Raw genomic sequence first — 45,504 nt, forward strand, 5'->3', positions numbered from 1 at the left:
ACGAGGAGGCGCCAGGTTAAACTGAAGGGACTGACCCCGGAGGAGTTCCGGAGACAGTCCCTTGCGGCGTAGTTCTTATTTAAGCCGTCCAAGTTTTGGGGTGCAGTTCAATTTGGGACGGGGCTTTTTTGACTGCTTTTGGGAGCGATATGGGCGGCGCAAGGCCGCGCGGACAAAAGCAGTCAAAAAAGCCCCGTCCCAAATTAGCTGCTCTGCGGGTGGGCTATACTAGCTGCGAATGAAAGGAAGTTAGCCATGTATGACAAAGGACCCGTACCCGGCCGCAACGACGCTTGCTGGTGCGGCAGCGGCAAAAAATACAAGAAATGTCACAGCGCCTTTGATGAGCGCCTCGAGCGCCTGTGGGAAGAGGGCTGGAACGTCCTGCCCCGCACGCTCTATAAGACGCCTGCCGATATCGAGGGCATCAAGCGCTCGGCCGCCATCAACGTGGGCGTGCTCGATTATGTGGGTGAGCATATCACCGCGGGCATGACCACCAACCAGATCGACCAGATGATCTACGACTACACCGTCGAGCATGGTGGAACGCCGGCCGACCTCAACTACGAGGGCTACCCCAAGAGCGTGTGTACCTCGATCAATGACGTAGTCTGCCACGGTATCCCCTGCGATGCGGATGTGCTGCACGAGGGCGACATCATCAACGTGGACTGCTCAACGATCTTAGACGGCTATTTTAGCGACTCGAGCCGCATGTTCTGCATCGGCAAGGTCTCGGCCGAGCGCCAGCGCTTGGTCGACGTCACCCGCGCCAGCGTGGAGGCGGGTCTGGCAGCCGTCAAGCCATGGCTGCCGCTCTCCGTGATGGCCGAGGCCGTACAAAAGACGGTCGAGGACGCCGGCTTTAGCGTGGTGCGCGAGTACGGTGGCCACGGCATTGGTAAGGAGTTCCACGAGGACCCGTTTGTGGGCTTTACCACCGAGGCGCCCGACGTGGACACTATCATGGTTCCGGGCATGGTCTTTACTATCGAGCCCATGGTCAACGCCGGAGCACCCGACATTAAGATTAGCAAGGGCGATGGGTGGTGCGTGCGCACCAAGGACGGCAGCGACTCGGCCCAGTGCGAGGTACAGCTCGTGGTGACCGAGGACGGCTACGAGCTGCTGAGCTGGTAGCCGTAGATGCGCCGGATGCTGACGGGCACGCTCGTCTTACATCCGGCGTTTTATTTGAACGTTTTGCCAGATAAAACCTGCCAAAATAAACCTGTCCCTTTTTGGCAGGTTGAGCGGAGAGGAATGCTTGTGAACATCCTGGTTTTGCTGCCCGTCAACGACCGCCATCGTGCAATTCTTGAGTCGAGCGCTCCGGGCGAGGATTTTATCTACACGAGCGCCGGCGACATCACGCGCGAACAGGTCGCCGATGCCGACGTGATCCTGGGCAACATCGACCCTGACATGCTCACGGCATGCGACCATCTCCAGCTGTTGCAATTGCAGACCGCCGGCTATGACGACTACCTTGCCGCCGGCACCGTGCCGGCTAAAGCCAAGCTGTCTTGCTCGATCGGCGCCTACGGTCAGGCCGTGAGCGAGCACATGTTTGCCATGGTCCTTTCCATGATGAAGCGCCTGCCCGGCTATCACGACTTGCAGCGCGAGCATCGCTGGGAGGATTTGGGGCCGGTCACCTCGCTCAAAAACGCCAACGTGCTGGTGCTGGGCGCAGGCGATATCGGCGGCCACTTTGCCACGCTCTGCCGCAGCATGGGTGCGCACGTCCGCGGCATCAAGCGCCATCCGCTCGTCTACCCCATTGTGTTTGAGGACATGGACGGCATGGATGCCCTGTCTGAGCGCCTGGCAGAGGCCGACATCGTCGCATCCTTTATGCCCAGCACGCCCGAGACCCGCGGCCTGGCGAACGCCGAGTTCTTCGCCGCGATGAAACCGGGCGCGTTCTTTGCCAACGGCGGCCGCGGCGATCTTGTGGTCGCCGACGACCTGGTTGCCGCTCTGGAATCGGGACATCTCGCCGGCGCCGCGGTCGACGTCACCGATCCCGAGCCGCTGCCCGCCACAAGCCCGCTGTGGGATGCACCCAACATGCTCATCACGCCGCATGTCTCGGGCTGGTTCCACCTGGCCGCCACGCTCAATAACGTGGTCGACATTGCCGCGGAGAATCTGCGTCACCTGCTGGCCGGCGAAACTTTACGTTGTTGGATTGAGCATTAGATTGTTCCGGCGTTTTACCAAACGCCGGAACCCCTCGACGCTGCGAGCCCGCCGTTCGGCCAATCTGCCGTTCAATTTCAAAGGCGCGACCAGAAGGTCAGCGCCTTTTCATTTCACGGCACCTTGGCTCAAACGGCGGGCTCTCGCTGACTTTTGCTCTACCTGCGGCGGTTCCGCTGGCGTCGGCTTCATCTGCAAGCCTTAGCAGCTCCGTCTTACCGTTGACATTGCGGCATTTGCCCAGATAAAACCTGCCAAAATAAACCCGTCCTTATTTGGCAGGTTTAAAGCTCCACACTTTCGGCGCCGTTGATGTTTAGGTCGCGCTCGTAGAAAGCCGTGAGGGCACGAATCGCGTACATCACGTCGCGCACGCCACCGGTCTCGTAGCTCGAGTGCATGGCCAGCTGCGGCAGGCCCACGTCCACGGCGTGCATGCTCGCCTGCATATTGGACAGATTGCCGAGCGTGGAGCCACCCGCCATATCGCTCTTGTTGGCAAAGGCTTGCGTGGGCACGTCTGCGTCATCGCAGATGGCCTGGAACACTGCGCGGCTAAAGGCATCGGTGCAGTAGTGCTGGTTGGCGGCTTCCTTGATGACGATACCGCCGTTGAGCACGACCTGGTTGTGGGCATCGCACTTCTCGGCGTGGTTGGGATGCACGGCGTGCGCGTTGTCGCAGCTCACGAGCATCGAGGCGGCAAGCGCACGGTGGTACGACTCGTCATCAAAGCCCAGCGACCCGTTAATGCGACGCAACGCATCGGCCAAGAACGTCGACATGGCGCCCTGCTTGGTCTCGGAGCCAACCTCCTCGTTGTCGAAGCAGCAAAAGACCGAGATGTCATGCGCATTCTCGGCGCCCAAAAATGCCTGCAGCGAGGTGTAGGCGCAGGCTAGGTCGTCGAGCTTGGGCGTCGAGATAAACTCGTCGGCCCAGCCCCAAATGCGCGCGTCCTGACGATTGACCAGGAACAGATCGCGGCCCAAAATCTGCTCGGGCTCGATGTCCAGTTCGTCGGCGATCAGAGCATCAAAGTCGCCCTGCTTAAGCTCGCCGGCGCTGATGAGCGGGCACAGGTCGACAGCGCGGTTGGGCGCAAAGCCCTCATTGACGCCACGGTTCATATGGATAGCAAGGCTCGGAATGATAGCGACCTCGCGCTCGGTGGCAAGCAGGCGGCTCTCAATACGGTCGCCCTCGCGTACCAACACGCGGCCCGCGAGCGCCAGCGGGCGATCGAACCAGGTGTAGTCGATCATACCGCCGTAGGCCTCGGTGTTCAGGCGCAGCGTCTCGCCCGCGCCGTCAAGCTCGGGCACGGCCTTGACCTTAAACGTCGGAGAATCGCTGTGCGACGCCGTGAGCTGAAAATGATAGTCACCGGCAACGCCGTCCTCGCCCCACGTCGCGGCCAGGTCCTCGCCCACCTTAAAGGCGATAACGCTCGAGGTGTTGCGCTGCGTGTAATAACGCCCGCTCGGCTCGATGTCCCACGCCGCATTCTCGGGCAGGTAGGTAAAGCCCGCTTCGTCGAGCTCGGCCATAATGGTCGCCGCCGTATGGAACATGCTGGGGCACGCCTCGATAAAGTCGATAAGGTCGTTGGCGGCCTCGATATCGTCGGCCGTCACATGCGCGCGTTCGGGCGTTTCCTGATCCGTCATGCTCTCCCCTTTCGCTGGGTTGATGGTCCCCTCCAGCATACCCCGCCACGCCAGCGCCGCACTCTTCATTCCATGTTTAATCCCGTGCCACTCACCAGGTTGAGCCATCATGCCCGCGCTCCTTTTGCGATAATTACGCTAACAGGACGAGAGGAGCCGTCATGAAGCCACGTAACATTGCCATCGTCTGCGGTGTCGCGGGAGTCGCCGTCGGCCTTGCCGCTGCCACCGGTATCGTTTACCGCAAGCAAATCAAGTCCGCCGCGTCGCTCAAACGCTTGACCGGCTACGCGGATGGCTATGACCTGTACGCAATCGATATCGCCTACGACTACGATCTTGATCGCATCATCGCCGCTGGCGTGCGCGACGACCAGGCCTACATCGATGCCGTGGTGGCGCAGGTGCTGCCCGGTGTGCCGGCACATGTCCAGGCTCCCCAGTTTGCCTGCAGCGCTTTTGTCGCCGTAGATGCCGAAGGCCGCGTGCGCACCGGTCGCAATTACGACTTTAAGGACGACACCTCGGCGCTGCTGGTGCGCAATCACCCACGCGGCGGCTATGCCTCCATCGGGTTTGCCGCCCTTAACAACCTGGGCGATAACACTCCGCTTGACTCCGTCGCCGGACGCGCCGCCGCACTCATGGGTCCGTTTGCCCAGCTCGACGGTGTTAACGAATGCGGCGTTTCCGTTGCCGTACTCACCCTTGATTCCAAGCCCTGTGACCAGGACACGCAACGCCCTGTCATCAATACCTCGCTCGCCATCCGTCTGGTGCTCGACCGTGCCGCCACCACGCAAGAAGCTGTCGACCTGCTTTCCGCCTACGACATGCACGCCATGGCAGGACGCGATTATCACTTCTTTATCAACGACGCCACCGGTGACGCGCGCGTAGTAGAGTGGGATCCGCACGATCCGGACCGCGCTTTCAAAGCGACTCCTGTACGCCAGGTTACGAACTTCTACCCCTGCTATGGCGACGAAGTGCTGCCCAACCAAAAGAACGGCGAGCTGGGCCATGGTAAAGAGCGCGCCGTCGCAATTGCCGATGTCCTTGACGCCCATGTCGGTGCCCAGGACGAAACGATTGCCTGGGAAGCCCTGCGCGCCGCAGCGCAAGAGCCCAAACAGGGAGACATCACCAGCAATACGCAATGGTCGGTCGTCTTTGACAATACCGAACCCGCCGCCGCTATTACGCTGCGCCGCCACTGGGGCGACGTCGACGCCTTCGCACTGTAAGGAGCCAGGCCCGTCGACCTTACGCTCGCCTGACGTTGTTTACATTTCTATACGCTTGAGCTAACACGTTTTACCCCCGTATCAACAGTGTGCGGGGGTAAACTTATGCGCATGTTATAACTTGCCCGGAAGGATTCATCATGCTTAGGATCGGTCTTCTTACCAGTGGCGGCGACTGTCAGGCGCTCAACGCCACCATGCGCGGCATCGTCAAAACGCTTATGACCAATAGCGAAGAACCTATCGAGATCTATGGTTTTGAGGACGGCTACCAGGGCCTTATCTACAGCAGGTTCCGCGTCATGACGCCCGCCGATTTTAGCGGCATCCTCACCCGCGGCGGCACCATTTTGGGCACGAGCCGCACGCCGTTCAAGCGCCTGGACATTCCCGAGGCCGACGGTGTCGAGAAGGTGCCCGCGATGGTCCACACCTATCACAAGCTGCAACTCGACTGCCTGTTTATGCTGGGCGGCAACGGCTCCACCAAGACCGCCAACCGCCTGCGCGAAGAGGGCCTCAACGTTATCGCTCTGCCCAAGACCATCGATAACGACACCTGGGGCACCGAAATGACGTTTGGCTTTACGAGCGCCATCGACGTCGCCACCAAGTGCATCGACGACATCCACACCACCGCCTCGAGTCACGGCCGCGTGTTCGTTATCGAGATCATGGGCCACAAGGTTGGCTGGATCCCGCTGTACGCCGGCGTCGCGGGCGGAGCGGACGTCATCCTGATTCCCGAGATTCCCTACGACATGGGTAACGTCATCAAGACCATCGAGCATCGCATGGAGACCGGCAGCCGCTTTACGATCGTGGCCGTCGCCGAGGGCGCTATCTCCAAGGAGGACGCGGCGCTGCCCAAGAAGGAGTACAAGAAGAAGCTCGCCGAGCGCACGAGTCCGTCGATTGTCTACGACATTGCCAAGGAAATCGAGGCCAAGACCGGTCGCGAGACCCGCGTCGCCATCCCCGGCCACACGCAGCGCGGCGGTCAGCCCGACGCCCAGGACCGCATCTTTGCGACCCAGTGCGGCGTTGAGGCGGCACTGGGCTGCCTACGCGGCGAGTTTGGCTACATGATTGCCCTGCGTGACGGCAAGATGTGCCACATGCCGCTCGAGGAGGTCGCCGGCAAGCTCAAGTTTGTCGATCCCCAGAGCGACCTGGTACGCGAGGCCAAGGCGCTGGGCATCAGCTTCGGCGACGAATAGCCTCGGCCGAAATCCATCCCATCGGGCCCTCCGACCCCGCCCGACGTATTTCGATTTGGCTCCTCCCTTGACTCCGTCAAAGGTCGCCAATCGAAATCGTCGGTCGGGGTCGGAGGGCCCTGCGTTTACATGCTCGCCGAGGCTATTCGTCTTCTTGCTGCGGGTGCCTAGGGCAGGAGGCGCCGTGCATTTTTGGGAGTTTTCAGCAGCCGAGGGTGCCTGCATACTGAATTTTGGGCGAAAGGCAGGCGCCATGGGCCGCATCTTGTAAAAACGAGCGGCTCTTGAGGCGTTGGGAGCTCAGAATCAGGGCTTTCAGCGCAGTTTTGTGTGCCCGCTCCCATACTCGTGGACTCCGGAATGCTGAATTCTCCGGAATTTGCACGCCGCCCCTGGGGGTACCTGCGGGTAAAAAGCAACCGCCCCGCAAAAATATGCATTCTGCGGGGCGGTTTATGCAATAAAGCAACTGCGGCACGTCACAGCTCGCTACAACTTGAATCCAAGAACAGGTTACTCGGCGCTCTTGAGGGCACCGACCATGTCAATCTTGTTGAGGGTTCGGTTGGTGGCGAGGTTGACAATAATCGTAAAGCCAAACGAAAGCACCACAGCGAGCACGAAACTCAGCGGCTCGACCTCAACATCAAAGTACAGCGACGGCATCTGAAGAACGTACGTAAAGCTCTCGGCAAGCAGGCCACCCAGCGGCACGCCCAGTGCGGTGCCAATCGCCGTAAGGATCAACGTCTCCTTATTGACGTAGTGGTGCACCTCGCCACGGCGGAAGCCCAGCACCTTGATGGTCGCCAGCTCGCGTTCGCGCTCCGAAATATTCGTATTAGACAGCGTAAACACCACCACAAACGACAGGCACGCCGCCATAAAGGTCACAAGCACTACGACCGAATTGATAATCGTAAAGTTCGACTCATAGTTCTCCCAATGCTCAGCCGTACTCGAAATCGTAAGCCAACCGTCACTCTTAAGCTTCTTGCTAAACGCAATCTGGTCGGCCGACGAGCCCTTAAGCAGCACAAAGATGCCGTTAAGACGCGCGCTTCGGCCGAACGCGCGCTCATAGGTGCCCTGCGTCATATAAAGCGTGTTGCCCAAATAATTGAGCGAGATATCGCTAACCTTGACCTTGGTAACATTGAGCGACGAATCCTGGACCTGCGCCGTATCGCCCGGCTGAATCCCCAGCACCAGCTGTGAACTCTTGCTTAAATACACGTCCCCGTCACGCAGGGCGAGCGGTTCTTTGGACTCATCCTCCAGGCGCACGTAATCGTCCAGGTCATTCGTGCGGTCATCGGGCACCACGATGAGCTGTACGGTCTCGCTCTTACCGCCAAACGTAAAGGTGACGTTGTCGGTCATAATCGGCAGGATCGAGGTCACGCGCACGCCGGAGTCGCTGGCCGCGCTACGCTCTTCCAGCGCCGCACACGTCTGAGCATAGTCATCGGGATTGGCGACCGCCAGCAAGTCATAGCGCGTGATGTGCCCGTACTGTTTGGGCGAAAGCGCCACCGACGTATCGCGGATGCCCATACCGCAGATCACGAGCGCCGTGCAGCCGGCGATACCGAAGATGGTCATAAAGGCACGTTTTTTGTAGCGGAACAGGTTACGCGCTGCCACCTTGTTCAAAAAGCCCATGCGGCGCCAAATAAAGCCGATGCGCTCAAGCAAGATGCGCGAGCCGGCTCGCGGGGCCTTGGGACGCATAAGCGAGGCTGGGGTCTCGGCCATCTCGTGGCGGCAGGCGATAATCGTGGCACCCACCACGCCCACGGTAAACAGCGCCACCGAGACGATCGAGGACACGATGTCGTACGAAAGCAGCATCTGGGGCAGTGAGTACATGTCGTCGAACACCGTAAACAGGAACAGCGGCAACCCCACAAATCCGATGATGTTGCCGAGTACGCCGCCAAACAGACATGCCCACAGCGAGTAGTCCACGTATTTGGACAGGATTCGCCCGCGTGAATAGCCGAGCGCCTTGTACAGGCCAATGAGCGTGCGCTCCTCCTCGACCATACGAGTGGCGGTGGTAAGGCTGATGAGTACGGCTACGACAAAGAAAATAAATGGGAAAACCGTGGCGATGGCCTCAATCGAAGAACTGTCGCTCTCGACGCTTGAGTAGCTTGCGATGTTACCGCGATCCTGGATGTACCAAGTGCATTCGCCCAGATCGGAAAGCTCGGCGCGTGCATCGGCAAACTGCTGGTCGGTGGCGGCGCGGCGCTGGTCCAAATCGGCCTGAGCCCGAGCGCGCTCCTCACTGCCCTGGGGCATGCGGTTGATGTTGTCCTGCTCAATCCCAAAGAGCATATTCGCCTGGCGCTCGGAGGCATCCAAGCTTGCCGGCGCGTCGACCGTCAGCTCTTGGGCGCGCACCTTCTCACGCTCGTCGCGAATCTTCTCGATATTACCCTTGACCTCGTTGATCTTTGTCGTGTAGGCATCTGAATAGGAGTTGAGGCTCTTGGCTCCCTCGACGATCACGTGGACCGCGGAGTAGGAAGAAGATGTCGCGGCATCCTCGCTCACATAGAACTTATAGTCCGCAGCCGAAGCAGCGCGAAAGGCGTTGACTGTCGAGTCGGAGCTCACATCAGTAGGATCGAGGACCTCGGCCGTAATGGTGTAATCACCCGCGGCAAACTGGTCCTTGGCGCTTTGGTTCGACGAGCTCGCGTCATTGGCGGCAAAACTCACCGTGTCGCCGAGCTTTTTGCCCGAAGCCTTCAGGAACTTCGAAGTCACCGCGACCTCGCCGGCGCTCTCGGGCAAATCGCCGCTCACCAGCACCGGTTGATCGATATTCTTCCTGGAAAGGCTCTGCACGACTACACGCTCGCGCGTGGTACCCACGGCGGTGTAGGCGGTCTCGGTGTAGATGCCCTCGGCCGTCTCGACGCCGTCGACCTCTTGAATGGCCGCAAGATCGTCGCGCGTAAGGCCATAGGTCGACTGCACGTTAATGTCATAGACATTCTGCTGGTCAAAATAGACGTCGACCGAATCGCGCAGATCCTCGCAGCCCGCCTTAAGACCGCACATCACGCTCACGCCGAGCGCGGTAATGACCACGATAGATAGGAAGCGCTTAAGACTGCCTCGGATTGTGCGGGAGATGCCACGGCGAAAAACCGTCGGCGCCATATCATTTGAGCTTTGAGCGGTACGGTAGGTCGCGAACTCCCGATCGTGACCCACGTGCTCCGTATCGTGGTTTTGGCTGTTTTGGCGATCTTGGTCCATGGGCGCTACCACTCGATCGTCTCGATAGGCACGGGATTTTGCTGGACCGTCTCGCTCTCCACACGACCGCTCTTAAAGCAGATCAGGCGATCGGCCATGGGCGCGAGTGCGGAGTTGTGCGTGATGATGATGACCGTAATGCCCTGCTTGCGGCAGGTATCCTGCAGCAGCTGCAAGATCTGCTTGCCGGTTTTATAGTCGAGCGCGCCCGTGGGCTCATCGCACAGGAGCAGCTTGGGGTTCTTGGCCAGTGCGCGGGCGATGGACACGCGCTGCTGCTCGCCGCCCGAAAGCTGCGCGGGGAAGTTGGCGAGGCGCTCGCCCAGGCCAACCTGGCGAAGTGTCTGTTCGGCATCGAACGAATCGGGGCAGATTTGCGCCGCAAGCTCGACGTTTTCGAGCGCCGTCAGGTTGGGAACCAGGTTATAGAACTGGAAGACAAAGCCGACGTCGGCGCGGCGGTATTCCACGAGCTGCGCCTCATTGGCGGAACTCACGTCGCGCCCATCCACCGTTACGGTGCCGGAAGTCGCCGTATCCATGCCGCCCAGAATGTTGAGCGCCGTGGTCTTGCCGGCACCCGAAGCACCCAAAATGATGGCGAGCTCGCCACGCTCGACCGTAAAACTCGCGCCGTCCAGCGCGTGAATGCGGGCGTCACCCTCGCCGTATGCTTTGACGACGTCTTTGAATTCGATATAAGCCATCGATTAATTCCCATCTGGTCGGATAACTCTTTAGTATTACCCATTTCGCACCGACCAAAAAGGGACAGGTTTATTTTGGCAGGTTTTATATGGGGAAACGAGGGGTGCGGGCAGGCACCAGGACTGTCCACGGCAACCATTTGACCCAAACCGTATCCACCGCTATGATGCCGCTGCGGAATGAATGTCTCCGTTGGGTGCGCCAGCCAAGCTGCCGCGTTACCCTAAACCGCCTTGTTGCTGATGACTTCTGCTGTTACGTGATGCCCTTAGGCATCACGCCGCGGCAGGAGTCTTTTTTGTTTTGGAGGAGAAGTGTCGGAAAGCAGCGCATCGAGCAGAATCAAACGTCTGCTCAACACCTATAGCGGTCTTGTGCTTATGGGTGCCGTCGGAATCCCCGTCGGTATCATCGTTGGCGCCATCTGCGCACTCTTTGGACGCGTGCTTTTGGCGATCGGCGCCTTCCGCGACGAACACATCACCCTGCTCCTCCCCTTCCTCGCCCTTATGGGCCTTGCCATCGTGTTTGCCTACCGCGCTTGGGGCAAGGACACCGACCGCGGCATGAGCCTGGTATTCGACGTAGGCCACGGGCGTGAGGACGCCATCTCGCCGCGCTTGGTGCCGCTCATTATGCTGAGCACGTGGGGGACGCACCTCTTTGGCGGCAGTGCGGGACGCGAGGGCGTGGCCGTGCAGATCGGTGCAACCGTCTCACATTGGATCGGCCGACGTCTACCTTTCCGAGACCCCGGCAACACGTTTTTGCTTATCGGCATGGCCGCCGGCTTTGCCGGGCTCTTTCGAACGCCCCTTGCTGCCACGGTCTTTGCTATCGAAGTACTGGTCGCAGGACGCATGGAATACCGCGCGCTGTTTCCCGCGCTTACAGCCTCGCTCGCCGCAAGTATGACCTCCGGTGCCCTGGGACTCGAGAAGTTCGAGGTCGCCGTTGTCGCCTCATGCGCGCTTGATCTCCCCGGTCTTGGACGGCTTGCGGTACTAGGCATCGCGTTTGGCATGGTAGGCGGTGCCTTTGCCTGGTGCCTTGCGCATGCCAAGACCCTTGCGGCGCGGCTGCTCCCCAACCCCTATGCGCGCATCGCCGCTATCGGCATCGCGCTATCGGCGATTCTGTTCGCACTGTGGCAGGGTCGATACTGCGGCCTTGGCACCAACCTGATATCGGCGGCGCTCAACGGTAACGGTAAGGTCGCCATCATGCCTTGGGACTGGGCGCTCAAATTCGTACTCACCATCGCCACACTTGCCGCAGGATATCAGGGTGGCGAGGTGACGCCGTTGTTCTCCATCGGAGCCAGCCTGGGCGTCGTACTCGCCGGGATTCTCGGCATGCCCGTCGAGCTCTGCGCCGCGCTGGGCTACGCAGCCGTCTTTGGCAGCGCCACCAATACGCTGCTCGCACCCATCCTTATTGGCTGCGAAGTCTTCGGCTTTGGTAATCTGCCGATGTTCTTTATTGTCTGCGTCGTGGCTTACCTGTTCAACATGGATAAGTCGATCTACGCCCTGCAAGAGCGAGCGTAGAAAGATGTCCAAGCAGGTGGTCTCAACCGGAAACGGCGTCCCACTCTGAGGCTGTATTCCGGGACACGGTTTCCGCTTGGGACGCCATTCGGAAAGCGCATCCCGCTTTAAAACGGAATTCCGGGACGTGGTTTCCGTCTGAGTCTCCATTCGGAAAGCGTGTCCCGTTCTTTCACGGCATCTTGGCTATGCAAAGTGCTCGAACGTTATTCCTCGTACGCGCCCTCAAGCCGAAGCAGCCACTCCTTGCGATCGAGCCCGCCGGCATATCCGTTAAGCGAGCCGTCGGCGGCAACCACGCGATGGCACGGCACGATAATCGAAATAGGGTTGCGAGCGACCGCAGCTCCCACCGCACGAGGAGACACAACGGGGTCCTCGTTCCCCGGCACCCGATGGCGGGCGGCGACACGAGCCGCAATCTCGCCATACGTGGCGACCTCGCCACGCGGAATAGAAAGCAGCTCAAACCAGACTTCACGCTGAAACGCCGTACCGATCATATGCAACGGCGGCGTATACCGAGGCTCCTGCCCTGCAAAATAAGCATTCAGCCAAGCCCACGAACGCTCAAGCACCGAAGAAGACGCACCATGAGCCGGACTCGCCGACGACATGCCACCAGCACCGGAAACCGCATCGGCCCCTTCAACATGTTCGGAGTCTTCCCGGAGAAGCGTGGAGCCAAAGTGCTCCTGCCCCTCAAACCAAAGCCCCGTCAGACCGCGGCCATCAGCGGCAAGCAGGATTTCGCCCAAAGGCGAAGCAAACGTCGTCGTGACCACCAGCGGCTCCTTTCAAAACTCCGCACCATAATACCGCGAATTGTGCAGACGACTCCGCAGATACGTCTGGGCAGGAACGCAATTGCTTAAGCGAGGCCACTTTCCCCAATCGAGCGGAGAAGACGCGGGGCTTCGACGCCAAAGCGGTACCCCTACCAGCTGAGCTCTAATACTTTTCCCGAGAATTGAACGAGTAAAAACGAGGCCCCGGAGCATCCACACTTTTTGATTACAAAACCGCAGGATTCGCGCAGCAAAGCCGCAGGAAATAGCGGTCAAAATATGCCAATGCTTCGGGGGTCCAAAATAGGTCGTTCACTTCTCGGGAAAAGTATTCAACTTCAATTCACCCCAACCCCAAAGTCACCTCAGGCAGCAGGCGCGAAGCGCCGCAGCTGCCGTCACGGACCCGCAGTCCCCAAAGGAGGCAGGCGCAAAGCGCCGAGACCGCCGCCGGGACCAGGGCCCGCAACGGCCACGCGCCCTCACATCAGCCCAGCGGCCCCAACCAACAACGGCCCCATCGCAGGCCGCTCGCAGCCGAGTCACCGCAGGCGGGGCCGGACAGTTCCACCGCTACTCGCAGAGCAGTTTGGCAATCTGGACGGCGTTGGTTGCCGCGCCCTTACGGATTTGGTCGCCACAGCACCAGAAGGTGATGCCACGCGCGGCCTCGGGGTTCGAGATGTCGCGGCGCACGCGACCGACCCAAATCAGGTCCTGGTCGGAGGTGTCCATCGGCATGGGGAATCGGTCGTGCGCATCCTCGGCACCCAGGTCGTCGACCAGCTTGACACCCGGGGCAGAAGCCAGCGCAGCACGGGCTTCCTCGACCGTAATGTCGCGCTCAAACTCGAGCGTAATGCTCTCGGAGTGCGAGCGCAGCACAGGCACGCGCACACAAGTGCAGTTCACGCGCAGCTCGGGCAGGTGCATAATCTTGCGACCCTCGTTTTGCAACTTCATCTCCTCGGAGGTAAAGCCCTCCTCCTTGACGCCGCCAATCTGCGGAATCAGGTTGCTCGCCAACTGGGCGGCAAATGCGCGCGGCTCGGGAATCTCCTCGCCACGACCCAGGGCGGCCAGCTGGGCCTCGAGCTCGGCCATACCGGGAGCACCAGCGCCCGAAGCCGCCTGGTACGTCGAGACGATCATGCGCTTCACGCCGGCAAGCTTGTGCAGCGGCCAGGTGGGAACCAGTCCGATGATGGTTGCGCAGTTAGGGTTAGCGATAAGGCCGTGATGCCACTTGATGTCGTCGGCATTGATCTCGGGCACGACGAGCGGCACCTCGGGATCCATACGGAAGGCGTGGCTGTTGTCGACCACGACGGCGCCACGCTTGACGGCCTCGGGCAGCAGCTCCTTGGCGATATCGTCGCCGGCAGCGCCGAGTACGATGTCGCAGCCCTCAAAGGCCTCGGGGCAAGCCTCCTCAATAACAACCTGCTCGCCGCGGAACTCGACGGTCTTGCCCGCAGAGCGCGCGCTCGCCAGCAGCTTGAGCTTGCCAACCGGAAACTCCTGCTCGTTGAGGCACTCGAGCATCTGGGTGCCCACGGCCCCCGTCGCGCCCAAAATAGCAACCGTGTACTGTTTCATGCTTCCCCCTTTGAAGGTTGTGGCTTTTGCCCGCACGCCAAGCAGGCAGGATATTCTTGCCCAGTGTATACAAGAACGGGGCGGACACGAAACCCACCCCGTCGAAACGAAACCGAAACGAAACGCCCCGCGCTAGTTTTTTTGGAGCATGCCTCAAAAACCCACTCATGCGCCAAAAGGTAGATTTCTAGACATATCCCAAAAATCTACCGGGATGGTCGCTATTTGTGGAGGGCAGCCAGGGCGGGTTCAATCGGTGCAGGAGCCTCCAGATCGGAGACCTTCACAATGCCGTTCTCGTCGGAGAAGGCACGGTAAATGGTCTGAATCGCCAGGTCGAAGTCCTTATCCTCGACACCGATAATGATGTTGATCTCGTCGCAGCTCTGCGAAATCATGCGCACGCTCACGCCAGCCTGGCCGAGCATGCCAAACAGGTGGCCGGAAATACCTGCGCGGCCGCGCAGGTTACGGCCGACGGTCGCGATGAGCGCCAGGCCCTCGACAACCTCAATCTCGAGCGGCTCAACCTCCTGCTGGATGTCGCCCACGAGCGAGTACAGCGAATCGTGCACATCCTGCTCCTGCACCACGGCGCCAAAGCGGTCGACGCCGGTGGGCATGTGCTCGACGGAAACGTCATAGCGCTCGAAGACCGAAAGTGCACGGCGCATAAAGCCGACGCGGGGCTTGGTGCGATCGCGGGCCACGTTGATGGCGACAAAACCGCGCTTGCCGGTCACGCCGGTAATGATGGGCTCCGCCTCGCCCTCATCAGCCGTCTCGCTAATGATGGTGCCGGGGTCCTGCGGCGCATTGGTGTTCTTGATGACCAGCGGAATACCCGCCTCGCGCACGGGGAACACGGCCTCCTCGTGCAGGACGCTTGCGCCCATGTACGAAAGCTCGCGCAGCTCCTCGTAGGTAACGCGCGCAATGGGCTGAGCCTCGGGAACAATACGCGGATCGGCAGAGTAGAAGCCCGAGACGTCGGTCCAGTTCTCGTAAAGGTCGGCGTCCAGACACTTGGCCAGAATCGAGCCCGAGATATCGCCGCCGCCACGATCGAGCAGCTTAATCTGGCCCTCACGCGTCGCGCCGTAGAAACCGGGCATAACAAAGCCGCCCTGCTGACCGTACTCCTGCACCAGCTCGGAGGTGCGGTTCATGCTGAGCGTACCGTCGTGATGGAACGCCACAACCGTCGCGGCGTCCAGGAACGGCAGGCCCAGGTACTCGGCCATCAGGCGAGCGGTGAAGTACTCGCCGCGGCTCACAAGCTCCTCGGTGGAGTAGCCGCCCGAGCGGGCGCGCTCGGCAAAGGCCGCGAACTCCTCACGGATGGGATAGGTGAGCTCCAGCTCGTCAGCGATATCAAAATAGCGCTGGCCAATGTCCTCGAGCAGCTCCTCACACGACACGTGATACTTAACGTGCGCGTTAACCAGGTAGAGCAGGTCGGTCACCTTGGTGTCGCCCTTAAAGCGGCGACCGCAGGCGGAAACCACCACAAAACGGCGGGCCGGGTCGGCATCGACGATGGCCTTGATCTTCTTAAAGTGTTCGGCGTCGGCGACCGACGAGCCGCCAAATTTGGCAATCTTAATCATGGGCTGGAGGTTACCTTTCTAAAAGCCTCTGCGAACCTGTTTTGCGCGCTCTGATACCATAGTTTCACCGATTGGGACCAAGGCATCCGAGGAGCAGTGTTATATGGGAACTTATCATAGTACACGAGGACGCACTTTATCGTGCTCAAGTAAGGTGGCAATCCGCACCGGCATCGCTCCCGACGGGGGTTTGTTTGTCTCGGACGAGCTCGGCACCCAGCAGGTCGATATCAGCTCGCTTGCAGATAAATCGTACTTTGAAATCGCTCAAGATGTGTTGGGAATGTTACTGAATGATTACACGGGCGAAGAAATTTCGGCCTGTGTGAATGAGGCATATCGCGGCACGTTCGCGAGTGAAGAGGTTACGCCGCTCGTCAAACTCGACGCTGCGCCGGGCGCTGGCGCCCCTCAGACCTATGTGATGGAGCTCTTTGGCGGCCCCACGAGTGCCTTTAAGGACGTCGCCCTGCAGATGCTCCCCCGCCTCATGGCCCGCACTTCCGCCAAGGACGGCGGCGCCGAGCGCATCATGATCGTCACCGCCACGTCGGGCGACACCGGCAAGGCCGCACTCGCCGGTTTTGCCGACGCTCCGGGCACGGGCATCACCGTCTTTTATCCCGAAGGCAAGGTCAGCCGCGTGCAGAATCTGCAGATGTCCACACAGGAAGGCGATAACGTCGCCGTCTGCGGCATTCGCGGCAACTTCGACGATGCCCAGAGTGCCGTCAAGCGCATCTTTGCCGATAAGGAGCTTGCCGAGCGCTTGGAGGCCGCCGGAACGGTGCTTTCGAGTGCCAACTCCATCAACGTCGGCCGTCTGGTGCCGCAGGTCGTCTACTACTTTGCCGCCTATGCGCAGCTGTTGCGCGCCGGCGCCATCGAGGCTGGCGACGCCGTGGAGTTCTGCGTACCGACCGGCAACTTTGGCGATATCCTGGCCGGCTACTATGCCAAGCGCATGGGTCTGCCCGTCGCCAAGCTCGTCGTCGCGAGCGACAAGAACAACGTGCTGGCTGATTTCCTGACCACCGGCGTCTACGACCGCAACCGTCCGTTCTTCACGACCATCTCGCCGTCGATGGACATCCTCATCAGCTCCAACCTGGAACGCATGCTCTACTTCCTGTCCGATGGCGACTGCGAGCTTGTTGCCGGCCTTATGGAGCAGCTGGCAAAGACTGGTCACTATGAGGTTCCCGCCGACCTGCTGGCAAAGATTCAGAGCGTCTTTGGCTGCGGCTGGGCCAGCGAGGACGAGGTGCGCGCTGCCATTAAGAGCTGCTGGGATGCGAACGGCTACGTGATCGACCCGCACACCGCTTGCGGCTATCACGTCTTTGAAAAGGTCGCTCCCGCCGAGGGCGCCAAGGCCCGTGTGCTGCTTTCGACCGCCAGCCCCTACAAGTTCCCGCGTGCCTGCTGCGATGCTCTGGGGCTCAACGTTCCCGAGGACGACTTTGAGGCCATGCGCGTGCTCGAGCAGGCCACCAATACGGCCGCACCGGCACAGCTCGCCGAGCTCGAGTCCAAACCCGTCCGCTTCGAAGACGTCTGCGACGTCGATGAGATGGCAAGCTACGTCGAGTCTGCAGCAAAAAAGATGGCTACCAACTAAAACCCTTATTAAGCGCCGGCGAAAGCCGGCGCACCTTCTTTTATCAGATAACCCCCGGGATGATGACGAACGCCCACAGCGTGCCTGGCTGTTTAGTTCGTCGCGAGTTCCGCACGCAAAGGAAAGCACTTAATGTGCTTTCCGTCTTGCGCAGGACTGCCCGAGCAGCGAACTAAACAGCCAGGCACGCCAGGAGGACCCTCATGATCAAGATCACCGTCCCAGCAACCAGCGCCAACCTAGGCATCGGCTACGACACCCTCGGCATGGCCGTCAGCCTCTACTCGCACTTCACCTTCGAGCGCGCTGACAAGCTCACCATCACGGGCTGCCCCGAGGAGTTCCAAAACGAGAACAACCTGGTCTACGTCAGCTTTGTCGATGCGCTGGCCGCATGGGGCGAGCCGGCTTTTCCCGTTGCCATCGACATTCAAACCGATGTACCCGTCGCTCGCGGCCTGGGTTCCAGCTCCACTTGCGTCGTCGCTGGCATTATGGCTGCCGCCGCACTGACAGGCCACACCGTCGACCGCGCTGAGCTCGTCCGCATTGCCACCGAGGTCGAGGGCCATCCCGATAACGTCGCTCCCGCCATCCTGGGCGGCGCCGTCTGCTCCTTTACGCCGACCGATTCGCTCCCCCAGTGCCTGCGCTACGAGGTGAGCGATCGCTTGCGTTTTATTACCGTGATTCCGCCCTACGAGGTTCACACGAGCGAGGCGCGCAAGGTCGTGCCGCAGGAGATTCCGCTCTCCACCGCCGTATGGCAAATGGGCCGTATTGCCGGCATGACGCGAGGCCTGGAGGCCGGCGACCTCGACCTGATTGCCGCCGCCAATGACGACCGCATCCAGGAGCCCTATCGTCGTCGCCTGATTCCCGACTACAACGCTGTGCGCGACACCTGCCTTAACGGCGGCGCCAAGACCATCTGGATCAGCGGTTCGGGCTCTACCCTTATGGCTGTGACCGACGACACCATCGTGGCAAAATTCCTGCAGGTCAAGCTGCGCGAGCAGTTCCCCAAGTGTGAGACGCACATTCTAACGTGCGACACCGAGGGCGCTCAAATCGAGTACCTGTAGCGCCCTGTCTCATTGCTCTCACCGGTCTCCTTGGGGCTTCCCCTGAAAACGTCCTCGATCATGAATTGCCCCGTCGTGCGCTTCGCGCGACGGGGCAATTCGATCTGCGGATTGTTTTCAGGGGAAGCCCCAAGGAGACCTACGCGACCTCGACAGGATAATCGCATTCGCTGATTTAATATTGCGCTCCTTCGGAGCTGCGGATAAGCGGGCCTCGTGCTGCGGAATGTTTTTAAGGGGATGCCCCCGGGTGGCCCTATGGCAACGTGACTAGCGATGTCTATAGGGACCCACGCTTTGAAGGGGCGTCGGGCTGAAATTATGGCCCTTTATTGATAGGGGCTCTTGCTAGGCTGGAGCACTTACCAGCAACAGGCTTCGACTATGTGCTTGGTTTACGCCGCACTGGGTTCCTTGTATTCGAAGACTGGTTCTAGGAGGTCTTCGATGTTGCAGTGGAGGGCTTTTGCTATGGCTCTTACGCTTGTTACCGAAGCTTCATTGATGTTTCTCTGGCGCTGCTCGTACATTTGGATTGAGCGGAGTGACACACCCGATTCGTATGCTAGGTCTTGTTGGGTTTTCTTAAGCTTCTTTCTTGCTAACGCAAGTTTGGTTTGCCTGGACGCTTTTTTCGCCATATCGCAGACGAGGCGAGCCACACGTTCCTCCGAGGCTTCGTGCCAGGGGTAATACAGACTGCGCAGCACATCAAATGGAACGACATGCAGCAAATCTTCGAAAGACTCTCCTAGGCGCCACTGCAGGTATGCCAGCATCCAGCCCGCCCAATATTCCGGCGTCTTCTCAAATCGATAGGTGCAGTCCGGTATAGACCTGTTTTGATAGCCCGACCTTTCAGCGATAAGCGCGAACAGCTCAACACCCGATTTTCCCGACACTACCCATGCGTTGCCGCGTTCAAACTCGCGAGCAACCCCGCTCAGGCAAAAGAGTTCAGCAACTTCAGATCCTTCTGCTCCATAGTCATTGACGGCATAGTCGAAGCAGTCGCCGAGGTTGTTCATTGCGTCCTCGAGGTAGTAGACGGGATATGTCCTACTCGGCCCACGATCTGTTAACTCTTGGATCATTTAAATCAACCCTCCCTGCCATTAAATCCCTAATGTCGATACCTTCGGAATCGAAGCCATTGACCGCATCCAAGTATTTGCGTCGAGCATTCTGCTCTCGCTCAAAACGCTTGGGATAAAACTCAGACCCCGAAGCCCGCTTCCAATCGCAGAATCTAATCATCGAAAATGCGCGCTCGCTCATAAGGGCATATTGGATACCCAAATCACCCAAGCACATGATACGTTGCAGCTGTCTGAGCGATATCATGCCGCTGACAAACTGTCTTGCAAACGAAAAATAGGAGTCGTCAGCACGATAGCCTCGAATAACGTCATGTACCAACAACTATCACTGGGGTGATATAGATAGATGAAAACTATTGTCTGACAAGAGCCCCTACTAGAGGCAGGCCTCGGCAATGCGGCGCTTGAGCTCGTCGATGCCGGTGCCGGTCTGGGAGCTTGTGATGATTACGTTTTCGGCCGGGACGTTGAGTTGCTTTTTGATGGCTGCCGCTTGGCGGGCCTGCTGGGTGCGGCTGAGTTTGTCGGCCTTGGTGAGGCAGACGATAAAGTTGAACTCGTTGCCCTGCAGGTAGTCGATCATGTCATGGTCGAGCTTGCTGGGGTCATGGCGAATGTCCACCAGCGACACAACCAGGTTAAAGCTGCGCTCGGAGTCGAAGAAGTCGCCGATGAGCTCGGCCCAGCGATCGCGCTCGGCCTTGGAACGACGGGCGAAACCGTAGCCCGGCAGGTCCACAAAGTGCACGTCGTCGGCCTCGAAGAAATTGATATTGCTCGTCTTGCCCGGCGTGCTCGAAACCTTGACCAGGTTCTTGCGGCCAAAGAGCTTGTTCATGATGGACGACTTGCCCACATTGGAGCGGCCCACAAAGCTCACCTCGGGACAGGTGGACTCGGGGATCTGCGAAACCTTGCCGTAGCTGGCGACGAACTTGGCAAGCTGGTAGTTAATGGAATCGGCCATGGATACTCCTTGGTCGTAGGTTCTTACAATAGGGATGCACGATTACGCAGCGGCGATGCAGCGGACGATATCGAGTGTAATGCCGCTCGCGGTGCGGGCGTACTCGTCCAAATCGAACTCTCGCTCGCAAAACGCGTCATATGCCTCGTCACAATTATCGCTGATAGCACGCAGCACCAGACAATCGACACCGTTCTTGGCTGCAATATGGGCAATCGCAGCACCTTCCATCTCAACGCAATCGGCATGCGTCGCCTCGATGGCGGCGGTGCGCATGGCGTCGCCCGTTACAAAGCGGTCGCCTGTAGCGATAGTGCCAACCAGGAACTGTTTAGGGTCCTTCTCCGCAGCGGAATCAGAAGCGTAAGCATCGATAAACCCATGTTCGGCAAGCACGGTGGTGGCGATGTCAACTAGAGCCGGTGTCGAGGCAAACTCCTCAAGCTCCGGCGCCGACTCGGCGATGAGCGCCGTGTCGGTATCCAGATAGCGCAGGCACTTGCCAATAACCACGTCATTGATATGGAGTTTGGAGTTTAAGCCACCCGCAATGCCCGAAAACACAACGGCCTGCGGAGCATATTTGCTGATGAGATGCTGTGTTGCACCAGCGGCGTTTACGGTTCCCATGCCAGCGGTCGTGGCGACCACTGACAGACCGTTGAGCTCGCCGCTTACAACGCTCAAGCCTGCCTCTTGCGACACATGGGCACCGTTCAGTTCTTCTTTAATCTGCGCAACCTCTTTTTCGAGTGCACCGATGATTGCGATGGTAGGCATACCATCCCCCAAACCTGTGAAAACTGTTTATCCACGGTATGGTACCAGCATTTTGACTCAACCGCGCAATACGAAGCCGTTAGGCCAGCGCAGCGCGGGTATCGTAGAGCGCCTTGGCGATGGCGGCCACGGCCTCACTCGAACGGTCACTCCACGGCATCGACGTCATGATGCTCATAATGTAGGTGTCGCCATCGACATCGATGAGGCCAGCATCGCACGTCGCATTGCAACCTGCCTCGCTGATCCAGCCGGCTTTGTTACGCACCATGGCATGGTCGTCCGCAATGCCGTCACGGATAAAGGACCGGGTCGTAGAGGCCAGAAGGCCCGACAGCCATTGCGACGTCTCGCTCTCGCGGCTCAAATACTCGCTCATCTCGCGCCACAACTTGGCCGAGGTGCGCGGGCAATAGGTGGGGAAATCGCTCATCGAATCGAGCGCGACCTCGTCTTCGACGCCGAGTGCGGCAATCCAATCCTCGTAGCCATCTTGATCAAACGTTGCACGTAACGCGATAAACGAGTCGTTATCCGAGTTGACGACCGAGGTCTCGATCAGGTCGCGAACCGTCAGCCAACCCATACTGTAGCCGCCATAGGTGCCCAGAGTATCATCGAGCGATACTTGCCCTGTCTCGACCAGTAACTCGCAGACGTAGAGTACATAGAGCGCCTTGTAGCTGCTCGCACCGTACACCTCGGCGTCCGCGTTATACGTCACGCCCTTGCCGCTCGACAGATTGTAAAACACCACGCCCACGTCGCCCAATTCCTGGGCCTGATCAAGGGTATCTTGGAGCGCGGCGAGGCTCTCATCCTCAAGGACGGGGATCTGGTCATCAACCAGTGAGAAGGTCTGCACGGTATCGCCTGAGGGAATATCGTTAAAGTCCGCCTTCGAAAGCCTCGTCTTGAGGCTCGCTGTCGACAGGGTTTGACTTGCGGTGGCTTTAGATTTAGAGACCTTTTTGTTTTGCGTCTGTACCGTTGACGCATCTGAGTGTGCCATTCGCTCCGACGCGTAGGTTTTAGCGGTAATTCCGAGGATAATAACCGCCAACGTTAGCATCCCAACGGCGGCAATCTTCGTCACGCGGATGCGAGCGTCGGCAAGGCCACGCGAAGACGTGCCCTTCGTCTCATATCTGCTGCTATGCTGCGGCACATGCTCGTCCCGCGATGCATCGTTTCGCACGTGGTCTCCTGGCTGCTCCCGTTCATATACGAGCAGCATAATACCGAGCAGGCATTTCTTTCCAAAGATATTCAGAAGCGTTTAAGGTGTCTTTAAAGAAACCACAAGCGTATTTATCCAAATGGCACGATTCTGTTGCGCATCTCACCGCAACCCAGAGAGCAGTCTTTTTGGGACGGGGCTCTTTTAGCTACTTCTCCACCCTACCGGCCCCAAATGAGCTACCCCTAGCCGATAGCGTTTTTGAGTTCCGCGCGGCGCTTTTTCATGCCCGTCATGACGGCGTTGCGCAGCTCGGGCATGCGCGCGGCATCCATCTGTGGAACGCCCTCGAGCTTATAGGGAATCCCCAGCTGCTCATACTTGACGACGCCCATCGTGTGATACGGCAGCATTTCCAGGCCCACCACGTTATGCCACGGGGCAATCAGACGACCGAGTGCCTCGCACTCCTCTGCCGTGTCGGTAATGCCCGGTACTACCACGTGACGGATAACGACCTTGATCCTGCGACGCGCCAGCTCATCGCCAAACGCCAGGATGCGCGCAGGATCGCAACCGGTCAGCTTTTTATGCTCGACGGGATCGGCGTGTTTAATGTCGAGCAGCACCATATCGGTCTCGTTGAGTACGGCATCGAACTTCTCGGGATGCGCGGGGTCGAACGCATAGCCGCAACTATCCAAGCAGGTATGTACGCGACCATCGGGGTTGTTGTGCATTGCGCGGAACAGGTCTGCCAAGAACTCAGGCTGCAGGAGCGGCTCGCCGCCGGATACCGTAATACCACCGCTGCGGTAAAACTCATGGTTGCTCTGGAACTCGTCCATCAGGTGCTCGACGGTCACCATGGTGCCGCCGTTAACCGACCAGGTATCGGGGTTGTGGCAATACGCACAGCGCATGGGGCAGCCCTGAACAAACACCACAAAGCGGATGCCGGGTCCATCGACCGTTCCCATCGTCTCGATCGAATGCACGCGGCCCAGGGCAAACGCGGAGTCCTCAGGACGAGCGTCCATACCCTCGAGCTTCATCTCAGCCATTCCCGCTACCTTGCCTCTCATTGGTTTTAGCTACATAAATGCCAGAGTCATTCTAGCCTATATGCTTGATGGCGAAACGGTTTAACGGTCAATTGGATTGTCCTATTTGGCCCCATGCAAAAGCGGCGGGAAGGTTGTCGCAACCCGCCCGCCGCCGAGGCAATAGAAATCGATAGACGCCAGGCGTTACGCCTTGAGCGTGAGCACCGCGCCGAAGGCGGTCGGGCCGCAATGGCTCGAGATGACGCCGCCGACCTGAGTCCAGGTAACGTCCTTAAAGCCCAGGTCGTGCGCATAGACTTCCATGTCGTCGCGCAGCTCCTCGGAAAGGCCTACCGAATACGCCAGGCCAATGTGCGAGTAGTCAATTTCGCCCTTCGCAACCATGTGGTCAATAAAGGCGCGGGCGCACTTGAGCATAGAGCCGCGGAACTTCTTGGTCGCCACGAACTTGCCGCCTGTTACCTCAATGCAGGGCTTAATCTTGAGCAGATGGGCGCCTAGGAACGCGACGTTGGACAAGCGACCGCCCGCCTTAAGGAAGGCAAGGTCGGTAGGAACAAAGCCCAGCAACACGCGGTCCATAACGGAGCTCGCGAAGGCGAAGATCTCGTCGACGGTGGCATCGGGATGAGCCTCGATGTATTTGGCGGTCTCGACGACAACAAGCGACTGGCCCACCGAGACAAAACGCGTGTCCATGGAGAACACGTAGTCGCGCCCCTCTGCCGCGATCTTCGAGGACTGATGCGAACAGGTCGTGGCCTCGGAATACGCAAGATGCAAAATGGTCGCGTCGGGCTGCTCGGCGTGAATGCGGTCGTACACGCGAGAGAAATCTGCCGGCGCGCAGCCGCTGGTCTTGGGCATCACGCCAAACTCGTTGCAGCGCGAATAGATCTCGAGCGGATCGATCGAGCCGTCCCCGACGGTCTCGTCACCAATCGTGACATGCATGGGCACACGCACAATGCCGTAGCGTTCGCAGAGCTCTGGCGTCACATCCGAACCAGATTCAACCACGATTACGTACTTGCCCATTCTTATCACGACCCATCTCGACGTTGACTTTTTAATATGTGACGCACGTCCGCCGTCCTGCTACAGAACGGTCTCCAAGCGCCAAAGAGACGCCGTCCCTTGCACAAAACAAAGGACAGCGTCTCCCTGGAAAACTCCGTTCTTAGCTGAGATTTTACACGGTTTATTACTAAGTGTTACTTATTCCGCAAACGGTAGCTATACGCGATAAACGGTAGCAAGTAAGTATCCAGAACGCTCAACCCATTAGGAGAGTTCCGCCTAAAGGGTGACTACACAGGACCCCCGCCGGGGCTGTTTGGGCTACCTCCCAAAACATTCCGCAGGACGCAAGAAGCCCTCGCCGCACGAAGTGCGCAGCGAGGGCTTCTTGCATGTCCGAGGACACCAATTTAATTTAGCGTGGTTCCCTAAAGTGCGATGACGCAGGAGACCCGGCAAGGCCGGGAGCACTTTGCCTCGCAAACATTCCGCAGCCGCGAAGCGGCGAGGACGTTTGAGAGGCAAAGTGCGTAGGCCTTACCGGGTCTCCGGTGGGAGTTGAGTCCCTTTAGAACTTGTTGTGGAAGGTACGCGAAATGACCTCGTCCTGCTGCTCCTTGGTGAGCGTGTGGAAGTTCACGGCATAGCCGGAAACGCGGATGGTCAGCTGCGGGTACTTCTCGGGGTGAGCCTGAGCGTCGAGCAGCGTCTCACGGTTGAAGACGTTGATGTTCAGGTGGTGGCCACCCTTCTCGGCGTAAGCGTCGAGCATGTGGACCAAGTTATCGGCCTGAGTCTCGGAAACTTCAGAAACCTTCATAATGTGTCTCCTTCAATCGATCGGCGCCGGCCGAAACCGGCGCACTAATCAGTAATCGTTATTGTTAGTATAGCACTAACAATAGTTACTCGCCCAGCTGATCAAGGTCGATATCACCAAAGAACACCTGGTCCTCCTTGCCGAGCGCGCCCGGGATGATGGAGAAGGTGTTGGAGATGCCGTCCTGGGCATCGCGGAACGGGAGCTTGGAAACCGAAGACAGCGAAGCGATGGCGCCCTGGCTATCGCGCTTGTGCATGGGGTTAGCACCCGGGGCGAACGGCTGGCCAGCCTTGCGGCCGTCGGGCGTGGAGCCGGTCTTCTTACCGTACACGACGTTGGAGGTAATGGTCAGAACCGAGGTCGTGGGCACGGAGTTGCGGTAGGTGTCGTTCATGCGGATGTACTCCATGAACTGGTGCACAACGTCGTGAGCGATCTGGTCGACGCGGTCGTCGTCGTTACCGTACTTGGGGAACTCGCCCTCGGTCTCGAAGTCGACGATGATGCCGTTCTCGTCACGGACGGGGTGAACCTTGGCGTACTTGATGGCGGACAGGGAGTCAGCCACGACGGAAAGGCCAGCGATGCCCGTAGCGAACCAGCGGTGTACGTGCTTGTCGTGCAGAGCCATCTGGATGCGCTCGTAGCAATACTTGTCGTGCATGTAGTGAATGATGTTCAGCGAGTTGACGTACACGCCAGCGAGCCACTTCATCATGTCGTTGTACTTGGCCATAACGTCATCGTAATCGAGCGTGTCGCCCTCGACGGCGCGATACTTGGGGCCGACCTGCTTCTTGGAGACCTCGTCAACACCGCCGTTAAGTGCGTACAGCAGGCACTTGGCCAGGTTGGCACGAGCGCCGAAGAACTGCATCTCCTTGCCAATGCGCATGGAGGACACGCAGCAGGCGATGCCGTAGTCGTCGCCGTGGTAAACGCGCATGAGGTCGTCGTTCTCGTACTGGACCGAGGAGCTGGCGACAGAAGTCTTGGCGCAGAACTTCTTGAAGTTCTCGGGAAGACGGGTCGACCACAGAACGGTCATGTTGGGCTCGGGGCTGGTGCCCATGTTCTCGAGCGTGTGCAGGTAGCGGAAGCTCATCTTGGTAACGAGCGTACGGCCGTCAACACCCATGCCGCCGATGGACTCGGTGACCCACTGCGGATCGCCGGTAAACAGGGCCTGATACTCGGGGGTACGGGCAAACTTGACCATGCGGAGCTTCATGATGAAGTGATCCACGAACTCCTGGATCTGCTCCTCGGTAAAGGTACCGTTGGCAAGGTCGCGCTCAGCGTAGATGTCGATGAACGTAGAGGTACGGCCGATGGACATAGCGGCGCCGTTCTGCTCCTTGACGGCAGCGAGGTAGGCGAAGTACATCCACTGGATGGCCTCCTGCGTGTTGGTAGCAGGTTTGGAAATATCGAAACCATAGGTCTCGGCCATCATCTTGAGCTCGCCGAGGGCGCGGATCTGCTCCTGCAGCTCCTCGCGATCGCGGATGTTGTCGGCGGTCATGACCGTCGGGGTGGAAGCCTTCTGGGCCTCCTTGTCCTTGATCAGGTAGTCGACGCCGTACAGGGCGACACGACGGTAGTCGCCGATGATGCGGCCGCGGCCATAGCCATCGGGCAGACCGGTGATGATGTGAGCCGAGCGGCAAGCACGCATCTCGGGGGTGTAGACATCGAAGACGCCGGCGTTGTGGGTCTTGCGCTCGAAGGTGTAGCGCTCGACAACGTTCTCGTCGACCTTGTAGCCGTGCTGGCTGGCAGCCTGGCAAGCGATGCGGATACCACCGTTGACGTGCAGAGCGCGCTTGAGCGGCTTGTCAGTCTGAAGACCGACGATGGTCTCCTTCTCGCGGTGGGCGTTATCGATGTAGCCAGCGGGGTGGCTCACGATACCCGTGACAGTCTTGGTGTCCATATCGAGGACGCCGCCCTGCTCGCGCTCCTTGAGCAGCAGGTCGAGAACCTCGCCCCACAGCTCCTTGGTACGCTCGGTCGGACCGGCGAGGAACGATTCGTCGCCCTCGTAGGGGGTGTAGTTCTTCTGGATGAAGTCTCGGACGTCAACCTCTCCCGTCCAGATGCCTTCCTTGAAGCCTTCCCATGCCTCCTGCATTGTGTAACCACGCTCCTAGTTACGTATAATGCGGCGCTCTCTCACACCGCTGCTTATTGAATTCTTGAATGTTCGGGTTGAATGACCGGCTTCATTCGCCTTCCATCGCGCGTTAGCACAGGGAAAAACGTTTGTCCACCTTGGAACTGCAACCCAAAACCCAAGATTTCACCCGTCTGAGAAGGATAACATAGCCACCCCCTTCATCAGGGCTGTTATATGTTTCTTTTTTTATACCATTAGGGCGTTTTTAACAAATCCGCAGGAAATGCGAGCGTGAACAACTACCGTTCACCGATTTGTTTGGTATTTTCCTTGCCTTTGTACGACGTTCACTCTAGCTGTTATGCCAGCTTTAGCAGGGTAAAGTGCCCCAGAGACCCACAGAAACTGCAGGGCGGCCACGGGATTTCCCCCGGGGCCGCCCTGTGGCGTGGCTAGTTATTTAGCTTTGATTGCCGCTTGGCATTAAGCGGCTGCGGTGACCCTGTCGGCCGCGGCCTTTTTGCTGTCGCCGTGACCCTGGCCCTCAAAATGCTTGTAGCACCAGCTGGTGACCAGCGGGGTCAAAATGGCCGTCACGATGGCGCACGCTGCAACCTGCGCCGTAGCCGTCGCGAGCACGGCGCCACCGTACATGGCCTCGTTGACGCTTGCCATGGCGGCAGGCGTGGCCACATTGGCTCCGGCGCAGCTCGAAATGGCCGCACCTGCGACACCCGTACCGCCCGTGAACTTATCGACCGCGATGACGGGAATTGCAAAGACCACCGAGCAGATCACGCCGAGCAGGATGCCGGGAAGACCGCCGTTGATGAGCTGGCCAAAGGTCATAGTCGAGCCCATGGCAAAGAAGACGAGCACGATGATGGCGGAAAGTGCCGGAGCCATCATCTTCTTAAAGCTCGGGAAGAGGTTACCCAGAATAATGCCGACGACGATCGGCAGGATGGCGCCCACGAGCGACCAGCCGATCGGAGCCTGGCCAGCAGCGCCGAGCACGATCATTGTGACCGGAGGGCCGACAACGAGTGTGGTGATGGCGACGGCGCCACGTTCGGCCTCGTTGCCCATGGTGCCCATCAGACCAGCGTACATAGCGTTGTTGGCGCCGGTGCAAGCCGCCAGCATCACCATGGCAGAGATGCCAAAAAGGTTGTCGTTGAATACATAAAGGATAAGCAGCGACACGGCAACGACCACGATCTGCTTGACAGCGATGATGATGGCGCCGCGTGCAGCGGCGGCAGGAGCACTTTTAAACGAAATCGTCGTACCGACGATGAGCAAAAAAGCGCCCACGAGCGGGCTTGCACCCTGCTGGGTCATGCCAAGTGTAAAGCTGCCGAGCGTTTTGAACAGGTCGGGGAATAGCGTGTTGAGCAAGCAGCCCAGCAAAAGCGGCACCAAAATATTGGCGCCCGGGATGGAGGACATCTTAAAGAACGGCTCCTTTGCAGCCGGCGCCTCCACCGCAGTCGATTCACTCATATATATCTCCTTTGGATGCATGCGAATCGTAGCCGCACGCGCCTATGTCAGAAAGAAAGCGACAACCCCGAGTCGCCAGGGTCGCCGCCAAACGATTACCGCGGGGTATTACCCGTCCAGGACGATGCCGCCGTCGCAGTCACCGATCTCGCCGTTCACGAAGCTGGCGAGGTCGGAAGCGAAGAACAGCACCATCTGCGCAGGCTCGCTGGCCTGGGCGGCGCGACCCAGAGGAATACCGTTGATGATGCGCTGAGAGTTCTCGTCAGAAAGGATCGACGTCATGTCGGTAAGCGTGAGCGACGGGCACACGGCGTTGCAGCGGACGCCGAACTTACCGCCCTCCTTGGCGACCGCCTTGGTAAGGCCGTTGACACCGGCCTTGGAGCTCGCGTAGGCCGCGGTGCCGAGCAGGCCGCCGCCGATCTTGCCAGCAACGGAGCTCACGTTGACGATAGTGCCGGCATGTGCCGCCTTAAAGTGCGGGTACACGGCATTCATCATGGTAAAGGTGCCGTTGAGGTTGATGTCGATGGTGCGACGCCACTCGGTGTCGTCGATCTCGTCAAACTTCTTGGTGCTGATGACACCGGCGCAGTTGATCAGGATGTTGGTTTGCGGCAGGTCCGTAAAAATCTGCTCGACGGTCTCGCGCGCCTTGGGCGCATCGGCGACATCGAGCTGATAGAACTTGTTGCCCTCGCCAAGCTCGGCCACAGCCGCCTCGCCCTTGGCAGCGTTCCTTGCGATGAGCGCGACGTGTCCGCCGCCCGCAACGATACCCTTGGCAATCTCGAGGCCAATGCCCTGAGTGCCGCCGGTAACGATCGCGGTTTTACCCGTGAAGTCAAATGCCATGACTCCAACCCCCTTGATTCAGGTGTCTCCTTGCGGGAAGTTGGAGCATCGCACATGGCGATAAATGAGTCCCAGTCGTCATGGTGGTGACAACCCCTCGCCTAACCGCGGGCATGATAGTTCTTTGAAACGCTTCAGCAATTGAATTATTTTAAGTCTTTATGCGCTCTTAATATTGCCCACTGCATGAGGCCCGCATATGGGGGGTATCATCTTCTACCAAAAATAGTTTCTAGTGTTAGGGGTTTTCGGTGAAAGATACCGATTTCCGTGAACTTGGGCGTCAGCTCCTTACCGAGTTCGGCAGTATGCATCAGCGCATTTCGCGCTTTGCGGACAAAGCCCTCAGTGGTGAGATGGCCGTCATGCGCGCCCTCATGCTCGCTGGCGGTTCGCTCACGCCAAGCGAACTCGCCGATCGTGCCTGGGTCTCGAGCGCCCGCATCGCCAATATCCTGCGCGCTCTCGAAGCCAAAGGCTGGGTCGAGCGCGAGCACTCAAAGACCGACCGTCGTCGCGTACACGTCACGGTGACCGACAAGGGATTCCATGATCTCGAAATCAAGCATCGGGAATTCGAGGACCGCACCGCGGCCTTCCTCGAGCAGCTCGGCGAAACAGATACCCAAGAGATGGTGCGCCTTCTTAGGCGTGCCAACGAAATTATCGACCGCAATCAAGAAAGGAGAGATGCCGAGTGAGGATTCTCAAGCTCTTTAAAAAGCATGTCCTGGCACTGTTCGCAGCTATCGTACTTATCGTAATCAGCTGCAACGCCGATCTGGCGCTGCCTACGTATATGAGCGACATCGTCGACGTGGGCGTGCAGCAAGGCGGTATCGCCTCGCCCGTACCTGACACCATTCGCACCGAATCGCTCGACGACCTCGAACTCTTTATGAGCGATAAGGACGCCAAAGCTGTGGAGGCCGTGTTTAGCAAGGCGGATAATAACGGCATTCGAACGTACAAGGGCACCGAGGAAGAGCGCGCCGACGGCGGCAAGATTGCCGACATCGTGAGCCTGCCCGAGACCGTCGTCCTTTCGTTCAACCAGGGCATTGACGCCAACTCCATGGATGACATGATGGGTTCGTCCAGCGAGAATAACAACAACGCCGCCCAGGCCATGCCCACCCCCGAGCAGATGGCGGCAATGACGCCCGAGCAGCTCGCCGAGATGCAGCAGAAGGCCGCGGCGGCGCAGAACATGCAAAAGCAGATTGATACCGACGGCGGTAAGATCACCATGAAGAGCCTGCGCCTAGGCGTTGAAGGCGGCCTAATCGACCAGGGCAAGCTCGTCGAGGGCGCCAACGATATGGCGGACAAAATGGGCTCCATGTCGGGTTCCATCGTGACCCAACGCGCCGTGAGCTATGTACAAGACGAGTACAAGGCTCAGGGCATCGACCCCGCCGACGTGCAGAACGCCTATCTGGGCCGCATGGCAACCACGATGTTTGGTCTGTGCCTGATCTCGCTCATCGCCACCATCCTGACCGGCGCCGTGGCCTCGCGCACCGCCTGTTCCATCGCACGCGACCTGCGCCGCGAGACCTTCAACAAGGTTATGCACTTCTCGCCGGCCGAGGTGGGCAAGTTTAGCCAGGCCTCGCTCATCACCCGCTGCACCAACGACATTCAGCAGATTCAGATGGCCGCAACCCTGTTTATCCGCATGTGCCTGATGGCCCCCGTCATGGGCATCGTCGCCGTCATGCGCGTCCTGGCCAACCACACCGGCCTGGAGTGGACCATCGCCGTGGCCATCATCGCGGTCTCGGCCGTCGTCGGCGTGCTTATGGGCCTCACCATGCCCAAGTTCAAAAAGATGCAAAGCTTTGTGGACCGCGTGAACCTCACCGCCCGCGAGCTGCTCGACGGCCTTATGCCCATACGCTCGTTCAACCGCGAGGAGCATGAGCTCGAGCGTTTTGACAAGGCTTCGCTCGACCTAATGACCACGCAGCTCTACACCAATCGTGCCATGAGCTTTATGATGCCGCTCATGATGCTCGTCATGAACTGCATCACCGTGCTTATCGTCTGGTTTGGCGCGCAGGGCGTGTCCGATGGCGTGATGCAGGTCGGCAACATGATGGCGTTTATCTCCTATACCATGCAGATCGTCATGGCGTTTATGATCCTCACCATGGTTTCGGTCATCCTGCCCCGCGCCGAGGTCGCAGCCGAGCGCGTGGAAGAGGTCATCACCTGCCCCACGAGCATCAACGACCCCGCCTCGCCCAAACTGCCCGCGGCCAGCGCACCGCGCGGTGAGCTCACCTTCCGCGACGTGAGCTTCCAGTATCCCGATGCCCGCGCCGACGTCATTAGCGGCGTGAACTTCACCACGCATGCCGGTCAGATGCTCGGCATCATTGGTTCCACGGGCTCGGGCAAGTCCACGCTCGTACAGCTGATTCCGCGCTTATACGACGTCACGGGCGGCAGCATTTCGCTCGATGGTATCGACGTGCGCGATATGACCCTTTCCGAGCTTCGCCGCCGCATTGGTTACATCCCTCAGCAGGGGCTTCTGTTCTCGGGCACCGTGGAGAGCAACCTTAAGTTTGCCGGCGACATGGTAAGCGACGAGAACATGCACGAGGCCGCGCGCATCGCCCAAGCCGAGGACTTTATCGCCGAGCGCGAGGGCGGCTACGACTCCCCCATCAGCCAGGGCGGCTCCAATGTCTCGGGCGGTCAGCGCCAGCGTCTGGCCATCGCCCGCGCGTTGGCAAAAAAGCCCGAGGTCCTGGTGTTCGATGACTCGTTTAGCGCCCTCGACTACAAGACCGACGCGCGCCTGCGCGAAGAGCTTGCCAAAAACGTTACCGACGCCGCGCTCGTTGTCGTAGCCCAGCGCATCGCGACCATCATGCACGCCAACCAGATCATCGTGCTCGACGACGGCCACGTGGTGGGCACTGGTACGCACGAGGAGCTGCTGCACAGCTGCCCGGCGTACCTGGAGATCGCACAGTCGCAGCTTTCCGCCGAGGAGCTGGGGCTCACTCAAGAAGAAATTGCAGCCGTTATGGAGGGAGGCGAGCACTAATGGCAGACGAGACCAAGACTCAGATTCCCAGGCCCACCCGCCAGCGCGGTCCCATGGGCCGCATGGGTGGCATGGGCCGCGGCGAGAAGGCCAAGGACTTTAAGGGCGCCATGCGGCAGTTGCTCGGCTATATCGGTCAACACAAGGTTGCCGTGCTTGCCGCCGTCGCCTTTGCCGTGTGCTCGGTCGTCTTTAACATTGTGGGACCCAAGGTGCTCGGCCAGGTTACGACCAAGCTGTTCGAAGGCCTGGTCGCCAAGGTCAACGGTACCGGCGATGTCGACTTTGCCTGGATCGCCAAGACGCTCGGCTTTTTGCTCTGCCTGTATCTGGCAAGCTCTGTTTGCAGCCTCATCCAGGGCTGGCTCATGACCGGCGTCACGCAAAAGATTTGCTACCGCATGCGCAAGGAGATCGCCGCCAAGATCGCTGTCGTGCCGATGAGCTACTTTAACGGACACAGCAAGGGCGATGTGCTCAGCCGCATCACCAACGACGTCGATACGCTGGGTCAGTCGCTCAACCAGAGCGTGACGCAGCTCATCACGTCGGTGACGCAGATTATCGGCGTGCTCGTCATGATGCTGTCGATCAGCCTGCCGCTTACCGGCGTCACCGTGCTCACACTGCCGGCCGCCGCGATTATCCTGACCGTGATGATTCATTTCTCGCAGCCGTACTTCCGCGAGCAGCAGCAGGTCCTGGGCACCGTCAACGGCATTATCGAGGAGGACTTTGCCGGCCAGAACGTCATTCAGGTGTTCGACCGCGCCGAGGCCTCAATCGAAGAGTTCGACCGTCAAAACGACCGCCTCTTTATTAGTGGCTGGCGCTCGCAGTTCCTGTCGGGCCTGATGATGCCGCTTATGAGCTTGGTGGGCAACATGGGCTACGTGGGCGTGGTCGTGGTGGGCGCACAGCTCGCGCTGACCGGCAATGCCACGCCCGGCGACATCCAGAGCTTTATCCAGTACGTTCGCAACTTTACGCAACCCGTGCAGCAGCTGGGCAACGTGAGCAACACGATGCAGTCTATGGCCGCTGCCACCGAGCGCGTCTTTGAGTTCCTGGCCGCGCCCGAGGAGGAGCAGAAGGCCGACGCGCAGATTCCCGAAAAGCGCCCTGGCCATGTGGAGTTTGACCACGTCAAGTTTGGCTACACGCCCGACAAGACCATCATCCACAACTTTAGCTGCGAGGCACAGCCCGGCCAGACCATCGCCATCGTCGGTCCCACCGGCGCCGGCAAGACCACGCTCATTAAGCTGCTACAGCGCTTCTACGACGTGGACGGCGGCTCGCTGCGCGTCGATGGCGTCGACGTACGCGATTGGGACCGCGCGGCACTGCGCGGCGAGTTTGCCATGGTGCTGCAGGATACGTGGCTGTTTAACGGCACCATCCGCGAGAACATCCGCTACGGACGCCCCGATGCAAGCGATGCCGAGGTCGAGGCCGCTGCACGCGCTGCACGCTGCGACCACTTTATCCATACGCTCGCCGGCGGTTACAACTTTATGATCAACGAGGAAGGCACCAACCTTTCGCAGGGCCAACGCCAGCTCGTGACCATTGCCCGCGCCATTTTGGCCGACCGGCCGGCGCTGATTTTGGACGAGGCGACATCCAACGTCGATACCCGCACCGAGGAGCTTATTCAGCGCGCCACGGATGCGCTGATGCAGGGCCGTACCAGCTTTGTTATCGCACACCGCCTGTCCACGATCCGCAACGCCGACGTGATCTTGGTAATTCGCGACGGCGACATCGTCGAGAAGGGCACGCACGACGAGCTGCTCGCCCAGGGCGGCTTCTACGCCGACCTGTACAACTCGCAGTTCGACGAAGCGGCGTAAATTCTGCCGCAGGGAACGAATAACACCCGAGAACGGGGGCGCAGGACAACCTGCGCTCCCGTTTTTTGTTCTGCGACCCTCAAACCGCCTCCCCTGGGACCAAATTGACGACCTCTTCCAAGCCGCGTGGCATCATTCCATTCCAGGGCCAGCCAACGTTTACCCAGATAAAACCTGCCAAAATAAACCTGTCCCTTTTTGGCAGGTTTTGGGGTGATGAGGGCTTGCACTTTAGCGTGCGACAGCGGATAATGCCGAGCATTCGACAATACACACTTTGTCTTATTTGATTGAGGAGGCCCCGTATGGCCATGGAATTCAAGCGCAGGCTGCCGATCCCCATGGAAATCCGCGAGGAAATGCCGCTTTCCGCCGATCTTACCGCCAAAAAACAGGCATTCGACGCCGAGGTCGCCAAGGTCTTTACCGGCGAGGACGCGCGCAAGGTGCTCATCATCGGCCCGTGCTCTGCCGACCGCGAGGACTCGGTGCTTGAGTACATGAGCCGACTGGCCAAGGTCGCCGAAGAGGTCAAGGACAAGCTCATCATCATTCCGCGCGTCTATACCAACAAGCCGCGCACCAAGGGCACTGGCTACAAGGGCCTGCTGCACAACCCCAACCCCGAGGCTCCCGACGACCTGCTCGAGGGCGTCAAGGCCATCCGCCATATGCACCTGCGCGTCATCGAGGAGACCGGTTTCTTTACCGCCGATGAGATGCTCTACCCGTCCAACTACCAGTACCTCGTCGACCTGCTGAGCTACGTCGCCGTGGGCGCGCGCTCGGTCGAGAACCAGGAGCATCGTCTGGTGTCGAGCGGCATTTCGGTGCCTGTGGGCATGAAGAACCCCACCGCCGGTTCCACCACCGTTATGCTCAACTCCATCTACGCCGCCCAGGCACATCAAAGCTTCATCTTCCGCAACTGGGAGGTCGAGTGCGACGGCAATCCGCTCGCGCACGCCGTCATGCGTGGCTACATTGGTCTCGACGGTCGTACCTACCCCAATTACCACTACGAGCATCTGGAGCGTCTGGCTGAGCGCTATACCGAGCATGCCGGCTACGCCAACCCGGCGGCGATCATCGACTGCAACCACGACAACTCGGGCAAGCGCCCGCTGGAGCAGCACCGCATCTGCAAGGAGGTGCTCGACAGCTGCCGCCGCAACGAGTCCATCTCCAAGCTGGTCAAGGGCTTTATGATCGAATCCTACCTGGAGGACGGCAACCAGTCTGTCGACGGCGGCGTCTTTGGCAAGTCCATCACCGACCCGTGCCTGGGCTGGGAAAAGACCGACTACCTCATCCACGAGATCGCAGAGCGGGTTTAGTTACGCGGTTTTACTAAACCGCGTAACTACTCGACGCTGCGCGGGCCGCATTTGGACAATCTGACGCTCAACTTCAAGGGCGCGACCAGAAGGTCAGCGCCCTTTCGTTTCACGTCACCTTGTCTCAAATGCGGCCCGCTCGCTGTCCGTCCTCTACCTGCGGCGCCGTCTTGCTCCGGACGCGACAGTTAGGGACGTTCCTTTTCTGCCGGCAGTCTGGGACATTCCTTGGGGTAGTCGTTGGGGACGCTCTTGTTTGACTAGTCGTTTAAGAACGTCCCCCATGACCACCGCAAAAAAGCGCCGCCGCGGACGCTCACGCATCCGCGGCGGCCTGCACTAAATCGCGACGACTGCTGGCACCTTAGCGTTCTACCGAGCAGATCGCCCGCTCTTTACCTCGTTCGACCGATTATCCCTCGTATACGATACGGCCATCGGAGACAGTGAACAGAATCTTGGTATCGGAGATCTTCTTGGGATCGCAATGAAGAATGTCTTGGTCGAGCACCGTGATGTCGGCGAGCTTGCCCACCTCGAGCGTACCGATTTTATCCTCCATGTAGTTCTCGAAGGCAACGTTTTTGGTGTATGCCTCGAGCGCCTGATATGCCGTGATGGCCTGCTCGGGCCAACGGTACATATCGGTGTCCTCCTCCTCGGGATACGGGCTGTTGCGCGTAACGGCCACCTCGATCTCCTCGAGCGGCGCATAGCCGGTGACCGGGCCATCGCTCGCACCGGAGATAAAGCAGCCGGCCTCGAGCATATTCTTGACGGGGTAGAACTTCATGGCGCGATCCTCGCCCACAAAGGCGATCTCGAGGTCGCACAAAGGATCGTGATACATCCACAGGAACTGCAACGCGCACACGATGTCGAGATCGACGACGCGCTGAATGTCCTCGTCGGTGATTGCACACACATGCGTCATGGTGTTGCGGCGATCATCGCGCTCACCGTTCTCCTTGACGCAGCGCTCGTAGGCATCGAGTGTATTGTGGACGGCGCCATCTCCGATCGCGTGAACATGAATCTGAACACCCTCTTTGTCGAGGGCGGCCACCATGTCGCTGAACTCCTGCTGATCCCAGACGGACTCGCCGTGCCAGTTATCGCCCTTACCGGCGGCGGAGGTATATGGCTCGAGCATCACGGCGCTGCCGCCCTCGGTAACGCCATCGGAGTAGATCTTAACCGTACCGGTAGAGATCATGTTGCTATCGAACTTCTTGAGGTCCTTCACGGTTTTAAGGGCCTCTTCAGCCGTAATGCCGGGCCTAATGGTAGGAAGTACTCGCATGCGCAGGTTAAGCTTGCCATCTTTCTCAAGGTCAGTATAGAACTGGCAATCCTGTGCCGTAGAATCTCCCACGACGCTTATGTTGGTAATGCCGGTGATGCCGTATTTCGTAGCCACCTGCTGGTACTTGTCGATAGCGTTCTCAAGCTCCTTGTCCGTATGCTCGACGGAGACAACCTCCCTCACCATAGCTGCAGCAGAATCGATCAAGTAGCCAGTCGCCTCGCCGTTTGCATCGCGGGTGATGATGCCGCCCGTGGGATTGGGGGTATCGTTATCGATGCCCGCAAGCTCGAGCGCACGGCTGTTGACCCACACCGAATGATAGGAAACATCGGTCAGCATGATGGGCTTATCGGAGCAGATCTCATCGAGGATGGACTTGTTGGGGCCGGGATTGGTGCCATCCTCTTGCTCGAAGGCGTTGATCATGAACGAGCCGCCAACGTAAGCCTCATCATCGGGATGCTTGGTTACAAAATCACTGACCGCCTTCTTATACTCATCGATCGTGGTAGCCTTGGTAAGATCGATTTCGTACAGCGCAGTCACCCAGTTGCCCGGAGCGTGGATATGGCCGTCCATAAAGCCGGGGATCACCATACCGCCATCAAGATCGATGACGCGCGTGTTGTCATCGATGTACTCGTCAACACCGGAGTCTTCGCCTACATATACGATCTTGTTGCCCGAGACAGCCAGGGCGGCCGCGGTGTCGCCCTCTTTGACCATCGTCTGAATCGTGCCGTTACGAAAGACGATGGATGCCTTATCGGAACTCGCGCTGCCGGTGCTTCCGGCATTTGAAGAATTGTTGGCGCAACCGGCGGCACCCACCGCAACAGCCGCGGCGCCCAACGTGCTCAGGCCGAGAAAGCTTCTACGGGAAACGGGGGGGATAGAGGTCTTCATATAACCCACCTTTCAGTTGACATCGCCGCGCTTTTGCGACGCTTGCTATCACCTGAATACCACCCCCGGGTATAAACTTGTCTGCACAAACGGGGTTATTGCCGTAAGCGGAGGCTTATATCCCCTATAACCCTGCCTTTAACCTGCCCAAAAGCTCTGAAGAAGCTCGGACCGCGATGAGACACCGCATTTACGGAATATCGTGTGAACATGCGATTTGACCGTGCCGACAGAGATAAACAATTCATTCGCTATGGCGCGGTTATCCTGGCCATCGAGCAGAAGGTCGAGCACTTCGCGTTCACGCGCGGAGATATCGTGCTGGTCGCAGAATGCCGAGAAGCGGACCTCCGCAATCTGCTTGGCAGAGGTGCCAGACGTTGTGGGCGGAGCAGAAAAGCGCAACGACAAGATCCGCGACGCCGCACGAACGGTATATATCGCGGCCACCACGCTCATGATGTTCTCTGAGATGTTTCTGCCGTAGGCAAAATACAGGTAATCAATGACTTCGATCTGCCCAATATTCAGCCCGAGAACGCGTACATCCTCGATCAGAACAAACACCGTCAACACAGCCATCACAATAAGAAACCTGCCGTAGCGTGCATAGAAGCTCTTTCGCGCCAACGGCTTGCTTTTGCGGTAGCAGACGAAAATCATGCCAAACGCCACGAACATGAACAAGGAGCGCAACGCATAAAATGCGAGTTGTTTGATTGAATCGGGCTGCAAAACAAGCGACATGGCCTCGAAAGCAGAAAAGACGATGCAGGGCACGAGCATATGAAGCCGGCTCGTCTTGTTTACGATCGCCAATGCAAATGCCCACATGCTCGCCATGATTCCAATCGATAGGACGAGTTTCGTTATGGGATGAGTCATGGGAAATTGGCTGCTGAGGATATCTGCCATCATCTTACTGCCCTGATACTCATCGAGGAATACGATGGCGCTTTCGAGCATGTCGAAGAAAAAGAAGGCCGAGACCGTCAAGTAGCTTGTTCGATGTGAGACGAGGTATGCGCATACCGATACGCACACCGCCACCATGCAAACCAAGACGAATGTGATTCCGTAGAAGAAGTAGAACGTACTCACTACCGGGCCTTTCGCTTATTGATATGTGCTAAGGATAAACTTTACGCCAAAGACATGCAGATCGCTGTCTTCAGCGCAAAATCCAGCCAAAGAAAGGAAGGGTGGAAGACGCATATCCCCCACCCCAGCGCATGGGCGAAACTAGCCGGTGATGCGGGTGCCGGAGAGGCCGGCCATGGCCTCGGCGATGGTAGTCGTTGGGGACGTTCTTGTTTGACTAGTCGTTTAAGAACGTCCCCAAAGACTACCCAGAATGAGAGTGGATAATCTCCCGTTTTTGGCCTATATCAGCGCTAAAAGTGGGAGATTATCCACTCTCGTCGAGCGGACGTCCGATAATCCGCTCTCATTCTCTCTTGGAACCCTCCGTCCCCGAGGAATCGAGGCTCGTCTGCCGAATGGTCGATGCGGCCGTCCTGAGTCCATGTCACACTCATAGATGGCCTGACCCAACTTGGAAGGAGCCTCCATGAGCCTTGAGAACGTAGCCCTGCGCGCCGCCACGCTTGATGACCTGACCGGCATCGCCGCCATCTACAACCAGCTGTGGTGCAACACGCTGCGCAACCGCGGCGACGTCGAAGCCGCCGATTTCTGCGCACGCTTTAACATCGCCATGCAGCTGCAGCGTTCCCCCATCGCACTCGTCGCCGAGGCCGAGGGCCGCATTATCGCCGCCTGCTGCATCGGCATCTTCGAGGACGGCAAGCCGCGTACCAATCCCACCTGGGAGCCCTGTTACGACGAGCTGTTTATCCAGGCAACCGAGATGGCAAAGACCGCCGACGCCAAGCTCGAGGGCTCGCTCTTTGGCGACAGTCGTGAAAAGGCCACGGCCGACCGCTTTGCCGCCACGGGCAACGAGTATGCCCAGGGCCAGCTCAACCTGATCATCATCGTTCCCGAGTGGCAGGGCAAGGGACTCGGCCGCGAGCTCATCGACCTTGCGCGCGCTGAGCTCGCCAAGGCAGGCTGCACCAAGTTCTTCCTGATGAGCGACTGCAACTCCGACTGGCAGTTCTACGAGCACCTCAACATGAAGCGCATCCTAGAAGATCACAGCCAGGACACCGGCGACGGCTTTATCGTCTACATGTACGGAGGCGACACGCAGGATTAGCCTGCACACCTAAGCCGCACGGCCCGCCGTTCAGCTGAAACCACCACACAAAAAGTCCGCCGACCATTGAAGTCGGCGGACTTTCGCGTGCGGACAATCAAGCGCTGTTCACCATGGAACTGCTATTTACAGCGCGCCTTAGGCTGCTGCTGGGTGATGCAGTGGATGTTGCCGCCGCCGTAGATAACTTCACGGGTCATGATACCGATGACTTCGCGGTCCGGATAAGCAGCTTGGATATCTTTGAGCGCCTGGGCGTCATTGGGATCGCCGAACTGCGGTACAAGCACCGCACCGTTAATGGGCAGGAAATTGAGATAGCTCGGTTCGAAAGCATCCTCGGGAGTACGCGGCAGCACGCCTTCGACGGGATCGATCGTGCTGGCCTCTTCTTCGGTCATATATACCGATGTCGCAGGCATGATCACCTTGTGGATCTTGAGCTTGCGACCCTTGGCATCCGTGGCCTCGGAGAGCGTCTTGTACGCCTCCTGGCACTCCTTGTAGAACTTGTGGTTGGGATCGTCGGTCCACATGCAGCAGACTTCGCCGGGCGCACTAAAGCATGCGACGTCGTCCACATGGCCGTTCGTTTCGTACGGATCGATTCCGTCCTTGATCCAGATAACCTTCTCGATACCGAGATACTCAGAGAGTTTCTCCTCAATCTGCTCCTTGGTGTATTGCGGGTTGCGATCCTCGTTGAGCAGACACATCTCGGTGGTCACGACGGTGCCTTGACCATCACAGTTGAACGAGCCGCCCTCGAGGATGTAATCCTCGGGACGATAACGGTTAACCTGCTCAAGCTGTGCCACCTGCAGGCCAATGGAAGCGTCCTTGTCCCACGGGAAATACAGGCCGTCAATGAAACCGCCGTAAGCATTAAAGTGGAAGTGCGAAAGGGCCACCTCACCATTGTCATTAACGAGGAATGCCGGGCCGGGGTCGCGAATCCAGCTGTCGTTGTACTCCATGTGGATAACGCGCACGTTCTCAACGCCGTCGAAGATCTCACACACCGCGGGGAAGTCTTCGGTGTTGACGCCCACAGTGATGGGCTGAAAGCGTGCAACGGTCTTGATGATCTCGGTGAAGACCTTCTGCGCCGGCTTGGCGCCGCAGCGCCACACGTCGGAGCGGTGCGGCCATAGAATCCAGGTGCGCTCCTGCTCCTCATACTCACCGGGCATATAGAACCCGTCCTTCTTAGGCGTGGATTCACTCTCGTAGATTGTCTTCATTTCAAGCTCCTAAATCTCGGTGCTTTTGCTTGACGAGACCATGATGCGGCCGCACCGAGATGTTCTCAATGGTCCCTCGAGCCCCTTTCAACGACCGACGGTATACCATTCGCTGACCTAAAGTTCTATTCAGGCCGAGAACATGACATACTGGGTTCCACAATGGAAAGGACGCCCTATGCCCCCATGCAATAAACAGCAGACTATTGAGTTGGACGGCACGACCTGGACTGCTCTCAACGAGCTCGCGCTTGCAATCCACGCATCACACGGTATTGATAAGCTGCAAAAGGAGACCCTCGAGGGAACGACAGGGCTCGTGCCCCATCGGATCGCCATGTTCGACCTGATCGAGGCGGCGGACAGTGATACCCCACGCTACGTCCATCCTGCAAGCAGCGGAATGGACGACCGCGCACTGAGCGACTACTACAACCGCTACGCCGCGATGGACTATACAACATGGAGCTTTGACCTACATAAGATCGGCGTCTACCGCGACCTCGACCTCGTCGACGTCGAGCGACGTGATGCCACGCCCATCTATCGCAAATGGATGGAACCGCAGGGCGTCTACTTTGGCTGTACGGCCACGCTCGCGCACAACGACAGCCCGCTAGGAAGCATCGCCCTGTTTCGCGAACGCACGGCCGGAGACTTTACCGACACCGAGCTCGCAATCCTGCTCGAAATCGCTCGGCACGCGAGCCTCGCGCTCGCCAACCTCTATCCTCGGGGCATTAAACTCACCCAGACCGAAGACACAAACCAGCTGAATGCCTTCATTGCAGAACATAATATCCAACCGCGCGAAGCCGAAGTCATGCGGCTCATGCTCGACGGCAAAACGAACAAACAGATGGCAAACGAGCTATTCATAAGCGAGTCAACCGTAAAGAAGCACGTCAACGCCATCTATCGCAAGCTCGGCGTCAGCAACCGACTGGGCCTTATGACTGCCGCGCAAAACATCCTGCGATAAAAAAGGCGACCTCCATACGGAGAACGCCCTTTGATTTCGCCATTTGAATTAGTGTCGGCTCTGGCTCAAAGAGTAGACGGGGTCATTTTGCTAGGTTTTATCTGGGTAAACGCCAATACGACACCCAAACCTCTACAGAAGGAACAGGCACTTATGTGGTGGTTCAGAAAGGAAACGGCCCGCTCCGGAGGTTTATCTCAATCTGTAACAAGTAGAGGCGATTTATTAAGCTAGACGTTACAGATTGAGACGTTGGAGACAGCGCAGAAATAGCCGTCGCATTTGTGTTGGTTTTGAACTCTCCGCGACGGGATGCTAGACTGGCGACGTATACATTCGCGCCAGAACACGGGTCGCATGAAGAAAAGGAGATGCCATGGCGCCTATCGCACCGCTCAAGATGCTCGTCGCTCCTGCCGCCAAGGCCATCGCCCGCCTGAGCGACTCACTCACCTACGACGATGTCCCCTGTCTTGTCGACGAACGTACGGACAGCTGCCCTTACCTGGGCCACATCCCCTACTTTGCGCCTAAACTCGCTTCTGACCCCGAGCACCGCGAGCGGTAATCCAAGATGCAGCAAGCGCCGCGCAGCTCGCGGCGTTACTGTTTTGGTGCAAAGAAACCTGTCCCCCTTGCACCAACGCCGGGATTATCGACGCTGCGGCCGCGGCGCGATATGAGGCGCGAAACCTCGCCCAACAACACACCGATTACCACGCCCACGAGAATCGGCAGCTTTGTCATCTCGGCGGGTGAGCTGTTGAGCGGCACAATCGTGGCGACAATCGAAAGCACAAGCTCCACCACGGGAATCGCAAGTGCCACCGCGAGCACCTTGCCCTCGAAGGGCGCGCGGAACACGCGCGGGCGATCGTCGTATTTGCGCAGGCGCCAAAACGCCGGGAACATCGGAATATAGCTCATAAGCAGGAAGACGACGTTCATCGAGAAGAAAACCCAAAAGACGTCGGAGCCCTCGCCCAGCGGAATCTGAAGCAGTAGTACCAGGCTGGCAAAACAACCGTTAATGAGTGCCGAGCCATTGGGCATGCCGGTCTTCTTGGACACCAGCGCAAAGGGACGCGGCATATTGCCGTGACGCGCGGCATAGCTCGCCACGTTGTTGACGCCAAAGCTCCAGCAGATCATGTTGGCGAACAGCGTCACCAAAAAGGCCGCGCCCACGACCATCGTCAGCGGATGGCTGCGCCCCAACATGGCGGCGACCGCGTCCACAATGCCCGAATCAAGCGAAAGCCGCTCGGTGGGAACCGCGGCTCCAATGCCGATGCCGCAGATAATGTAGATTGCCGCAATGGCAACGCCACCGGCGATAACCGCCTTGGGGATATCACGCGACGGGTTTTTCATCGTGCTGGCAAAGGTCGCGACCACTTCGAAGCCCATAAAGTTGAACAGGATGATCGATAGGTACGTCAACGAATTGGTGTCGCCCAAATCTGGAATGAAGGTCTTAAACGACATGTCGTTGGCAAAGCCGTTATTGCAGGCAAACCAGATGCCAACGATTCCCACCACGGCGGTAATGAGCACCTTGATGACGGCACCGCCGTCCATGACCCAATCGGCCTCGGCCACCGGGTGCATCGCCATGACCGTGACGCCCCACACAAAGGCAAGCTCGATGGCAATTCGGGCCCCAAGCGAAAATTCGATGCCCCATACCGCATTGATGACACTGGGGAACATACAGGCGATACTTGCAACCCACAGTGGAAAGTTGACCCAGTAGCACCAGGAGCAGCAGGCACCCCAACGGTCGCCCAAGCCCAGGCGAACCCAATCGTACAGGCCGCCCTCGGAATCGAACACCGTACCGAGCTCGGCCACCACCAGGCCATAGGGAAGCAAAAACGTAATGATGAGGAAGATCCACCAGAAGAACTGCACGTTGCCCATGGCAGATGCCGGAGCAGCCGCCTCGATGGTAAATACGACGCAGATAACCGAGAGGATGACCTCGAACAGGGAGAACTTTTTACCTGCCATGGTACGCTCCCCCTACAGCAAAAAAGATGGCATCTGCACCGAAGGCGCAGCCCAAGGTAGGGTTACAGGCCGCGTCACCGGTGCAGGTGCCATCCCAAGGAGAAGAAGGGATGCAATTGTTGGACCAACGCTCGCGGAACAGGCGCATGTAGATGACGATACGCTGGTACATGGATACTCCGATCAAGACGGCCGCGCTCGCGACCGGGAACTTTCGGCAATTGGATACGCGCCTGACCTGGGATATCCAAGCGAACAATTGGCCTAACCCGCGATAGGTCCCAGGCCAGGCGGGTATCCAATCGAAGGGGAGGGGCGCTCCGGCGTGGAGGCAGCGGAGCGCCCGGGGAAAGCCCGGCCGGCCGGCCAGTCGGCCCCGTTCGCCCGGCCGGCCGGCCTCCGGGGTGCGGCGGCTCCCGTGAAGGAGGGGCGCCGCGCCCCGGCAAGCCAGGCTACTAGGCGGACGGCTCCTGCTGCGTGATGCAGTGGATGTTGCCGCCGCCGTAGACGACCTGGTCGGACTTGACGCCCACGCACTTGTAGACGCCCTCGCCCCAGACCTCGTCG

Annotated in this window: 38 protein-coding genes; 15 read left to right on the plus strand and 23 right to left on the minus strand. The window is 58.9% G+C overall.

Annotation, left to right across the window (positions count from 1 at the left end):
* The 3 genes from ACTQ1E_RS06905 to ACTQ1E_RS06915 form a co-directional block, all read left to right on the plus strand.
* On the plus strand, window positions 1-72 hold a 72-nt coding region (locus tag ACTQ1E_RS06905), incomplete at its 5' end, for an IS3 family transposase (RefSeq protein ID WP_441015707.1).
* A 183-nt stretch (window positions 73-255) separates the two neighbouring features.
* Complete coding sequence (gene map / locus ACTQ1E_RS06910; protein WP_441565491.1) at window positions 256-1,143, plus strand: type I methionyl aminopeptidase; 888 nt, start codon at window positions 256-258, stop codon at window positions 1,141-1,143.
* A gap of 123 nt (window positions 1,144-1,266) precedes the next feature.
* Complete coding sequence (locus ACTQ1E_RS06915; RefSeq protein WP_441565493.1) at window positions 1,267-2,208, plus strand: D-2-hydroxyacid dehydrogenase; 942 nt, start codon at window positions 1,267-1,269, stop codon at window positions 2,206-2,208.
* Window positions 2,209-2,492: 284 nt separating this feature from the next.
* On the opposite strand, the gene ACTQ1E_RS06920 is transcribed toward ACTQ1E_RS06915, so the two are convergent.
* Window positions 2,493-3,878, minus strand: a complete 1,386-nt coding sequence (locus ACTQ1E_RS06920) for a M18 family aminopeptidase (RefSeq protein ID WP_441565495.1) — start codon at window positions 3,876-3,878, stop codon at window positions 2,493-2,495.
* A 161-nt stretch (window positions 3,879-4,039) separates the two neighbouring features.
* On the opposite strand from ACTQ1E_RS06920, the gene ACTQ1E_RS06925 reads away from it, so the two are divergent.
* Both ACTQ1E_RS06925 and ACTQ1E_RS06930 read left to right on the plus strand, forming a co-directional pair.
* Window positions 4,040-5,125: a carcinine hydrolase/isopenicillin-N N-acyltransferase family protein gene (locus ACTQ1E_RS06925; protein ID WP_441565497.1), complete on the plus strand. Its 1,086-nt coding sequence runs from the start codon at window positions 4,040-4,042 to the stop codon at window positions 5,123-5,125.
* A 140-nt stretch (window positions 5,126-5,265) separates the two neighbouring features.
* Window positions 5,266-6,345, plus strand: coding sequence for a 6-phosphofructokinase (locus ACTQ1E_RS06930; RefSeq protein WP_154514896.1), 1,080 nt, complete (start codon window positions 5,266-5,268; stop codon window positions 6,343-6,345).
* A gap of 513 nt (window positions 6,346-6,858) precedes the next feature.
* Here ACTQ1E_RS06930 and ACTQ1E_RS06935 read toward each other — a convergent pair.
* Both ACTQ1E_RS06935 and ACTQ1E_RS06940 read right to left on the minus strand, forming a co-directional pair.
* On the minus strand, window positions 6,859-9,624 hold the full coding sequence (locus ACTQ1E_RS06935) for an FtsX-like permease family protein (RefSeq protein ID WP_441565499.1): 2,766 nt from the start codon (window positions 9,622-9,624) through the stop codon (window positions 6,859-6,861).
* A 5-nt stretch (window positions 9,625-9,629) separates the two neighbouring features.
* A complete protein-coding gene (locus tag ACTQ1E_RS06940; RefSeq protein ID WP_427718202.1) occupies window positions 9,630-10,331 on the minus strand; it encodes an ABC transporter ATP-binding protein in 702 nt (233 codons plus the stop codon).
* A 315-nt stretch (window positions 10,332-10,646) separates the two neighbouring features.
* Here ACTQ1E_RS06940 and ACTQ1E_RS06945 point away from each other — a divergent pair, with 315 nt between their 5' ends.
* Window positions 10,647-11,882, plus strand: coding sequence for a chloride channel protein (locus tag ACTQ1E_RS06945; protein WP_441565501.1), 1,236 nt, complete (start codon window positions 10,647-10,649; stop codon window positions 11,880-11,882).
* Between the two features lie 206 nt (window positions 11,883-12,088).
* Here ACTQ1E_RS06945 and ACTQ1E_RS06950 read toward each other — a convergent pair whose 3' ends face one another.
* The 3 genes from ACTQ1E_RS06950 to ACTQ1E_RS06960 form a co-directional block, all read right to left on the minus strand.
* The gene (locus ACTQ1E_RS06950; RefSeq protein ID WP_441565503.1) at window positions 12,089-12,667 is read right to left on the minus strand and encodes a methylated-DNA--[protein]-cysteine S-methyltransferase; all 579 of its coding nucleotides are present in this window, start codon (window positions 12,665-12,667) and stop codon (window positions 12,089-12,091) included.
* Between the two features lie 576 nt (window positions 12,668-13,243).
* On the minus strand, window positions 13,244-14,269 hold the full coding sequence (locus ACTQ1E_RS06955; RefSeq protein ID WP_154514908.1) for an aspartate-semialdehyde dehydrogenase: 1,026 nt from the start codon (window positions 14,267-14,269) through the stop codon (window positions 13,244-13,246).
* 221 nt (window positions 14,270-14,490) lie between these two features.
* Complete coding sequence (locus ACTQ1E_RS06960) at window positions 14,491-15,879, minus strand: aspartate kinase (protein WP_154514910.1); 1,389 nt, start codon at window positions 15,877-15,879, stop codon at window positions 14,491-14,493.
* A gap of 103 nt (window positions 15,880-15,982) precedes the next feature.
* On the opposite strand from ACTQ1E_RS06960, the gene thrC reads away from it, so the two are divergent.
* Window positions 15,983-17,500 carry a threonine synthase gene (gene thrC, locus ACTQ1E_RS06965; RefSeq protein WP_441565505.1) on the plus strand — a complete coding sequence of 506 codons (1,518 nt, stop codon included), beginning with the start codon at window positions 15,983-15,985 and terminating at the stop codon, window positions 17,498-17,500.
* Window positions 17,501-17,703: 203 nt separating this feature from the next.
* A complete protein-coding gene (gene thrB, locus ACTQ1E_RS06970; RefSeq protein WP_154514914.1) occupies window positions 17,704-18,585 on the plus strand; it encodes a homoserine kinase in 882 nt (293 codons plus the stop codon).
* Between the two features lie 395 nt (window positions 18,586-18,980).
* On the opposite strand, the gene ACTQ1E_RS06975 is transcribed toward thrB, so the two are convergent.
* The 11 genes from ACTQ1E_RS06975 to ACTQ1E_RS07025 all read right to left on the minus strand — a co-directional run bounded on the left by ACTQ1E_RS06975 (window position 18,981) and on the right by ACTQ1E_RS07025 (window position 30,005).
* Window positions 18,981-19,613: a helix-turn-helix transcriptional regulator gene (locus ACTQ1E_RS06975; RefSeq protein ID WP_427748371.1), complete on the minus strand. Its 633-nt coding sequence runs from the start codon at window positions 19,611-19,613 to the stop codon at window positions 18,981-18,983.
* 31 nt (window positions 19,614-19,644) lie between these two features.
* The gene (locus ACTQ1E_RS06980; RefSeq protein ID WP_441565508.1) at window positions 19,645-20,007 is read right to left on the minus strand and encodes a DUF3990 domain-containing protein; all 363 of its coding nucleotides are present in this window, start codon (window positions 20,005-20,007) and stop codon (window positions 19,645-19,647) included.
* A 54-nt stretch (window positions 20,008-20,061) separates the two neighbouring features.
* Window positions 20,062-20,652, minus strand: a complete 591-nt coding sequence (gene yihA, locus ACTQ1E_RS06985; RefSeq protein WP_055252447.1) for a ribosome biogenesis GTP-binding protein YihA/YsxC — start codon at window positions 20,650-20,652, stop codon at window positions 20,062-20,064.
* Window positions 20,653-20,694: 42 nt separating this feature from the next.
* A complete protein-coding gene (gene mtnN, locus ACTQ1E_RS06990) occupies window positions 20,695-21,432 on the minus strand; it encodes a 5'-methylthioadenosine/S-adenosylhomocysteine nucleosidase (RefSeq protein ID WP_441048673.1) in 738 nt (245 codons plus the stop codon).
* Between the two features lie 79 nt (window positions 21,433-21,511).
* Window positions 21,512-22,444 (minus strand): serine hydrolase, encoded by a 933-nt coding sequence (locus tag ACTQ1E_RS06995; protein ID WP_441565510.1) that lies wholly within the window; start codon window positions 22,442-22,444, stop codon window positions 21,512-21,514.
* A 413-nt stretch (window positions 22,445-22,857) separates the two neighbouring features.
* Entirely contained in the window at window positions 22,858-23,676 is an 819-nt protein-coding gene (gene pflA, locus ACTQ1E_RS07000) for a pyruvate formate-lyase-activating protein (protein ID WP_441565512.1), read from the minus strand.
* A gap of 186 nt (window positions 23,677-23,862) precedes the next feature.
* A complete protein-coding gene (locus ACTQ1E_RS07005) occupies window positions 23,863-24,717 on the minus strand; it encodes a DegV family protein (RefSeq protein ID WP_441565514.1) in 855 nt (284 codons plus the stop codon).
* A 550-nt stretch (window positions 24,718-25,267) separates the two neighbouring features.
* Window positions 25,268-25,519, minus strand: a complete 252-nt coding sequence (gene grcA3, locus ACTQ1E_RS07010; RefSeq protein ID WP_055252439.1) for an autonomous glycyl radical cofactor GrcA3 — start codon at window positions 25,517-25,519, stop codon at window positions 25,268-25,270.
* A gap of 85 nt (window positions 25,520-25,604) precedes the next feature.
* On the minus strand, window positions 25,605-27,656 hold the full coding sequence (gene pflB / locus ACTQ1E_RS07015; protein ID WP_154514930.1) for a formate C-acetyltransferase: 2,052 nt from the start codon (window positions 27,654-27,656) through the stop codon (window positions 25,605-25,607).
* Between the two features lie 468 nt (window positions 27,657-28,124).
* Complete coding sequence (locus tag ACTQ1E_RS07020) at window positions 28,125-29,147, minus strand: 2-keto-3-deoxygluconate permease (protein ID WP_441040829.1); 1,023 nt, start codon at window positions 29,145-29,147, stop codon at window positions 28,125-28,127.
* Between the two features lie 108 nt (window positions 29,148-29,255).
* Window positions 29,256-30,005: an SDR family NAD(P)-dependent oxidoreductase gene (locus ACTQ1E_RS07025; RefSeq protein ID WP_006234857.1), complete on the minus strand. Its 750-nt coding sequence runs from the start codon at window positions 30,003-30,005 to the stop codon at window positions 29,256-29,258.
* 251 nt (window positions 30,006-30,256) lie between these two features.
* Here ACTQ1E_RS07025 and ACTQ1E_RS07030 point away from each other — a divergent pair, with 251 nt between their 5' ends.
* The 4 genes from ACTQ1E_RS07030 (at window position 30,257) to ACTQ1E_RS07045 (ending at window position 36,262) form a co-directional block, all read left to right on the plus strand.
* Window positions 30,257-30,706, plus strand: coding sequence for a MarR family winged helix-turn-helix transcriptional regulator (locus tag ACTQ1E_RS07030; protein ID WP_154514934.1), 450 nt, complete (start codon window positions 30,257-30,259; stop codon window positions 30,704-30,706).
* A complete protein-coding gene (locus ACTQ1E_RS07035; protein WP_441565516.1) occupies window positions 30,703-33,069 on the plus strand; it encodes an ABC transporter ATP-binding protein in 2,367 nt (788 codons plus the stop codon). Before ACTQ1E_RS07030 ends, ACTQ1E_RS07035 begins: the two co-directional genes overlap by 4 nt.
* Complete coding sequence (locus ACTQ1E_RS07040; protein WP_441565518.1) at window positions 33,069-34,925, plus strand: ABC transporter ATP-binding protein; 1,857 nt, start codon at window positions 33,069-33,071, stop codon at window positions 34,923-34,925. The genes ACTQ1E_RS07035 and ACTQ1E_RS07040 overlap by 1 nt, the downstream gene beginning before the upstream one ends.
* A gap of 305 nt (window positions 34,926-35,230) precedes the next feature.
* Complete coding sequence (locus ACTQ1E_RS07045; RefSeq protein ID WP_427728119.1) at window positions 35,231-36,262, plus strand: 3-deoxy-7-phosphoheptulonate synthase; 1,032 nt, start codon at window positions 35,231-35,233, stop codon at window positions 36,260-36,262.
* A 412-nt stretch (window positions 36,263-36,674) separates the two neighbouring features.
* Here the strand turns inward: ACTQ1E_RS07045 and ACTQ1E_RS07050 are convergent, their stop codons facing one another.
* Both ACTQ1E_RS07050 and ACTQ1E_RS07055 read right to left on the minus strand, forming a co-directional pair.
* Window positions 36,675-38,477, minus strand: a complete 1,803-nt coding sequence (locus ACTQ1E_RS07050; RefSeq protein WP_441565521.1) for an amidohydrolase — start codon at window positions 38,475-38,477, stop codon at window positions 36,675-36,677.
* A 138-nt stretch (window positions 38,478-38,615) separates the two neighbouring features.
* Entirely contained in the window at window positions 38,616-39,578 is a 963-nt protein-coding gene (locus ACTQ1E_RS07055) for a LuxR C-terminal-related transcriptional regulator (protein ID WP_441565523.1), read from the minus strand.
* Between the two features lie 469 nt (window positions 39,579-40,047).
* Here ACTQ1E_RS07055 and ACTQ1E_RS07060 point away from each other — a divergent pair, with 469 nt between their 5' ends.
* On the plus strand, window positions 40,048-40,698 hold the full coding sequence (locus ACTQ1E_RS07060; RefSeq protein WP_441017235.1) for an N-acetyltransferase family protein: 651 nt from the start codon (window positions 40,048-40,050) through the stop codon (window positions 40,696-40,698).
* 122 nt (window positions 40,699-40,820) lie between these two features.
* Here the strand turns inward: ACTQ1E_RS07060 and aguA are convergent, their stop codons facing one another.
* Entirely contained in the window at window positions 40,821-41,942 is a 1,122-nt protein-coding gene (aguA, locus tag ACTQ1E_RS07065; protein ID WP_154514946.1) for an agmatine deiminase, read from the minus strand.
* Window positions 41,943-42,120: 178 nt separating this feature from the next.
* On the opposite strand from aguA, the gene ACTQ1E_RS07070 reads away from it, so the two are divergent.
* Both ACTQ1E_RS07070 and ACTQ1E_RS07075 read left to right on the plus strand, forming a co-directional pair.
* On the plus strand, window positions 42,121-42,924 hold the full coding sequence (locus tag ACTQ1E_RS07070; RefSeq protein WP_441565525.1) for a LuxR C-terminal-related transcriptional regulator: 804 nt from the start codon (window positions 42,121-42,123) through the stop codon (window positions 42,922-42,924).
* Between the two features lie 376 nt (window positions 42,925-43,300).
* Window positions 43,301-43,492 (plus strand): hypothetical protein, encoded by a 192-nt coding sequence (locus tag ACTQ1E_RS07075; RefSeq protein WP_441565527.1) that lies wholly within the window; start codon window positions 43,301-43,303, stop codon window positions 43,490-43,492.
* Window positions 43,493-43,527: 35 nt separating this feature from the next.
* Here the strand turns inward: ACTQ1E_RS07075 and ACTQ1E_RS07080 are convergent, their stop codons facing one another.
* The 3 genes from ACTQ1E_RS07080 to ACTQ1E_RS07090 form a co-directional block, all read right to left on the minus strand.
* Window positions 43,528-44,937: an APC family permease gene (locus ACTQ1E_RS07080; protein WP_441565529.1), complete on the minus strand. Its 1,410-nt coding sequence runs from the start codon at window positions 44,935-44,937 to the stop codon at window positions 43,528-43,530.
* Window positions 44,927-45,109: a hypothetical protein gene (locus ACTQ1E_RS07085; protein ID WP_441565531.1), complete on the minus strand. Its 183-nt coding sequence runs from the start codon at window positions 45,107-45,109 to the stop codon at window positions 44,927-44,929. Before ACTQ1E_RS07085 ends, ACTQ1E_RS07080 begins: the two co-directional genes overlap by 11 nt.
* A 283-nt stretch (window positions 45,110-45,392) precedes the next feature.
* Window positions 45,393-45,470 (minus strand): agmatine deiminase family protein, encoded by a 78-nt coding sequence (locus tag ACTQ1E_RS07090; RefSeq protein WP_441048561.1) that lies wholly within the window; start codon window positions 45,468-45,470, stop codon window positions 45,393-45,395.
* Window positions 45,471-45,504 lie beyond the last annotated feature (34 nt).

Origin of the sequence: Collinsella sp. LCP21S3_C7 (assembly GCF_052118485.1) — a bacterium.
Classification (GTDB): Bacteria; Actinomycetota; Coriobacteriia; order Coriobacteriales; family Coriobacteriaceae; genus Collinsella.

Excerpts from the sequence above, each read along its gene's own strand:
- map (WP_441565491.1), top strand. The coding sequence starts at position 256 with ATGTATGACAAAGGACCCGTACCCGGCCGCAACGACGCTTGCTGGTGC.
- ACTQ1E_RS06915 (WP_441565493.1), top strand. The coding sequence starts at position 1,267 with ATGCTTGTGAACATCCTGGTTTTGCTGCCCGTCAACGACCGCCATCGT.
- ACTQ1E_RS06920 (WP_441565495.1), bottom strand. The coding sequence starts at position 3,878 with ATGACGGATCAGGAAACGCCCGAACGCGCGCATGTGACGGCCGACGAT.
- ACTQ1E_RS06925 (WP_441565497.1), top strand. The coding sequence starts at position 4,040 with ATGAAGCCACGTAACATTGCCATCGTCTGCGGTGTCGCGGGAGTCGCC.
- ACTQ1E_RS06930 (WP_154514896.1), top strand. The coding sequence starts at position 5,266 with ATGCTTAGGATCGGTCTTCTTACCAGTGGCGGCGACTGTCAGGCGCTC.
- ACTQ1E_RS06935 (WP_441565499.1), bottom strand. The coding sequence starts at position 9,624 with ATGGACCAAGATCGCCAAAACAGCCAAAACCACGATACGGAGCACGTG.
- ACTQ1E_RS06940 (WP_427718202.1), bottom strand. The coding sequence starts at position 10,331 with ATGGCTTATATCGAATTCAAAGACGTCGTCAAAGCATACGGCGAGGGT.
- ACTQ1E_RS06955 (WP_154514908.1), bottom strand. The coding sequence starts at position 14,269 with ATGAAACAGTACACGGTTGCTATTTTGGGCGCGACGGGGGCCGTGGGC.
- ACTQ1E_RS06960 (WP_154514910.1), bottom strand. The coding sequence starts at position 15,879 with ATGATTAAGATTGCCAAATTTGGCGGCTCGTCGGTCGCCGACGCCGAA.
- thrC (WP_441565505.1), top strand. The coding sequence starts at position 15,983 with ATGGGAACTTATCATAGTACACGAGGACGCACTTTATCGTGCTCAAGT.
- thrB (WP_154514914.1), top strand. The coding sequence starts at position 17,704 with ATGATCAAGATCACCGTCCCAGCAACCAGCGCCAACCTAGGCATCGGC.
- ACTQ1E_RS06975 (WP_427748371.1), bottom strand. The coding sequence starts at position 19,613 with ATGAACAACCTCGGCGACTGCTTCGACTATGCCGTCAATGACTATGGA.
- yihA (WP_055252447.1), bottom strand. The coding sequence starts at position 20,652 with ATGGCCGATTCCATTAACTACCAGCTTGCCAAGTTCGTCGCCAGCTAC.
- mtnN (WP_441048673.1), bottom strand. The coding sequence starts at position 21,432 with ATGCCTACCATCGCAATCATCGGTGCACTCGAAAAAGAGGTTGCGCAG.
- ACTQ1E_RS06995 (WP_441565510.1), bottom strand. The coding sequence starts at position 22,444 with ATGGCACACTCAGATGCGTCAACGGTACAGACGCAAAACAAAAAGGTC.
- pflA (WP_441565512.1), bottom strand. The coding sequence starts at position 23,676 with ATGGCTGAGATGAAGCTCGAGGGTATGGACGCTCGTCCTGAGGACTCC.
- ACTQ1E_RS07005 (WP_441565514.1), bottom strand. The coding sequence starts at position 24,717 with ATGGGCAAGTACGTAATCGTGGTTGAATCTGGTTCGGATGTGACGCCA.
- grcA3 (WP_055252439.1), bottom strand. The coding sequence starts at position 25,519 with ATGAAGGTTTCTGAAGTTTCCGAGACTCAGGCCGATAACTTGGTCCAC.
- pflB (WP_154514930.1), bottom strand. The coding sequence starts at position 27,656 with ATGCAGGAGGCATGGGAAGGCTTCAAGGAAGGCATCTGGACGGGAGAG.
- ACTQ1E_RS07020 (WP_441040829.1), bottom strand. The coding sequence starts at position 29,147 with ATGAGTGAATCGACTGCGGTGGAGGCGCCGGCTGCAAAGGAGCCGTTC.
- ACTQ1E_RS07025 (WP_006234857.1), bottom strand. The coding sequence starts at position 30,005 with ATGGCATTTGACTTCACGGGTAAAACCGCGATCGTTACCGGCGGCACT.
- ACTQ1E_RS07040 (WP_441565518.1), top strand. The coding sequence starts at position 33,069 with ATGGCAGACGAGACCAAGACTCAGATTCCCAGGCCCACCCGCCAGCGC.
- ACTQ1E_RS07045 (WP_427728119.1), top strand. The coding sequence starts at position 35,231 with ATGGCCATGGAATTCAAGCGCAGGCTGCCGATCCCCATGGAAATCCGC.
- ACTQ1E_RS07050 (WP_441565521.1), bottom strand. The coding sequence starts at position 38,477 with ATGAAGACCTCTATCCCCCCCGTTTCCCGTAGAAGCTTTCTCGGCCTG.
- ACTQ1E_RS07060 (WP_441017235.1), top strand. The coding sequence starts at position 40,048 with ATGAGCCTTGAGAACGTAGCCCTGCGCGCCGCCACGCTTGATGACCTG.
- aguA (WP_154514946.1), bottom strand. The coding sequence starts at position 41,942 with ATGAAGACAATCTACGAGAGTGAATCCACGCCTAAGAAGGACGGGTTC.
- ACTQ1E_RS07070 (WP_441565525.1), top strand. The coding sequence starts at position 42,121 with ATGCCCCCATGCAATAAACAGCAGACTATTGAGTTGGACGGCACGACC.
- ACTQ1E_RS07075 (WP_441565527.1), top strand. The coding sequence starts at position 43,301 with ATGGCGCCTATCGCACCGCTCAAGATGCTCGTCGCTCCTGCCGCCAAG.
- ACTQ1E_RS07080 (WP_441565529.1), bottom strand. The coding sequence starts at position 44,937 with ATGGCAGGTAAAAAGTTCTCCCTGTTCGAGGTCATCCTCTCGGTTATC.
- ACTQ1E_RS07085 (WP_441565531.1), bottom strand. The coding sequence starts at position 45,109 with ATGTACCAGCGTATCGTCATCTACATGCGCCTGTTCCGCGAGCGTTGG.